The following is a 55,475-nucleotide window of genomic DNA, read 5'->3' on the forward strand; positions in this document are numbered from 1 at the left end:
TGCGGATCGAAAGACAGCACGACGCGGCCGAAAGGTATCGCGGGACTGCGAATGAGAGAGTGGGCCTGCGATGGCTGTGGTGTCGTGCATGATCGTGATATCAACGCTGCGCTGAACATTCTCCGATGCGGACGTGCATCGCCAGGTGTGGGAATCACCGGCTTTTAGGCGGGTGAGGACGTCAAATCGTCGGATCTATGTCGCGCTGCGCAGCCGGTGCCACGTCGTTGGCGACGACGACCGTCAGGCGGGATCGCCGAGTTCGTCGGGAAGTTGAGCGGCTGAACGCGCTCAGCCGCGTCGGCCGCGCGCGCTCGCGCGCTTCCCCGTGCCCGCCGGCGGCTCCCCCGCGCTCATCCGGTCCAGCTGCCGGACGATCTCCGCGCGCAGCTCGGCCGAAATCTCCACGCTGTCGAGCAGCTCCGAGATCCACAGCCCGTCGGCGGCCAGCCGGCAGATCATCAGCGTCGCCGCCTGCTCGAGCGGCACCGGGTCCGGTCGCGTCCACTCGCGCATCGGCACCGACCAGCGCGCGCGCGTCTCCTGCTCTGTGATCATCGACGCGACCAGCACGCGCAGCACGTCGGTGCTCGCGGCCGGTTGCGCGGTGTCGAGCACCGCATGCAGATACGCACGCGCCGCCGCGCCGTCGCCGTGCGAATCCGCCGCCCGGCGCGCGGCCATCTGCGTCGCGAAGCGTTCGGTCGCCTGCCCGAACAGCGCATCGAGCAGGCCCTGCTTGTTCGCGAAGTGATACTGCAGCGCGCCTTTCGTCACGCCCGCGCGCTCGGCGACCGCGTCGAGCGTCAGCGCGGCCACGCCGTGACCAGTCGCGATTTCCGACGCGGCTTCCAGCAGCTGCGCGCGCACCTGCTCCGGCGCTTTTTTCCGCCGCACGCCGGCGACGGGCGTGGGCTCGGGCGCGTCCCGTGCGTCGGCCGGTCCAGCCGTGTCGACAAGCGCGGCGGTAGCGCGCGAAGCAGGTTCGAGGCGTTTTTTCATGGGGGCGATGGTAGCACCCGCGGTCTCGATATAAACATTCCGGCCGGATGGTATGATCCGCCGCATGAACAAACCCGCCCCCTCCCCCTGGTCCGCGCTCGACACCGCGATCGCCCGTGGACGCGACGCGCTGATGCGCCTTCAGCAGCCCGACGGCAGCTGGTGTTTCGAACTCGAATCCGACGCGACGATCACCGCGGAATACATCCTGATGATGCATTTCATGGACAAGATCGACGACGCGCGCCAGGAGAAGATGGCGCGCTACCTGCGCGCGATCCAGCGGCTCGACACGCACGGCGGGTGGGACCTGTACGTCGACGGCGACCCGGACGTGTCGTGCAGCGTGAAGGCGTACTTCGCGCTGAAGGCCGCCGGCGACAGCGAGCAGGCGCCGCACATGGTCCGCGCGCGCGACGCGATCCTCAAGCTCGGCGGCGCGGCACGCTCGAACGTGTTCACGCGCATCCTGCTCGCGACGTTCGGCCAGGTGCCGTGGCGCGCGGCGCCGTTCATGCCGATCGAATTCGTGCTGTTCCCGAAGTGGGTGCCGATCTCGATGTACAAGGTCGCGTACTGGGCCCGCACGACGATGGTGCCGCTGCTCGTGCTGTGCTCGCTGAAAGCACGTGCGCGCAACCCGCGCAACATCGCGATTCCCGAGCTGTTCGTCACGCCGCCCGACCAGGAGCGCCAGTACTTCCCGCCCGCGCGCGGAATGCGCCGCGCGTTCCTCGCGCTCGACCGCGTGGTGCGCCATGTCGAGCCGTTGCTGCCGAAACGCCTGCGGCAGCGCGCGATCCGGCATGCGCAAGCGTGGTGCGCGGAACGCATGAACGGCGAAGACGGCCTCGGCGGGATCTTTCCGCCGATCGTGTACAGCTACCAGATGATGGACGTGCTCGGCTACCCGGACGATCATCCGCTGCGCCGCGACTGCGAGAACGCGCTGGAGAAGCTGCTGGTCACGCGGCCCGACGGCAGCATGTACTGCCAGCCGTGCCTGTCGCCGGTGTGGGACACCGCGTGGAGCACGATGGCGCTCGAGCAGGCGCGCGGCGTGGCCGTGCCGGAAGCCGGCGTGCCCGCGAGCGCACTGGACGAACTCGACGCACGCATCGCGCGCGCGTACGACTGGCTGGCCGAGCGCCAGGTGAACGACCTGCGCGGCGACTGGATCGAGAACGCGCCCGCCGATACGCAACCGGGCGGCTGGGCGTTCCAGTACGCGAACCCGTACTACCCCGACATCGACGACAGCGCGGTCGTCACCGCGATGCTCGACCGCCGCGGCCTCACGCATCGCAATGCGGACGGCTCGCATCCGTATGCGGCGCGCGTCGCGCGCGCGCTCGACTGGATGCGCGGGCTGCAATCGCGCAACGGCGGCTTCGCGGCCTTCGACGCCGACTGCGACCGCCTGTACCTGAACGCGATTCCGTTCGCCGATCACGGCGCGCTGCTCGATCCGCCGACCGAGGACGTGTCGGGCCGCGTGCTGCTGTGCTTCGGCGTCACGAAGCGCGCGGACGACCGCGCGTCGCTCGCGCGCGCGATCGACTATGTGAAGCGCACGCAGCAGCCCGACGGCAGCTGGTGGGGCCGCTGGGGCACGAACTACGTGTACGGCACGTGGAGCGTGCTGGCCGGGCTCGCGCTCGCGGGCGAGGACCCGTCGCAGCCGTACATCGCCCGCGCGCTCGCATGGCTGCGCGCACGTCAGCACGCGGACGGCGGCTGGGGCGAGACGAACGACAGCTACATCGACCCGGCGCTCGCCGGCACCAATGCCGGCGAAAGCACGTCGAACTGCACCGCGTGGGCGCTGCTCGCGCAGATGGCGTTCGGCGACGGCGAATCGGAATCGGTCAAGCGCGGCATCGCGTATCTGCAATCCGTGCAGCAGGACGACGGCTTCTGGTGGCACCGGTCGCACAACGCGCCGGGCTTTCCGCGCATCTTCTACCTGAAGTATCACGGCTATACCGCGTACTTCCCGCTGTGGGCGCTCGCGCGCTATCGGCGGCTGGCCGGCGGCGCGTCGTCGGCCGGCGCGCACGCCGTGCCCGCGTCCACGGCGGCGGACGCCGCGCTCGCCTGAGCGCGGGCGCGGGCACGCCGCAGGTTACGGCTTGCCGTCGAGCGACTCGACGATCCGGTACGCGGCCTTCACGCGATCCTCGATCGGAAAATTGCGGTTCGCAAGCATCACGATCGCGATCCGCTTCGCCGGGACGAACGCGACATAGGTGCTGAAGCCGTTGGTCGAGCCGGTCTTGTTGATCCACGTGTCCGGGCGCGGCGCGAGCGGCGGCTTGAGTTCGGTCGCGAGCGTCGCGTCGTGGAGCATCGGCGGCCCGTTGCCTTCGAGCAGCGTCGGCAGCGTGACCGGATACGGATACTGTTCCCAGATCAGGTCCTGCGTGAACGGCCCCGCGCGGAAATAGCCGGTGTGCGTGCGCTCGAGCGCGCGCTGCAGACGGGGCGCCGTTTCGACGAGCCCCATGTTCGCCTGCACGAAGCGCAGCAGGTCGGCCGCCGTGGTCCGGACGCCGTACGCCGGCTGCCACAGCATGCCGCCCGTCATCCGGATCGGCTTGCCGTCCTGCGTATAGCCCTGCGCATAGTCGCCCTGGCGCGCGGCGGGCACGTTGATGTAGGTATGCGTCATCCCGAGCGCGGGGAACAGCCGCCGTTCCATCAACGCCGCGAAGTCGCGGTTCATCGCCTTCGCGGTGAGTTGCCCGAGCATCCCGATCGCGACGTTCGAGTACGTGCGGCGCGTGCCCGGCGCGTACGCGGGCCGCCACGCATCGAGATAGCGCATCAGGTCCGCGTCGTCGCGGATGCTGTCGGGCACCTGCAGCGGCATCCCGCCCGGCGTGTGCGTACCGAGCTCGAGCAGCGTCACGCCGCCGAACGGCTTGCCCTGCAGCGCGGGCAGATACTTGGCCGCAGGATCCGATAGCGACAGCTCGCCGCCCTCCTGCGCGTCGGACGCGAGCGTCGCGGTCAGCGTCTTGCTGACGGAGCCGATCTCGAACAGCGTGTCGCCGGTCACCGGCTTGCCGGTTTGCGTCGAGATCACGCCATAGTCGAACACGTAGGGCTTGCCGTCGGCGACGATACCGATCGCCATGCCGGGAATGGCGAACTGCTTCATCAGCGGCGCGACGTTGCGGGTCACGGTGTCGTGAATCTCGTCGGGCGTGGCGGCGGCCGCGGGGCCGGCCGTGACGGCGGCACACGCGGCGACGAACAGGGTCGCGGCGATGCGTATCGCGTTGAATCGCATGGTTGCGGTTCCTTCGATTTTCTGATGGTTGTGTGGACAACAGGTCCGGCCGCGCCGCGCGGAGACTGCGGCAGCCGGCCGGTCGAAGCAGGACTATCCGCCACCGGCCGCCGTCCAACAATCGATGATATTTTGCGCGAGCCTAAAGAAAATCTTATGCAACGCATGCACCGGCCATGCCGATGTCAATCCGGCAACCGGTCGAGAAAGGCCAGCATCGCGGCATTGAAGCGCGCCGGCCGCTGCAGCGGCGCGAAGTGGCTCACGCCGGGCAGGATCGTCAGCGTCGCGCCCGGAATCGTGCGCGCGAGATAGGCCGCATGTTCGGGGCGGATGAACTCGTCGTGCTCGCCCTGCACGATCGCGACCGGCACCGCGATCGCCGCGAGGTCGGCCGCGCTGTAATCCGGTTGCGTGCGCATCATTTCGCTGACGGCCGCGACGAACGCGTCGAACTGGTCGGGCGTCGCGGACAGTCGCGCGTAGTCCTTGCGGTGCCGCGCGAAGCAGCGGTCGATCAGCGGGCTCGGCACCATCTCCTTCGTGCCGCCCGGATCCATGTTGCACGCGAAGAAGAACACGCCCGCCGCGCGCTGCGGCGCGCGGGCGGCCAGCACGAGCGACACGCACGCGCCGTCGCTCCAGCCGACGAAGCGCGCGCGCCCGATGTGCAGCGCGTCGAGTACCGCGAGCACGTCGGAGGCCATGCGTTCGTACGAATAGGGGCGATCGTCGCGCGTGCTGCGGCCGTGGCCGCGGCTGTCGATCACGATCGCGCGGTAGCCGGACGCGAGCAGCGCCGGCACCTGGTTGCCCCAGTTGCCGCCGTGGCCGAGGCCGCCGTGCAGCAGCACGACCGGCGGGCCGTGGCCGAACGACGCGTGCCAGATACGCGCGCCGTCGTGATCCAGCCATCCTTCGGCATCGGCCGCAGGCAGCGGCGTGCCGCCTTGCGCGTCGAAGCGGACGAGGTCGTCGTCGGCGAATTCCGCAGTCATCGTTCTGCCGTCCTTTCGAGGGAGACGAGCTTGCGATTGTAATGCGCGGAGTGGCGTGCCGCGACGCGTCGGCGTGCTGTGCTGGGCTGTGCGGCGCCGTGCCGTCAGGCCTGAGTCGATACGAGCCCGCCGGACGTCGAGCCGCCCGACTTCTGGATGGCCTGCGCGAGCTGCGCGATCGCCGTCGACAGCGCACCCGAGATCGTGCTCGCTTCCGCGCTCAGCGTCTGCTGCTCGACCGCCGCGGCCGGGTCATCCTTCGCGCGCTGTGCCACGGCCGCCATTTGCTGCTGCAGTTGCGCGAGTTGTTTCTGCAAGCGCTCGATGAGCTGCTTCAGCTGCGTGACCGCGGGATCGTCGGCCGAGGATCCCGACGCGCCAAGCGTCTCGCCCGCGCCGCCGGACGGCGCGGCGCCGCTCGCCGACGTCTTCGTTGTGCCGCCGGTCGGCGACGACGCAGCCGCCGTGGCCGTGGCCGCGGCGCCCGTGCCGGACGGGTTGGCGGCTGCGTTGCTGGTGGCTAGCGGGGTCTGCGCGGCGGAAGAGAGATCGATCTGCATCGTGTCGGTCCGTAATGAGTATGTGCGACTCGGGTCGGTTGAACAGGGAATCCTTGCAACCGGTTTACGGTATTCGTCGGACAAAACTTTAGTCCCGCCCTCGACGCGGCCGCGCAGCCGGTGCCGCTCGCCATGTCGTGGGCAGGCTGCCGACGGTCGCGAAGGGGCCAGAATGACCGGCCGTCCACGCTGGTAAAATCGCGGACTGGCTTGCCTCTGCAGCACACCGGCTGCTTTCGGCAAGACTTGCGGGCTACCCCCGCACCGGCGCCCGCTCGATCGGGCGCGACACGCGACGCCGTCCGGCGCCGTCGCTGCGCGAGCGCCGCGCCCGAAGCGACACGACGACGTGACGGCTTCGGCGCGCCCCCCCTTCATCACGCATTTCGAGGAAATTACGATGGCCCGCATCGGCGCCTTCTGCCTGACCACGTGGCTCGCGGCCGCGATTCTGTATTTCGGCCAGCATTCGGTCGCGATGATTGCGCTCAGCGGCGTGGTCGTGTTCGGCGGGTTCGATTTGCTGCGTCCGTAGCAGAGCGCCGGTTCATCGCAGGCGCGGCCGGCCCGGCACGAGCGCCGACGCCGCTCCCCGCACACTCTCATCGCACGCCAGCCTGCCCCATCCGCATCACCGACGGCGAACCGCGGCCGGCTCACCCACGCCGCAAGTCAGCGCGGCAACGTCCGCAACGATGACGGCCCGCCCGACAGCGCGATGCGCTTGCCCGTATCGCGCAGCTGGCCGCCTTCCACCGCATACAGCGCGAGCTGTCGCTCGACGTTGAACTGCACGATCACGTGCCGGCTGTCGGCGGTAAATACGATGCCCTGCGCGGCTTCGCCGCCCGGCACTTCACTCGTCTGCACCGCGCGGCCGTTGCGGATCTCGAACAGCACGACCTTGCCGAGCTTGTGGCGGCCCGGGTTGTCGGGCGTGAGGTTCGAGCCGTCCATCGCCTGCACGGCGATCCACTTGCCGTTCGGCGAGATCGCGACGCCTTCCGGCAGCGATGGCACGTTCAGGTACTGAACCGTGCGGAACGGCGTGCGCGACACGTCGATCAGCGCGACCGAATCGGCATCGCCCGCGAGCGTGCCCGTATAGCCCGGCAGCCCCGCGAGCCCGACGTTGCTGACGACGGCCCAGTGATTGTCGCTCGACACGTCGATCGTGTAAGGCGCGACGCCCGTGCTCAGCCGCGTGCCGCTGTCGGTCACCTTGCCGTCGTCGACGTTCAGCACCGCGACGCCCTGCTCGTCGCGCAGCGACACGAGTGCATGCTTGCCGTCGTGCGTGAAGCTGATCCCGGCGAGCCGCTTCTTGCCGATCTTCAGGTTGCCGTCGAGCGTCACCTGCGTGCCGTCGATCCGCAGGATCGACACGCTGCCGTCGACGTTCGCTACGAGCGCGAGGCGACCCGACCGGTCGATCGCGATCCCCTGCGGGTGCGCGCCGAGGTCGATGCGCGTGATCGCCGCTGGCGACGCATCAAGATTCACGACCTGCAGGAACGTGTCGTACACGAGCTGCTTCGCGCCCGGGTCGTAACGCGTCGGCGCGCCGACCAGCGCGAGTTTCGCGTCGGGCGTGATCGCGACGGCCTGCGGCGGCCCCTGGATGCCGTTCTCGACGTCGACCTGAAGCGCGACCTTCGGCGGGAACACGCTCGCGTCGAGCAGCGTCAGCGTGTCGGCGGGCGGCGATGCGAGAAAGGTGTCGCGCCCTTCGACGCGCTGGTACTTGCCGTCGTTGCCGGACACGATCCAGTCGGCCGCGTGCGCGGCGACGGCGGTGGTGGCAAGCGTCAGCGCGGCGAGCAGACGGGCGCGACGAAGGCGAAAAGGATTCGAATGCATGACGGACGGTTCTCCGGATCGGTTGCGGACGCAAGGAATCGCACGACCCCGCTGCTCGACGGGTCGATGCCATCGCATCATGCACTAAAGCGCGCGAAATCGGCGTTTTGCGCCAGCCGCGGACAATCCGCCCAAGCACGGATGCGTTCTGCATCGATCGCGACCGATCGCACTGCCCACACCGCGCATCCGACGCACGCTCGGCTCACGCATCCGGCGGCAGCAGTTCGAAACGCAACCCGGCATGCCGCTCGAGACGTTCAACGAAGCGCGCATCGAACATCGTCGCGGGCGTCCAGAAACCGCCGCCGCGCCCGGTCTTCGCACCGTCGCGGGTGCAATCGAGCGCGAGGCTGAGCGCCGCCTGTCCGAGCATCTTGCCGGTCGAGCCGTAACCGGGATCGCGATCGCCGGTGACTTTCACGCGCAGCGTCCGCCCGTCGTCGGCACGCCCGAAGAAGCGCAGATCGTAGCGGCCGGCCAGCTGCGCCGCGACGCTCGGCCCCTCGCCGGGCTTCGGCAGCAGGAAGCGCTCCATCAGGCCGCGCACCGGCGGGATGAGCACGCCCGCCATGAACGCGCCGAGGCCGGCCACCATCGTCAGCGCGGCGAGGCGGCCCTTCAGGCCCGTGCCCGTGATGACCGCCTCGTCATAGGCGAACCGACTGCCGTATGCGTCGTCCGCGAGCGCGTTCGAGCGATGCACGACGCGCTCGTTCACGGCCGCCATCACGAACGGCGCGATCCACGTGCCGCCGTCGCGGTCGAATTCCGCCGACCGGACCGCGTGCTGCCGCACCGTGAAGCGATGTTCCGCCGGGCACAGCGCATACGGATCGAGCAGTGCGCGGCGCAACGCAGGATCGGCCGCGGCTTCGCGCACGACGTTGATCACGCTTGCGACCGTTCCGCCCGACGCACCGCCCTTCAGCGTCTTCACGCGCATCTTCACCTGCGTGGCCGGCACGCCCCACTGCCGCCGTGCGTGCTGCTGCAGGAACAGCACGCCGATATCCGACGGCACCGAATCGAAACCGCAGCAATGCACGATGCGCGCGCCCGATTGCCGGGCTGCCGGCTCGTACCGTTCGATCATTCGCTTGATCCACTGCGTCTCGCCGGTGAGATCGCAGTAGTCCGTGCCGGTTTGCGCGCAGATCCGGACCAGCGGTTCGCCATACAGCGCGTATGGACCAACGGTCGACACGACGACGCGCGTGCGCGCGCACAACGCCTGCAATTGCGTGTCGTCGGCCGCATCGGCGACGATGATCGGCAGCGTCTGCCAAGCGGCGCCGAGTGCATCCCTGACGTGCCGGAGCTTCGCTTCGGAGCGGCCGGCGATCGCCCAGCGCAGCGTTTCGCCGCTGCCCGACAGGTATTCGGACAAGTAGCGCGTCAGGATCTGCCCGACGAAGCTGGTGGCGCCGAATACGACGAGATCGAGATCATGGGTCGGCTGGGTCATCGACGCTTCCTTTGAAAGGGGTGGGCTAACGGCAGCCGGGCTCATCGAACACCTTCAATGGCGTCGGCAGGTTCAGCACGAGCTGCGCATCCTTGACCACGTCGAATCGCACGATGGTGGACACGCCCAGCCCGTCGAGCAGCTGGCTCAGCGGGCCGCCGTGCCGCACCAGCTCCACGCCGCGCGGCAACACGCGCTGCGCGAACGATAGCGTATTGGTCTGCACCGAACTCTGGTGCCACACGCCGTCGACGAGATTGATCATGATATTCGTGCCCATGCGCGACTGGGAAGGCACGTCGGTCAGCGCCGGCGTCGGCGCGTTCAGCGTCAGGTCGGGCCGACCGTCCGGCCCGGCAATTCGCGCGCTGACGCGTGCGCCGATGCGCATGTCGATATCGGCAAGCCATTTGGGCAACTGATAGCCGTGCACGCCACGCACCCGCGCGATTTCCGTCGTGACGGGCAGCGCCAGCACGTGCGCGAAGAAGCTGCGGCGCCGCATCGCGTCAAGGAGTTCGAGCGCATGCGAGCCGCGCGCGCCCGGTCGGCGAATCACCACCGCGACGGACACCTCGTCATACGGATCGTTGTCGCAGACCGAATACGAAAAGAACGTCAGCGCGACCAGGCCGTAGCCGGGAACCGCCCGCAGCGGCTCGAGCGGCACCAGCAGCATGGTGCGCAGGCATTCGAGCGGCGCGAGAAACAGCAGCTGGATGCTGCTGGAGCGATAGTAGAAGTTCAGCGCCCAGGTCGGCGCCACGCGAGACGCGACCTGACGCTTCGGAATCCGACGGAAAAAATCGATGTTGTCCGCGCGGGATCGCGGGCCACCTCGTCGAGATCCGGATTCATCCGGAACCGGTCGTAGTACCCGCCTTCGGGCACGTCGACCGTGTGCGGCCCGAATTCGACCTGTGTAAAGCGCCTGTCCATGTGCGTTGCCTGTCGTCGAAGATGGGTCGTGGCAGGCAACCTTCGCGGCTTGCCGGTTCCTGCCGTCAACAGGCACTCTAAGATTCAACCCGACTTCAAGGTCAAGGCCCTGACTCGTGCATGGAGACACTATCGAAGCGGGCGCGCCTGCCGCATGAGCCGGTGGTCCCCGGCCATCGGCACATCTCGCGGAGCAATCGCACAAGGACGCATGCTTCAGGCCCAGTGCGACTTGAACTCCCGCGCATACTGCTCGAAACGAATGGGCGCCTTCCCGGTGATACGCCGCACCTCGTCAGTGATGTGCGCGGCATGACCGGCCTTGAATTCCTGCAGGAGGACCAGAAGCAGTTCCGTGTAGTCCGCCGACAGGCCCGCGTTCAGCAGCCCATCACGCATCTCGTCTTCGGCGATATCGGTATAGGCGATCGTGCGCCCCGTCACCTTCGAGAGAATCTCGGCCACCTGCGCATGGTCCAGTGCCTCGGCACCGGTCAGGTCGTGCGCCGTGTTCAAGAAGTCGTCGCTGCTCAGCAACCGCGCAGCCACCGCCGCGACATCGCGCGTGTCGATAAAGCTTCCCTTCGCGGTTCCCGCGGGCACGAAGATCTGGCCTTCGGTCTGGATGCCATGCAGCCAGTAGGTATGGAAGTTCTGCATGAACCAGTTCGGCCGGATTGCGTTCCAGGCCATACCCGAGCGCTCCAGATGCAATTCCGCCCGACGCAGCGGGATGTTGTCGTCGGCGTCGACACCGAGGGCCGAAAGAAGCAGCACCTTGCGTACGCCCGCTGACCTGGCTGCGTCGATGGCGGGAATCAGCAATTCGTCATGGTTGGCGAAACCGGGAGGCGGCGTCAGGAACAGTTGATCGGCACCCGCGAGCGCCTGCGTCAATCCCGCACCGGTCGCCAGATTGACCAGGATTTCGCCGGGCCGCGACGCTCGGCCGGTAGCACGGCGCACGTCCTGACCTTGGGCAGAGAGTTGAGACGACAGCGCGGAGCCAATTTGGCCGCTGGCGCCGATTACGAGCGTGGTGGTCATTGAAAACGCCTTGGAGACGGTTGGAGAGCCTGCAGTGTGCCCACGGGGAAAACGGACTAACATGCATGCAAGTCCAAAATTCATGTCCAAGCGTCTTCGAAATTTCTAAATGGACCTCCTTTCAGACATTCTTCATGTGGCCGGACTGCAGGGCCGCCTGCTCGACATGCACGCGCTTGCGCCCGGTGACGCGCTGCGATTTCCCTGCGAGCGTAGCTTCGGCCTGCATATCGTGACGCGTGGCCAAGCCTTCGTACACGCGCCCGAACTCGATGAGCCACTCGCACTACAGGCGGGGGATATGGCGCTCATGGCGCGCGGCAGCGTTCACCTGCTCTCGGTCGATCGTGAGCCGCCCGCATGCAGTAGTGCCATACCCGTCGTGGACTTCGTAGGCGCCGAGCGCAGACCCGTGCCTGCGCCCGGTAGCACGCTGGTCATCTCTGCCGCCTATCAACTCTGGCACGCGCCACTGCATCCATTCCTGCGAAGCCTGTCGCCATGGTTCGTCATCCGCGGCAACACACTGCAGCAACCTTCGGCACTACCACTGACCCTCGGTTTGCTCGATCGCGAACTCGGCGATCAGGCGCTGGGCGCAACCTCGGCCACGCATGGCCTGCTGGATGCACTGTTCGTCTTCGCGCTGCGCGAGATCGCTGAGCGAGCGAACCCGTCGGGCGCGCCAGGCTGGCAACACGCGATTGCCGACCGGTCCATCCGCCAGGCACTCACGCTCATGCACGGCAACCTCAGCCATGGCTGGACGCTGGAAGAACTCGCCCAACAAACCGGCCTGTCGCGCTCGGCTCTGGCCGAACGCTTCCGCAATGCACTGGGCGACACTCCGCTCAACCATTTGCGTACCCTGCGCATGCAAAAGGCCATGCAGTTGCTCTCCGACACCCAACAGTCACTGGAGCAAGTTGCGCAGGCCGTGGGTTATCAGGATGCGTTCGGTTTTTCTAAAGTGTTCAAGCGATCCACCGGTCAATCGCCGAGCCAATTTCGCAAGCAGGACGCGTTGGAGAAACTGACCTCCGAGCGTTTCCAGCCGGACTGAGCGCTCGAGCGGAGGCATAGGCCCCGATCCCCTCGCGCGCTCGACGCTCTGCTCTATCCGCGTATGACCGGGCCCGCGAAGATGATCGGGAATCTCGGAAGCCGGGTCGCATAACGATGACCGTGCGCCCCCGACCGCCGCCCATCGTCATTCGAGTTCGACGCCCTTGAGCTCGGGGATCAGGAACAGCGTCGCGACCATGTCGAGCACGTAGAGGCCGGCGAGCAGCGCGATCGCCGTCTGGAACGAGTAGCGCGCGGCCAGCGCGCCGACCGCCACCGGCCCGAAGCCGCCGACCGCGCGGCCGATATTCCACAGCACGTTCTGCGCGGTCGCGCGCGCGGCGGTCGGATAGCCCTCCGACATCAGCGTCCCGTAGCCGCCGACCATCCCGTTGACGAACATCCCCATCAGCGCGCCGGCCCACAGCATCGCCGTCGGGTCCGACAGCCGCGCATACGCGACGACCGTCACGACCGAGCCGAGCTGGTACAGCAGAAACGTCGGCCTGCGGCCGAACCGATCGGCGAGTTGCCCGAACGTCCAGACGCCGATCATCATCCCGACGACGGTCGCCGCCGTCCACAACCCCGACTTCGTCAGCGAAAAGCCCATCTGTTTCGACAGGAAGGTCGGCAGCCAGATCATGATCCCGTAGTAGCCGAAGTTCTGGACCGAGCACAGGATCACGATGCCGAGACTCGTGCGCGCGGTGCGGGCGTCGGCGACGAGCATCCGGAACGCATTGGCGCGCGGCTGCGTCGCGCGCTGCACGAAGACTTCCGGCTCGTGCAGCCGGTTGCGCAGCACCCACGCGAGCAGCGCGGGCAGCACGCCAACCACGAACATCCCGCGCCAGCCGATATGGAGCAGCAGCAGCGGCGTCAGCAGCGCGGCCAGCAGCACGCCGGCCTGCCAGCCGAGCGCGACGTAGCACGACACGCGCGCCCGCTTGCTCGCCGGCCACGCTTCGGCCGCGAGCGCCATGCCGATCCCGAACTCGCCGCCGAGGCCGATGCCCGCGACGGTCCGGTAGACGAGCAGATCGTGGAAGCCTTGCGCGAACGCGCACAGGCCGGTGAAGACCGCGAACAGCATGATCGTCCAGGTCAGCACCCGCACGCGGCCGTAGCGGTCGCTCAGGGCACCGAACAGAATGCCGCCCGCGACGGCGCCGATCAGCGTCCACGTGACGAGCGCGCCGCCCTGCCCGGGCGTGAGCTGCAACGCCGCCGTGATCGCGGGCAGCATGAAGCCGAGGATCAGCAGGTCGAAGCCGTCCATCGCGTAGCCGATCGCCGAGCCGGCCAGCGCCTTCCACGCGTACGACCCGACCTGCTCCGCGCGCGGCGCCGCCGGATCGCCGAGCGCCGAAGATTTCATGTTTGCCGCCATGGTGTCCTGCCGGAAATGTCCGGGCGACATTCTAAAGCCTGTTCCCGGGCAGGACGTGCCGGCGAACGTGCGCACGCAGAAAGCGCCGCGCGCGCCCGCTTCCGGGTGCGGAAACGGGCGGCGGCGGTAATGAATTTGAAAGATGTCGAAGCCGGAGATCCCGCAATCAGGCGGGACACCGAAGAAAGGGATGAAGCGGGTGTGGCGCGGCCGGCGTCGCCGCCGGCGCGGGTCGAACGGCACCTTGGCGGTGCCGGTGCGGCATCAGCCCTGATCGTCCCCAGGCCACCAGGTTCTGGCCTCGCGGTCGACGAGCAGCGTGTCGAGATCCTTGCCTTCGAGCCATTTGGGTCGCGGGCCGCGGCCCGACCATGAGCGGCCGGTCGTCGGATCGTAATACTTGGCAGGCGCCTTGCGTTTGCGCTGGACGATGTAGCCGAGGGCGCTCAGCACTTCCTGCTGCGTGATGCCCAACAACTCGACCTGCTCCTTGAATGCCGCGAGTGCGGCTTGCTTCTCCTTCTGCTTGGCGTCCGACAACTTGATGTTCAGGTCCCGAAGTTGTGCTTCGAGTTCCTGCAGGGCCTGGGTCATGTATTCATCCTCTTTGGGTATGTTTTTATTCAAAAAACCTCCGATGGCCGAACCTATCACGAAGTTCCGCCAATCTGTGTTGCGATGTGTGAATTCGCCCGGACCTGCAAGGCTTTCGCAGTATGCCGCAGGCAACGCGATCGTCGAAAGCCGCATGGCATCGGCACGCAACACGGGGCGCGTCGCGTTCGAACGCGCGGCGCGCCGTCGGTGGCGACCTCCTCGCCACCGGGCGCCGTACCCTTGCACGGGCGCGGCATGGCGCGAATGATAGCAGTGCACATCCCTCGTGTTTGCGGACTTTTGCGGGCCGGCGCACCCCGGGCTTCGCCGGCCCGCGCGCGTCGACGCCGGCGCGGCGATTTACGCGCCGGAACTGCACCCGCCCCACGCGATCCGTGCGAACAGCGCATGCAGCTTCGCGCCGCGCGCGGCGTTCAGCGCGCGTGCATGGGCGACGCGTCCGGCCAGGTATGCGCGGAAATCCGGGTGCGCGGCACGATTCTGCGATGCCGGTCCGTGGCGGATGCAGTTGGTCAGGATGGCCTTCAGGACATCGAACTCGTCGCGCGCGAGATTCGGATGACGATTGACGACCACACCGGCCAGTTGCTGCCGCACGCCGCGCCGCATCACGCGCGTCTTGCGCAGTTGCAGCGCGAAACCTTCCTCGAGCGCGATCGCGGCGACCCGCGCCTGCAGCCGCTCGGCCTCGCGCGCCAGGGCGCCGCCGCCCGAGAACGCGAGATCGTCCGCATAGCGCGTGTAGGTCGCGTCGAGTGAACGCGCGAGCGCGGCGAGCCGCATGTCGAGGCGGAACGCGCACAGGTTCGCCAGCGCCGGCGAGGTCGGCGCGCCCTGCGGCAGGTGGCGGTTGCGGTAGCGCTGGCGGCCGGTCCAATCGAACCGGTCGCGCAGGTCGGGCTCGAGCAGCCGCGCCGACGGCACGCGGTTGGTGCACAGCGCGGTGAGCGTGCGCGCGACTTCCGCCGGATAGCCGAGCGTCATGAACAACGCATGAACCCGCGCCGCGCGCACCGACACGAAGAAATCCGCGAGATCGAAACGGACGACGACGTCGCGATCCGCATGCGGCGCCGCGAACGACACGATCCCGCGTCCCTTGCGAAAGCCATGCGTCGCGTCGTGCGGCGGGATGCGATCGAGCAGCCCGTGCAGGATGCGGCGCTGCGCTTCACGCAACCGGCCCTTCGGGATCTCGATCAGGCGGCAGCCGCCGCGACGCTTGTCGTAGCCGGCATACGTGTAGTGATGCAGCGGCGAGTCGCTGCCGCGCGCGTCGATGCGCCAGCGCTCGGACAGCCAGTCGAGCTCGGGCGCGCTCACGCCGAGCCAGCGTGCCAGGTCGCCGCACGTCGGCCATTGCGGCACGTCGGCGCCGGCGAGCCGCGCCGGCAATGGCCGCTGCACCGGCGGCCGGCGCACGATGCGCATCACGACCGGCCGATCACGGCCGTACCACGCGATCATGAACGCGGACGTATCGGCCAGCGCGCTGGCGAGCAGATCGGTATCGACGTCGGCCCAGTGCGTGCCGAAGTGCGCGATCGCGTGATCCACGAGCTCATGCGACCACGACGGTGCGGCGCCGAGCACGGTCGCAATGCGCTCGAGCACGCCGCCACGTTCGGGCGGGCCGGCCAGCATCGCTTCGGCAATCATGCGGGCTGCATCGAACCGGGATGCGTGCATGGCAAGGAATGGGCGGGACGATGAGTCAACGTGACAGGTGCTGCGAGAGCCGTCGTTGCGCAACGCGCAACCTGCGCTCTTGCGACGCATCGGGGTGTCAATCTCATCCACGGGGTAGCCCCGTGGTCCTGGAACATCGGCTGCCTGTTCCGGGGGTGTGCTTGACCCACCGCCCCGCGACGCGACTTTAATGGCCGCGCGCGCGGGGTGTCAAATGGCGGGTCGCGCGGCGTTCATGCCTGCCGCACGAAAAACTCGCCCAACGATATCGGCGGCACGCCGACGCCGGCGATGTCGTTCAGCATCGTCGCTCAGGTCGCATGCGCGATCGAGTCCGATACGAAGACGTGTCCGCATGGGCCCGCTCTTGCTCCGCGGGTTGTTCGAATGCGTCAGCGCATCGGCGAGCCTGACGCGCCGTACTTACGGCAGCGGCGGCGCGTCGCGCAACACGGTTTGCAGCCCGGTCGCGAACGGTGTCGCATGCTCGATCCCGAGCGCGCGCACACGCGCCGCATCCAGATGGCAATCGTACGGACGCGGCGTCGCATCGGCCGGCGTGTCGATCCGCGCGAGCGCTGCGTCGATGCCGAGCGCGGCCGCGATCCGCTGCGCGATGTCGTACTTCGTCATCGGTTCCTCGCCCGACCAATGCCGGATGCCGGTGACGGGCGAACCCGCGAGATGGCGCAGCGTCAGGTCGCGGATGACCGCCGCGACGTCGGGCGTGTAGGTCGGATAGCGGATCGCCCATGCGTCCATGCCGACCGGGTCCGCGCCCGGTCGTGCGGACGCGACGATCGCCGGCACGAGGCTCGTGACGGCCGACTCGCGCCAGTCGACGATCGGACCGTAGAGCAACGGCAGGCGCAGCACGCAGGCAAGCGGCGACGCGGCGAGCAACGCGGCCTCGCCTTCCAGCTTGGTGCGGCCGTAGATGTTCAGCGGGTTCGGCGCGGCGTCTTCGCGGTACGGCGCGGCCTTGCCATCGAACACGTAGTCGGTGGAAATGCCGAGCGTCCACGCGCCGTAGCGCGCGGCGAGTGCGCCGATGCGGGCCGGCGCGTCGACGTTGATCGCGCGTGCGGCCGCGGGGTCGCGTTCGCAGACGTCCGGGCGCCGCTCGGCGGCGCAGATGATCACGGCGGCCGGTCGCCGGGTGTCGAACAGGTGTTCGAGCGCCGGCTGATCGAGGAGGTCGAGTCGCGCGATATTTTCCGGCGGCAACGCGAGGCGGCGTGCGCCCGCGGTGTCCGGGTTCCGGATGGTGGCAACCTGCGTCAGCGACGATTCGCGGGACAGCGAAGCGGCAACCGCACGGCCGAGCAGGCCGGACGCGCCGATGAGAAGGATGGTCGGGTGCGACACGGTAGCCAACGACGAAAGGGGATGAGGGGCCCCAATCTATACGAGAACCGGCACCGATGTCGATTTCGGTCGCACGTCGACGACGTGCGCGTGATGAAAACGAGGCCCGGTGCGCGATTGCGCGCACCGGGCCCGTCGTGCGGCACGAAGTCTCGCGCCCGCTTACTTCCGGTCGAACGAATACCGCCCCGGCCCGGTGACCGCGAGCAACAGCAGCCCGCCGATGATGCTGATGTTCTTGTAGAAGTTGATCATCGCGAGGTACTGGTCCATGCCCTGCAGTGCCCAGTAGCGATGCCCGATCAACGCGGTCGCGAGCGTATAGACCGCGAACACCAGCGCGAGCGGACGCGTGTAGAACCCGACCGCGATCAGCGCGCCGCCGACCAGCTCGACCGCCACCGCGATCACCGCCGACAGCTCGGGCGACGGCGCCCCCGTCGACGCCATGTACGCGACCGTGCCCGAGAAGCCGTTCAGCTTCTGCCAGCCGAACAGCACGAACAGGATCATCATCAGCACGCGACCCGCCAGCAGCAGCTCGTCCTTCTTCGAATCCAGCGAAACGTAACGCATAGCAATCACCTTGAATGGATGGTTTGACGCATTCGGTGCCGACGTCCGCCGCAACGGCGAACCCAAAGATCGACAACGAACCCTCCTCGCACGATCGAACCGCGGGCCGGTCGGCCCGCTGCCGAAGAATCCGTCCGGTCGTGCCGTCCTGGCACGCTGCGGATCGGTTCTGGCGAAGCACGGGTGCAGTCTACTGTCTCACCGAAAATCATCAATCCTTCTAAACAAGATTAATTGTCTCGCTTGAGTGGACAATTGTCACGTAACAAACGCGTCACATGCGGCCGAGGGGGCATGGCAAATCTGCTGCGCGGCACCTACTGGAGAAGTTTCGGAAGGAAGCGCTCGGCGCTGCGCTGCTCGCCGTCTATGGCGTATGGCAGGCCGAAGGTAAAGTGCGGCATCTGATTGCTAGCAAGCTCGTCGACCGGACCGAACTCCTCGGGGCGCTGCCGACAACTGCACGGGAGTTTTGCTGAAAAGACACGGCCCGTGGCAGGTCGGCGTCCTCTACAGGTGCCGGTCCACGTCCATGCGTTGATGCAATTCCCGAATCACGTCAAGGCTGTCGGCCGTTTCCCGATAGAACACCACGTGGGAACCGACCATGTAGCGCCAATAGCCGTTGCCCGCACGACTCGGTCGCCCTCTCCACTCGCGCCGCGCGAGACGCTCGAACGCCGAGGCGAGCTCGCCCACATAGTGCTCGGCCTGCTCAAGCGACCAGCGTTCGAAGGTGTAGGTCCAGATGTCCTCGAGATCGGCCTCGGCCAGCGGCGTCAGCCGCACCAGACGCGCCTCAATCGGCATGCTTTTTCCGCATCCGCTCCAAGAACGCCTGGCTGTCAAAGGCAGTCGGCTCGCCCGAGGCCTCGCCGGCCTTCAAGGCCTCCTGCAGGGCCCGCAACTCGGTTTCCTGCGTTTCGAGCAGGCGCAGCCCCGCCCGCACCACGTCGCTGGCCGAGCCATAGCGACCGGACGCGACCTGCGTGTCGACAAACTGCGTCAGGTGGTCTCCCAGCGAGATTGAAGTGTTCCGTGCCATCGTGCACCCCCTCATGATGGCACCATCATATACCAAATTTTGGTATCGCCCATTGGTCCCGCGGCATCGACGGATCTGCCATGAGGCGTTATCGGATGCAGCATTTCTGGCCTCCTGAGTGCCAGCCGGCGTCGACCATGAAAAACCCGGCGGAAGCCGGGTTGTGAGATACGTGACCGTAGGTGGTACGGGCTATTTCGCAGAACCGCTCAGCCACGCTAGCACTACGGTGCTGGCCGCTCGCCGGTCGGCTCCGCGCGCCGCGATCTGTGTCACTCCGGCAGCGTGGGCGAGCGGCAGTCAGGCGGTCCGATCGCCCTCAGGCGGGCGGCCACGGCGAAAGCACGCTGTCCCAGTACTCGAACGTCAGTTTGCCGGCGACTTCGTCACCGACGTAATCCAACGTATAAGCGGTGGCCAGGCTCAGCACGCCTTGGTCGGTGCCGTTGTCGTCGACCACCCAGGTCCTGGCCTTATCCAGCGTAACAATCGATACCTGGGTGCCCTGGCCGAGCGCGGTCTTGGTAAACGAGAAGCGCGCGTGATTGAGGGTATTGTCATCCGGCGGCTCAACCGCTGAATATGGGATCAATTTCGTCGGATCGTCCAGGCTTTGCATGATCCAGTTGCCCTCCACATCGCTAAATACCCCCATCGTCGGATTCATGGTGAACATGCAGAACGCATCCGGTGTGTCTTTGCACGCCACGTAACAATCTCGACCGTAGAAGCTAGTAACCAGCGATATCCACTTTTTGTTGTACACCGACCTGAACGCAATGCCTTGCAGGGACGATCCCATGCTTGCCACTCCTCGTAATGATCAGTGATCGGCAACACGCTCCGCCGCGGATGTGGGCTCTTTTCCAACGCGAGCGCGGAGAAGACTCGGCCCTCGATTGCCGAACCCTCAATATAGATGATTCGGCGCGAATTCATATGACGAAAACCGCGTCTTCAGCTCTTGGTTCCGTTAATGCGCAAGGCCGTGTCCCACGTGGTAGCCCACGATGTCGATCCACGCACCACACCGGCCCAGGTTCGGCACTCGCGCCAGCGTCGCGAAAACTATCCAATGGCGCGCACCTCCGGAATCATCGCTGCCTGACCGCAGTGATTCCCGGCCGGATCGGTGAGTTGCCACACCGTTGCGTGATCGATCCAGAAGCGTGTGCCCGACTTCGTGATGCGTATCCCGCGATATCCCGACACGAAGCCGTCTCGCGCCACTTGCTCGAGAAACGACTGGCGTTCGCTTCGCTCCATCGGCTCCGCGGAGAACCGTGAAGGCAGTGCCGTCAGTTCATCCCAGTCATATCCGAAAATGGCCTGCGCGCGCCTGTTGCCGTAGACGAACACGGGGTCCACCGCTACATCGTGCGCGAGAATCCCGAAAGGCGCTTCCTCGTACAGCCATCTCGCGGCTTCGGACGTGCTCATCCCGGCGGGAACGAGGGACTTGTCGAGCAGTCGCTGGTAGCTGTCCGCAAGGACGCGGAAGAAGTGAACGTCGATGGGCGATGACATTGCAGAAAGCTCCGGAGAAGGATGTCGAACGACAATGGTATGACGATTCCAGGCGCACCATCATATTGCTCGCGACCCGCCGCCGTCGTCCGATCAGGATGCCCTCTGCCGGTGCCGGCGACATGTTGCGCGGGACAAATTCAATTGCCACTCGGAAAAACCGAACGGGCAAGAAAAGCCATAAAAAGCTCGATTTACCAACAGTCAGCCAACACGTGTATCGGCCCGCCGGCCCGCCGAATCACATCAGGTCGATCGGCAGCGTCTTGTCGAGCTTGTCATGCCACGCGCGAATGGTCTTCGGCACCGTCTTTTTCCACGCCGGCACGTTCGAGTAGTAGCGCATCCGCACGTTGTCATGCGCATCGAACACGAGCAGCCCGATCCACAGATCGGTGCCCCGTTGCATCACGATCGCGGCGTTCGTCGTCGCGATGCCGCGCACCCAGTACGACGTCGCGCTGGCGTTCAGACCGTCGAGATCCTTCTCGTCCCCGCTGACGTTGATCATGTCAACGAGCGTCTGATAGTCGGCGCCGAGCAGCTTGTGCGCGACCGCGTTCTGCCGCGCGTCGGTCAGCACCTTCAGGGTCACGAGATCCGCCGGCGCACTCGCCTGCGCCTTCGATGCCGTCACGTAGTCGCCCGAATACGTGACGCCCGAACCGGCGCCGCAATCGACATCGCTGCCCTGCTGCGCGACCTGCATGCGTCCACCCTTGCGGCTGAAATCGAGCCGGCATCGATCCTGGCGAAACGTGCCGCGGTCGCCGTGCAGGTCGATATCGCCGCCGAGTCCGCCAGTATTCGCACCGTTGTTGCCGCTCAGTTCGAAGTGCAGGCGCGGCGCCGTGCCGGTGAACGTCAGCACGCCGCCGAACGACGGGTTGTCGCTGCCGCGATACCACGTCTGCTGCCACCGGTCGGCTGCAAGCGGCGCGCCGTTCAGGCTCGCGAGCCGCTCGCGATAGCGATCGCCGACGCACAACACGTCGGTGCCGCAGCGGTCGCGCTGCTTCAGCCATTGCAGCTGGGCCGCTTTCAGCGCGGCCGTATCGCCGCCTTTCGCAAGCGCCTTCTTCCACGCCGCGGCCAGCTGACCGTCGAGCGACGACAGCGCGGGATGCGCGCAGATCGCCTTCTCAGTCGGCGAAGCGGCCTTCGCGCAGTCGAAGCCGGCCGCGCGCGCGGCCATCGGCACTATCGTCAGTACTGCCAATATCATCGCGGATCGCAGGTTCGCGCGCCGCGCATGCCGGCCGTGCAGCACGGTTTGCCCTCGCTCGCCGGCGCGAGCATTCGATCGGTTTTTCATTGTCATTGGACTCGTCGTGGATCGCAGTGAGTAGAAGCTACGTGCTCGACGCGATGTGAGGTAAAAACGCCCGGCCCGGCATGCACTACGGACCGTTGGCCCCGTCGAAGCCTAACGCGAATGCGCGCCGCCGATCAATCGCCCCCCCCTGCCCTCTACCTCCGCATACCCAGCCGCTCCGCCAGAAATCCGATGAACGTGCGCAGCGTGACGAACCCTTCCCGATGCTGCGGAAACACCGCGTTCAGCGTGATCGGCGACGGCGCATACGCGTCGAGCACCGGCACGAGCGCGCCGCTGTCGAGCGCCGCGCCGACGATGAAATGCGGCAGCAGCGCGATGCCGAGCCCCGCGATCGCCGCGTCGCGCACGACTTCGCCGTTGTTCGCGACGAGCGGCCCCTGCACGTCGAACGTGCGCGCCGCCCCGTCGATCCGGAATTCCCAGCCGACACGCCGCTCGCGGCCGTACAGCAGGCACGTGTGCCCGGCGAGATCGGCCGGCGTTTCGGGCGTGCCCTGCCGCTTCAGGTAAGCGGGGCTCGCGCACGCGATCATCTTCCACGCACCGAGCGGGCGCGCGATCAGCGTCGAATCCTCGAGCGCGCCGATCCGCAGCACGAGGTCGAAGCCCTCGCCGATGAGATCGACGCGCCGGTCGGTCAGGTCGAGGTTCAGCCGCACGGCCGGATGCGCGGCCAGGAATTCGGCGATCAGCGGCGACACGTGCGTGATCCCGAACGACAGCGGCGCGCTGATCTTCAGCGAGCCATGCAGTTCGGTGCTGCGCACCGACATCGCCTGCTCGGCGTCCGCGACCTCGGCGAGGATCCGCTGCGCGCGCGCATAGAACTCCTGCCCCGATTCCGTGACCGCGAGATTGCGCGTGTTGCGATGCAGGAGCCGCACGCCGAGCGACGCCTCCAGCGCCATCGTGCGCCGGCTCACGAACTGCTTGGACAGCATCAGTTGGTCGGCCGCCGCCGTGAAGCTGCCCGCATCGACGGTCGACACGAAGATCCTGAGGTCGTTGAGTTCCATATTGTCCACCTGAAAGTGACAGTCATTATCTCCACAACCATTTATTTGTCAAATCGATTGACCTAAGATTCATCTCAACGAACGGCCGGGCCCACTTTCGAGGTCCGGCGACATCCAGGACAAAATCATGATCGAGACTCGTGCAGCAAACCAACGTGGCCAAGCCGAGCATGGCTGGCTCAGTTCCCGTCACACGTTTTCGTTCGCGAACTACTACGATCCGAAGCAAGTCGGCTTCTCCGACCTGCTGGTGATCAACGACGACCGCGTCGCACCGGGCCGCGGCTTCGGCACGCACCCGCACCGCGACATGGAAATCCTGTCGTACGTGCTCGACGGTGCGCTGGAGCACAAGGATTCGATGGGCACCGGGTCGGTGATCGTGCCGGGCGACGTCCAGTTGATGAGCGCGGGTACCGGCGTGCGTCACAGCGAGTTCAACCACTCGCACGAAACGCCCGTCCACTTCCTGCAGATCTGGGTCGGACCGTCCGAGAAGGGCGCCGAGCCGCGCTATCAGCAGACGAATGTCGCGGAGGCCGACAAGCGCGGCAGGCTCACGCCGATCGTGTCGCCCGACGGTAACGGCGGTTCGCTGAAGATCCGCCAGGACACGCGGATCTACGCGGGCCTGTTCGACGGCGACGAGCGCGCCACGCTCGAACTGGCACCGGGCCGCTTCGCCTACGTGCATGTCGCACGTGGCAGCGTGACGGTCAACGGGGTGACGCTCGGCGAAGGTGACGGCGCACGCATCCGCGACGAACAGGCGCTGACGTTCGCCGACGGCAAGGATGCCGAGGTGCTGGTATTCGACCTGCGCCCGGTCGAAGTGACGGCCGAGTGGGCGTGACGCCCGTTCGGAAAACCGGGCCCCGCTGACCGCGGGGCCTTACCTTATCAATCGGAGATTCGCATCATGGCCAAGGTACTCGTTCTTTACTACTCGTCCTACGGGCACGTCGAAACGATGGCGCAGCACATCGCGGAAGGCGCGAAATCGGTGCCCGGCGTCGAGGTCACGCTCAAGCGCGTGCCGGAAACCATCCCCGCCGACCAGGCAAAGGCCATCGGCGTGAAGGTCGACCAGGCCGCGCCCGTCGCCACCGTGGACGAGCTCCCGAACTACGATGCGATCATCTTCGGCACGCCGACCCGCTTCGGCAACATGGCCGGCCAGATGCGCACGTTCCTCGACCAGACCGGCGGCCTGTGGATGAAGGGCGCGCTCGTCGGCAAGATCGGCAGCGTGTTCGCGTCGACCGGCACGCAGCACGGCGGCCAGGAAACGACCATCACGTCGTTCCACACGACGCTGCTGCACCAGGGGATGGTGATCGTGGGCGTGCCCTACGCATGCAGCGGGCTCGTCAACATGAGCGAGATCACGGGCGGCACGCCGTACGGCGCGACCACGCTCGCGGGCGCGGACGGCAGCCGTCAGCCGAGCGCGAACGAGCTCGACATTGCGCGCTATCAGGGCAAGCACGTCGCGGAACTGGCCACGAAGCTCGCGTCGTAACGCGGATGCCGCCGGCCCCGGCACGCCCGGGACCGCGGCGCGTGCCGCCTGCGCGGGACGCACACGAACGAACGGCGCCAGTCGAACCGGCGCCGTTCGTCATTGCGCGAACGCCGGCCGTTACTGGCCCGATGCCGGCGCGGCAGGAGCGGGGGCGGGAGCCGGCGCCGCCTTCGTCGCGGGCGCCTTTTCCACCGCGTTCTGCGGGTAGTTGCTCTGGTCGTTGGTCAGCCGGTAGCCGCTGCCCGTGCCGATCGCGTTCAGGTCCTTCGCATGGCGCGCGCGGGCGGCCTTGCGGGCGGCCTTCTTCTGCGCCTTGTCGAGCTGCTTCTGCGTCGGCGCGGACGCCGGATCCTGCGCGTATGCCGCCGGCGCCGCGGTCAACAGCAGACCGAACGACGCCGTTACTGCCACTGCCACCGAAACCACGCGAAACTTCGTCATCGCCGGTTCTCCTTGTCGATTGTTGGATGTGGGTCGAACGCCGACACGCACGCGACGGGTGTCGGCGTGCGACGAGGGCGCCGATGCAACGTTAGCCGATCGCCGCACGAATGTCCGTGCCGGTTCCTGAATTCTCCTGATAACGGCAGCGATACGTGCGCGGCAGGCGCCCGGCCGGCCGGCGCGGCGCACGCGGCCATCAGGGAAACCGATAGCCTCGCGCGCGGCCGGCGCGCGCCGCCGCTCAGATCCAGCGCGACAGCACCGGCAGCAGGATCGGCACGACGAACGCGGTCAGCACGCCGTTCAGCCCCATCCCGAGCCCGGCGAACGCGCCGGCCTCCTCGCTGACCTGGAACGCGCGCGCGGTGCCGATCCCGTGCGACGCGACGCCGAGCGCGAAGCCGCGCACGGCCGGCTCCTCGATACGCAGCGCGTTCAGGATCCCGCGTGCGCACACGGCGCCGAAAATCCCGGTCGAGATCACCAGCACCGCGGTCAGCGACGGAATCCCGCCGATCGCCTGCGCGACGGCCATCGCGATCGGCGTGGTCGCGGATTTCGGCGCGAGCGACGCGATCGTCTGGTGCGACGCGCCGAACAGCGCGGCGATGCCGACCGCCGACACGATCGCGGTCAGCGAGCCCGCCAGCAGCCCGACGAGCAGCGGCACCGCGGCGCGCCGCAGCTTCGACCACTGGCGGTACAGCGGCAGCGCCAGCGCGACGGTCGCCGGGCCGAGCAGGAAGTGGACGAACTGCGCGCCCTCGAAATACGTCGGATACGGCGTGTGCGTGATCGTCAGCAGCACGACGATCAGCGCGACCGCGATCAGCACGGGGTTCGCGAGCGGGTTGAAGCGTGCGCGCGCATAGACGGCCTGTGCAATCAGGTAGGCGATCAGCGTGATCGTCAGGCCGAGCAGCGGGGTCGCGGCGAGGTAGACCCAGATCGCGCCGAGTTTCGGGAAGGCTGTCATGGCGTGCCCTCCGCCGCGCCGTGCCCGCGCCGCTGGCGGCGCAGCAACGCGCGCGTGACGAGCGCCGTCACGGCGATCGCGAGCGACGTGCTCACCGCCAGCGCGACGACGACCGCGAGCGCATCGCCGCGCACGCGGTCCGCCGACACCATGATGCCGACGCCGGCCGGCACGAACAGCAGCGACAGATGGCGCAGCAGCTCCAGCGCGGTCGGCTCGATCGCGTCGGCCACCCGCGGGCGCAGCATCACGAAGCCGAACAGCAGCAGCATGCCGATCACGGGGCCCGGCACCGGCAGGCCGAACAGATAGGACACGCCTTCCCCGAGACACTGGAAGGTCAGCAAGACCGCGAACGCCTGCAGCATGAACCGCTTCTCCCGAACGTGGCCGCGCTACCGCGCGGCCGATGAGCCGGCGGCGAGCGACGACGCCGGCATGGACGATACGCGCGATCGTACCAACATTGAATGCCGGGTGGCCGGCGGGACGTCATCGAGCCGGTGCGCAAGGTGGTCACGGTTGCTTGATCCCCTCGCCATGCGCCGAGCCGCGCGCCACCGACACCGCCCGCGCCGACGCGCCGCGACAAACATTTTCTTTACCCCACGGACACTTTATCTCGCTTGTCGGGCCGCAGCGCCGTGCCAAAAATGGCACTCACGTTGCGGCGTCGCCGCACGTGACGAACCGGCGCCGGACCCGCGCCCCTTGCCATTCCGGCAAGCGCGGGCCCGGCGCGCCGAACAAGGAGATTCAGATGTTCTATCTGCAGATCACGCTCAGGATCGCGGCGGCCAACCGCGCGGCGGCCGCACGCGTCTACCAGGAATACAAGGCGCCGTTCCTCAACACGATCGCGGGCGCGCGGTCGAAGGAACTGCTGGTGCGCGACGAGGACGTGCAGGTCCTGCACGGGTTCGACAGCGAGGCCAACGCGCTCGGCTACCTGTCGAGCGACCTGTTCGAAACGGACGTGGTCGGCGCGCTCAAGCCGCTGCTCGACGCCGCGCCGGACGTGCGCGTCTATCAGGTCGCATAACGCGACGCCCGCATCCCACGCGCCGCCGTGACCGGTTCCGCTCAGCCGGAGCCGGCCATCGCGGCGCACGACCCAAGCATGATAGTCAACGCAGATTTTTCACGCCGCGTCGCCGTTCGCGCCGACGAATACCGGTGGATCGCCTCCCCGCAGACGGGTGTCGAACGCATGATGCTGGACCGCACGGGCGGAGAACAGGCGCGCGCGACGAGCGTCGTGCGCTATGCACGCGGCGCGTCCTTCCCGCGTCACGCACATCCAGGCGGCGAGGAGATCCTGGTCCTGTCCGGCGTCCTTTCGGAAGGCGACCGGCACTACCCGGCCGGCTGGTACCTGCGCAATCCGCCCGGCTCGTTCCATCAGCCGTCGAGCGCCGGCGGCGCAGTCATTTTCGTCAAGCTGCGGCAGATGACGTCGGACGAAACCCGGCCGACTCGCGTGGACACGCGCGCGCCGTCGTCGTGGCATCGCACGGGCCTTCGACTGGTCTGCCCGCTGTTCGAAAGCGGCGCGGAAACGGTCGCGCTGCATCGCCTCGCGCCCGGCGAACCGCTGTTCCGCAATGCCGCCGCGCACGGCGTCGAGCTGTTCGTGCTGGCCGGCGTGCTCGCGACGCCTCGGTGCACGCAGGTGCGCGGCGCATGGATGCGCTTCCCGGCCGGCACGACGCCGGAGATCGTCGCCGGCGAGTCCGGCGCGACCGCCTACCTGAAGACGGGCCACCTGACCCATCTGGAAACGGGAGCCTGACCATGCCGACACCACGCATCGCCATCGTCGGCGGCGGACTGAGCGGACTCTACGCCGCCTACCTGCTCGAGCAGCGCGGCATCCGGGATTACGTGCTGTTCGAGGCACGGGAGACGCCGGGCGGGCGCATTGCGTCCGTCGCATCGCCTGCGCCATCGAGCGGCGGCACGGCGGGCCGGAGCGATTCGGTCGACCGGTTCGACCTCGGCGCGACCTGGTTCTGGCCCGAGGTTCAGCCGCAGCTCGACGCACTCGTGCGCGAACTCGGCCTTCGGACGGTCGAGCAACCGGCCACCGGCGACATGATCGTCGAGCGATCGCGCGACGATGCGCCCGTCCGGATGCGCGGCTATGCGAACTACCCCGCGTCGATGCGGCTGGTCGGCGGCATGTCCGCGCTGGTCGATGCGCTGGCCGGCCAACTCGATCCGGCCCGCGTCCTCACCGGCGAAACGGTACGGCGGCTGCGTTGCACGGAGGCCGGCATCGGCGTCGACAGCGAAGATGCCACCGGCCGGGCGATGACGACACCCGTCACGCATGTGCTGCTGGCCGTGCCGCCGCGTCTCGCCGAGCAATGCATCGGGTTCGCGCCGGCGCTGCCCGCGCCGCTCACGCGGCAGTGGCGCGACACCGCAACGTGGATGGCGCCGCACGCGAAGTATGTCGCGCGCTATCGCACGCCGTTCTGGCGCGAGCACGGCCTATCCGGCGAAGCCCGCAGCGCATGCGGCCCGCTCGGCGAGATCCACGATGCGTCGATGGAAGGCGGCGCCGCCGCGCTGTTCGGCTTCTTCGGCATCCCGGCAAGCGTGCGCGCCCGTGTGCCGGACGACGTGCTGCGCGCGCATTGCCGCGCGCAGCTGGCGCGCCTGTTCGGTTCGCCGGCCGCGCTCCCGGAAGCCGACTTCATCAAGGACTGGTCGCGCGACGCCCATACCGCGACGCCCGACGATCGCGACGGCGACGCGGGGCATCCAACGCCGCCAGCGCCCGGCGCACCGTCCGGTCCGTGGCACGGGCGCCTGACCGGCATCGCCAGCGAATGGTCGCGCGCGTTTCCCGGCTACGTCGCCGGCGCCGTCGATGCCGCCGCGCGCGGAATCCGGTTGCTCGAATCGTTCGGCATTCACGCCATCGATATGGATAACGAACCTTCCCTTCCTGCTCCACTCCACCTGGACGACAAATCATGAATCAGACAAGCTATCGCGCGATGCAGATCGCCCGGCCGGGCGTGCTCGAACGGGTCGAACGGGCCGTCCCGACCCCGGGCCCCGGACACGTGCTGATTGCCGTCGACGCCTGCGGCATCTGCGGTGCCGATGCACGCGACATCGAACACGTCGACCCGGCTGCTTGCGGGTCGCGCATACCGGGCCACGAAGTGGTCGGACGCATCGCCGCGCTCGGCCCGGACGTGCCGCCGCTGTGGACGATCGGTCAACGCGTCGGCGTGGGCCGGCTCGGCGGCCATTGCAACGCGTGCGCCCCATGCCGGCAAGGCAACTTCCAGCTGTGCGAGAACCAGCCGGTCGTCGGCTCGACCTGCGACGGCGGCTACGCGGAAATGATGCTCGCACGCAGCACCGGCCTCGTGTCGATTCCCGACGAACTGGATGCGGAGGAAGCGGCGCCGATCCTCTGCGCCGGCATCGCCACGTTCAATGCACTCCGGAAAAGCGGCGCCGAGCCCGGCGACGTCGTCGCGATCCTCGGCATCGGCGGACTCGGGCACATGGCCGTGCAATACGCGCGCCGCATGGGCTTCAAGGTCGTCGCGATCGGTCGCGGCAGCGACATCGCCGCGGATGCGATGGCGCTCGGCGCGCACGTCTATATCGACAGCCGCGCGGAGGACGCCGCGGCGCGGCTGCGGCACCTCGGCGGCGCGCGCGCGATCGTGTCGACCGTCGCCGATGGCGACACCGTCTCCGGCCTGTTCGCCGGACTCGCGCCCCAGGGCCGCCTTGTGCTGCTGGGTGCGGGCAAGGATCCGCTATCGGTGTCGACGGGGCATCTGGTCGGTGGCGAACGCAGCATCGCGGGCTCGCTCACCGGAACGCCGTACGAAAGCGAGAAGGTGCTCGGGTTCAGCGTGTTGTCCGGCGCGCGCCCGCGGATCGAAGTGATGCCGCTCGAGCAGGCGAACGCCGCCTACCAGCGGATGCGATCGGGCAACGTCAAATTCCGCATGGTTCTGTCGATGGCGCGTACGGAACGTCCGGCCGGCTGAGCGGCTGAGCGGCTCGCGCGGGCCGCGTCATCCGGCGTCCTGACCGGCCCCGAGGCCCGCATCGCGGGCCAGTGCGAGAAAGCCCGCGATGTAGGCGATCTCCTCGTCGCCCCGCCGGACCCCGAGATTGATCTGCTTGCGGATGCCCTCGGGGCCTAGCCGCACCGTGCGCACCGGAAATGACGCGCCCTCCTCGACCACCAGCCAGTCCGGCAGCACGGCGACGCCGCGCCGCGCGGCGACGAGTTGCAGCATCAGGTCGGTCTGCTCGGCGGTCCGGTGAAACTTCGGCCGGCAGTGCCCGGGCACGAGAAAGCGCGTGTAGATGTCGAGCCGCTCCTTGCCGACCGGCACCGTGATCAACTCTTCGTCAAGCAGGTCGCGCGGCAGCGCGAACTCGCGCGCCGCCAGTGGATGCGCGTCGTGCACGACGAGCACCAGTTCGTAGTCGATGATCGGCACGAACGCGAGTTCCGGCAGGTCGACCGGATCGGGCGTGATCAGCAGGTCGATCTCGAAGCCGAGCAGCGCGGCGACGCCGTCGAAGCGGAATGCCGTACGGACGTCGTAGTCGACATCCGGCCATGCGGCGAGGTATCGCGATGTCAGGCGCGTCAGCCATTTCTGGCAGGGATGACATTCCATCCCGACGCGCAGCGCGCCGCGGCGCCCTTCCGCGAAATCGACGAGCGTGCGTTCGGCATGCTCGATCTGCGGCAGCACGCGTTCGGCGAGCGACAGCAGGTACTCGCCGGCCTGCGTGAACCGCAGGCCGCGCCCGTTCTTCGTCCAGAGCTTGACGCCATGTCGCTCCTCGAACTTGCGGACCATGTGCGACAGCGCCGATTGCGTCACGTTCAGCCGCTCCGCCGCGGCCGTCACACTGCCCAGCCGCTCGACTTCCATCAGGATCGACAGGTACTGAAGGTCTAGCATGCGCGGTCTCCGTTCGTTGCACGCGGCGGCGTCATGCCGCGCTCCGGGTGTGCCGCGCGGCGCTCGACATCAACGCGAACGACGCCAGCCCGAACAGCGGCCCGGGCACCAGCAGCCACATCGCATCGAGCCCGACGCGCTCGAGCAGCGTCGTCGTCGCGGCGATCGACACGACCGTGACCGCGAACCCGATGGAGTTCTGGATCGCGAGCGCGCTGCCGACCAGCGCCGGCGGGCACGCATTCGCGGCGAGCGCCGAGAATTGCGGCGAATCCGCGACGACCGACGCGCCCCAGACGATCAGCAGGATCACCATGGCCGCGGGCGGAAGAAAACGCCACGTCGCTGCGAACGTGAGCGCGCAGAGACCGGACACGGTCAGCGCGCCGATGGCCACTTTCGCGCTGCCGATGCGCGCGGACAGGCTGCCGCCGATCAGCGAGCCGAGCGCGCCGACACCGATCACGCCGAACGCGACGCCGGAAACGCCGGCGTGCGCGACATGCGACGCGATCGACGTGCGCGCGACAAGCAGCGGCACGATGGTCCAGAACGTGTAGAGCTCCCACATGTGGCCGAAGTACCCGAACGTCGCCGCGCGAAAGGCGCGGATCCGGAATGCCTGCGCGACCGACGGCGACGGATCCGTTGCGGCGCGCCCGTCGGCGCACGGCGTGCGACGCCGCGTACGCGCATGCGGGCCGTCGCCGAGCGTGGCGATCACGCCGGCGCCGATCAGCGCGAGGACGGACGACGCGGTGATCACCCATTGCCACGGCAGACCGGTGCCGACGACGCGCATCGCATGCGGCAGCGCGGTGCCGAGCGTGAGCATCGCAACCAGTTGCGCGAGTGCCGGCCCGGCCCGATCGGGCACCCAGCCGACGATCAGCTTCATGCCCATCGGATAGATGCCCGCCAGGCATACGCCGACGCCGAACCGGAACACGGCGCCCGAAACCAGGCCGCCGGACAGCCACGCGAAGGCGACGTTGAACACCGCGCCGACGATCGCGCTGCACACGAAGATCCGGCTCGCCGGAAAGCGGTCGGCCGCCCCGCTCAACGCGATCGTCAGCGTGCCGAGAATGAAGCCGAGCTGCACCGCGTTGGTCAGCCAGCCGATGTCGGCCGCGCTCGCATGCCACACGCGCATCAGATCCGCGGCGGCGCTGTTCGCGCTGAACCAGAGCGCCGTGCCGAACAGCTGCGCGATCGAAATCGCCGCGACCGGCCCGATTCCGCCGACGAGCCCTCTGCGCGGCGCGGCATGCTTCACCGTATCACCAGAATTCATTGCACTTCCTTGACCGCGCATCGGGCCAGGTACGGCGGCGGACGTTCGCCATCCCGCCGTACCTTTCGGCATGAATGCATCACCGGAAAATTGATAAGTAAAACTATTTAATTCGACCCGACTGGCGCCCTGCTTTCGCCGTGCGGTGTCAGCTGGCGCGCGAAGTCGATCCGGAATCCGACGCAGGCGGCCGCGTCAGGCGCCGCCGAGCTGGCCGAGCCAGCGCGTGTCGCGCGGCGACGGGCGGCGCCACAGCCGCTCGGCAAGAAGCGCGCGGGCCTTCTCCACGTTGCCGCTTCGCATCCATGCGACCAGCAGCGTGTCCTGCACGATCTCGCGTTGCGCGCCGCTGCCGCCGATCCGCACGACGTCGTGCGCGACGGGCTCGAGCAGCTCCGCGCAGCGCGCGGGCTGCTCCTCCGCGAACGCGAGCGCGGCCCGGCAAATCGCGGGGACGACCGGGCCGGCCGGGAGCGTCGCGGCATCGACGAGCGTCGTCAATGCGTCCACGCGTCGCTCGAGCGCCGCCTTGTCGCCGACGGCGGCGGCAATGAGCGCCATGTGCACGTCCGCGAACGCAAAGCCGGCCTGCGGGAAATAGCCCGACGCATATCGCGCCGCGTCGCCCCACATCCCGTCAGGCACGGTGTGGCCGTATGCCTGCATGCGCCACAGGAACGACGCCGTATCGCTGACCACGTTGATCGGCACGCCCAGCGACACCGACGGCGCGACGTGGGCGCGGTAGATCGCCAGCGCGCCGTCCGTATCGCCGCGCTCCAGTGCGATCAGCGCGGCATGCCACGCGATGTGGCCGTGCAGCACGCCGCTGCGGTCGTATTCGGGCAGCCAGCCGGCAATCATTGCCTGCGCGTCGTCGTTCGCGCCGGATTCGTACAGCACGTGCGCCACCGCATGCGCGGCGTTCACGTTGTGGCGCCGCAGTTCGAGCGCGCGTTCGGTCAGCGCGCGCCCGAGCCGCACGTCGCCGTTCTCGCCATGTGCCCAGCCGCGATAGGTGAGAAACCACCAGTCGTCCGCGTCGAAGTGGCGCGCATGGCGTTCGCACAGATCCACCCGCGCCTGGTCATGGTCGGCCATGCCGGAGAACGCGAACAGGCCGAACGCGCCGAGCGGCAGCGACAGGATCAGGATGTCGCGCGGCCACGTGTCCGCATGCGCGAGCGCGGCAGCGAGCGCTTTCGCCGACTGGCCGTTGATCGCGAGCGACAGTATCGCGACATGGCTGCGCTCGCGCTCGGTGCCGTTGCGCTCGACGAGTTCGAGCGCCGTGGCGATCTTAGCCCGTGCGTCCGTGACTTCCGCACGAATCGCATGCAGGCGGGCTCGCGCGGCATGCGCGAGCGCGAAGTCGGGATCGGCCGCGATCGCCGCATCCAGCGTTTCGGCGGCACCCGGCCACAGCGACAGCAGCAGATCGATGCCCGTACGATAGCGCTCGGCCGCGAGGTCGGAAGTCGTCGAGAGAGGCAGGCTGTAGCGGTCGTGACGGGCCATGAAGCAGATTACTCCGGTGGAATTCGAGGGCGCCGGGCGGCGGTGCGGGGTTGCCGATCCCGTGCGACGGAACGGCAACCAGGCACATTAGACCAATTTTCCCGATGTCGGTATTTCGATTGATTGCCAACGTATATAGAATATCTGCCAATCGGAGGACGACCATGACGTGGGAGACAATCGAGCCGCCGGCAGGCGTGGCGCCCCCTGCGCCGCTCAAGGTGCGGGCACAGGCCATCCCGCCGCGGCACGGCTTTGCCGAGCATGCGCATCGCTGGCACCAGGTGGTCTATGCGATTTCCGGCGCGCTCACGGTCATCGTCGAAGGCAAGTCGTTCGTCATTTCGCCGGAGCAGGCGGTATGGCTGCCGAGCGGCCTGCGCCATCGCGTCGGCTCGCTGCTCGGCGCCGAATTCCGCAGCCTGTGGATCGCGGAGGCGATCGGACAGGCGTTGCCGACCGAGCACCCGACCGTGTTCGCGGTTTCCCCGCTGTTGAAGGCGCTCGTCATCGAGGCAACCGCGATCGACGGCCAGACCGATCGCGACGGCTATGCGGGCCGCATCACCCACCTGATCCTCGACCAGTTGCGCCGCGCGCGGACACTGCCGGCGGCGTTGCCCTGGCCGCAGGGCGGCGCGCTCGCCACGCTGTGCGAGGCGCTCTACACCGACCCCGCCGACCCGCGCGGGCCGGAGGAATGGGGGCGGATGCTCGGCATGTCGGCCCGCACGCTGGCGCGCCGCTTCGTGGCCGAGACGGGCATGAGCCTGCGCAGCTGGCGCCGGCGCATGCGGCTGTTCCGCGCGATCGAACTGCTGGGCGGCGGCCTCGGCGTCACGCGCACCGCGATGGAACTCGGCTATGGCTCGACGTCCGCGTTCGTCTACGCGTTCCGCATCGAGCTCGGCAGCAGCCCGCAGGCCTACATGCGAGGACGCGCGGACGAAGCGGGCATGCACGGGCCGCTACTCTCGACGGAATCCGCCGGCGTGCCGGACACCTACTGATGCGCACGCCTCACGCGCACCGCTACGTCGCGGCCTGCGCCAGCAACCAGTCGCGAAACGCCGCGAGCTTCGCCATGCCCGCGCACTCGGGGCGGTAGACGACGTAGTACGCGAGCGGCGACGCGAAATCGATGTCCGGAAACAGCCGCACGAGGCGCCCCGCCGCGACGTCGTCGCGGGCCATCACGCTGCGTGCGAGCGCGACGCCGTGCCCATCGATCGCCGCCTGCAGCACGGCCGCCGAGTTGTTGATCTGCATGCCGCGCGACACGTCGACATCCTTGACGCCCGCCCGCTGCAGCCACGTATCCCACGCGGGAAAACCGGTCTGGGTGTCCATCGACAGATCGTGGATCAGCGTTTCCCGCGCGAGGTCGGCCGGCCGCCGCAAGCGGCGCCGTTCTCCGGCCAGCTTCGGCGAGCACACCGGATAGACCTCCTCGTCCATCAGCTTGTCGGCCGCGAGCCCCGCCCAGTGCCCGGTGCCGTAGCGCACGCCGATGTCGATCCGCTGCGCGACGAAATCCACCGGTTTCAGATTGGTGTCGAGCCGCACGTCGGTGTCGGGCCAGCCGGCCTGGAAGCTCTCGATGCGCGGCAACAGCCATTTCGCGGCAAAGGCCGGACTGACGGCCACCGTCAGCACGCCGCTCGCAGAACCCTCCTTGAGCACCTCCAGCCCCAGCGCGAGCGTGTCGAAGCCAGTTCGGATGTGCGGCAGCGCGCGCTCGGCGGATTCGGTCGGCACGAGCCGGATCCGGCCGCTCGTGCCGCGATGGAACAGCGGCGTGCCGAGCCACTCCTCCAGCGTCCGCACCAACTGGCCGACCGCCGCCGGCGTGACGTGCAGTTCGGCGGCCGCCGCGGAAAAGCTCTGGTGGCGGGCACTCGCCTCGAATGCGCGCAGCGCGTTGAGATGGACCGGTGATTTCATCGATGTAAAGATTTTCTTTCGTTGCCGAACACTTTATCTCGTTTGTCCAGAGAACTGAATAGGCGAAAAATCCGTATCAGATCGAAGGCTGACGCGATTCCCGCACCACGGCTCACAGGTCCCGCTTGATATCGGGACAGATGGTTTTTCTATCAGCTGACTTCCTCCGATCGCCAAGCATGGCGTGTACGCGAACGACTTCGTCGCGCGCTGCCGTTCTTCAACCTACGCCTGTCGATCGACGGGCGGACACGGAGTTTTTCAACATGAGCAACGCATTCAACGGCAGGAAGCTGCTGGTCGTCGGCGGCACCAGCGGCATGGGGCTGCAGACGGCACGGACGATTCTCGCCGCGGGCGGCAGCGCGGTGATCGTCGGCAATCGCCCGGCGAAGACCGAGGAAGCGCGCAAGGAACTGGCGTCGCTCGGCGACGTACACGCGCTGACCGCGGACCTCTCGGACGACGCCGGCCTGGCCGCCCTGCTCGCACGCATCGACGCGGAGCATGCGGACGTCGACCTGCTGGTCAACGCGGCCGGCGTGTTCTTCCCGAAGCCGTTCCTTGAACACCAGGAAGCCGACTACGACCAGTACATGAAGCTGAACAAGGCGACCTTCTTCATCACGCAAAAGGTCGCGACCAACCTGGTGGCGAAGGGCCGCCCCGGCGCGATCGTCAATATCGGTTCGATGTGGGCGAAACAGGCGATCGCCGCGACGCCGTCGTCCGCGTATTCGATGGCCAAGGCCGGCCTTCATTCGCTGACGCAGCACCTCGCGATGGAATTGGCGCCGAAGGGCATTCGCGTCAACGCGGTTTCGCCGGCGGTGGTGCAGACGCCGATCTACGAAGGCTTCATTCCGAAGGCCGACGTGCACGCGGCGCTGCAGGGCTTCAACGGCTTCCATCCGATCGGCCGCGTCGGCACCCCGGAGGACGTCGCCGAAGTCGTCGCGTTCCTGCTGTCGGACAAGGCGGGCTGGGTCACGGGCGCGATCTGGGACGTGGACGGCGGCGTGATGGCCGGCCGCAACTGACCCGCGCAGCCGATCACGCCGGCGGCCAGCCGCCGCCGGGAATTCCCTACTGAACAGGTGCAACAATCATGATGCAAGACTGGAACCTCTACCGCGAAGCGCTGCTGCAGCGCGTCGGTGACTATGCAAAACAGAGCGGAGACGTGATGCGCGGCCTCGCGACGATCGAGAACGCGGCAATCAAGACCGGCCAGCTCGAGCCGAAGATTCACGAACTGATCGCGCTGGCGGTGGCCGTCACCACCCGCTGCGACGGCTGCATCTCCGTGCACACGAAGAAGGCCGTCGAGCATGGCGCGACGCTCGCCGAAATCTCCGAAGCGCTGGGCGTCGCCATCTCGCTGAACGCAGGCGCCGCGCTGACTTACTCGGCACGCGTGCTCGAAGCGCACGCGCAACTGCCGACCCCCTGAGTCGACCGCGGTCGCGATGAAGCGGGCAGCCCCGATGGTTCGGGGCTGCCCGCGCGCGGCGCACCGGCAGACCGACGTCCGTCAGGCCGGCACGTCCGTCGGATCGCGCGCCGCATCGCGCAACCCGTCGCGTGCGCTCTCGTGCCGCGTGTGGATCCTGTACGCGACGAACACCACGCCGACCCACACCGCCGAGACGATCAGCGACATCCGCATGTCCGGCAGGATCGCGATGCAGATCATGACCGCCGCGACGAACAGCAGCGCCAGGTAGTTGCTGTACGGATAGAACGGCATCCGGTACGCGATCTTGTCCGCGTCGCCATTGCGCATCCGGATCTTGCGGAACTTCAGGTGGCTGATCACGATGGAGCCCCACGCACACACCAGCGCGAACACCGTCACCGACGAGAACAGCTCGAATGCCTGCTCCGGCATGATGTAGTTCAGCAGCACGCCCGCGAACATCGTTGCGAACACCATCAGGATCGCGCGATGCGGCACCTTGCGGTGGTTGACCACGCCGAGGAATGCCGGCGCATTCTTCTGCAGCGACAGGTTGTAGAACGTGCGGCTGTTCGTGAACACGCTTGCGTTCACGGCCGACAGCACGGCCATGATCACGACGAGATTCATGACGCTCGCCGCCGCCGGAATACCGATCTTCGTGAACACGTCGACGAACGGGCTGCCCCTGGTCGTCAGCGACGTCCACGGAAACACCATCAGCAGCACTGCGATCGCGCCGACATAGAAAATCAGCAGGCGCCAGAACGTCGAGTTGACGGCCTTCGGCATCGTCGTCTTCACATCCTTCGCTTCGCCGGCCGCCAGCCCGAGATTCTCTACTCCGCCGAACGAGAACGCGACCATCACGATCGCCAGGAACGTGCCGCCCAATCCCTTCGCGAAGAAGCCGCCGTGCGCGACGAGGTTGTGATAACCGATCGGCACGCCGTTGTTGCCGAAGCCGAACAGGATCATGCCGGCGCCGAACAGGATCATCGCGACGATCGCCACCACCTTCACCAGCGCGAACCAGAACTCCGCCTCGCCGTATATCTTGACGCCGATGATGTTGACGCAGAACATCAACGAGACCGCCGCACCCGCCGTCACCCAGATCGGAATCGCCGGGAACCAGAAATGCACGTAGTTCCCCAGCGCGTTCAGGTCCGCGGCACTCGTCGCAAGCAGGAAGATGAAGGCGTTCCACCCGTTCAGGAAACCGGCGAACCGGTGCATGTAGCGGTTCGAATACGACACGTACGAGCCCGACACGGGCTCCTCGACGGCCATCTCGCCAAGCGCCCGCATCACGAAGTAGATCGCGATCGCCGCGAGCGCATAGACCAGCAGGATGGCCGGCCCGGCCGTGCGGATCGCCCACGACGAACCGTAGAACAGCCCCGTGCCGATCGCGCCGCCGATCGCGATCATCTGGATGTGCCGGTTCGATAGATCACGTTTCAGGTCTTCCCGTTCGTATGCCGGGGTCTGGTCATCTTGCTTCATGTCGCCTCCATGGGGGTTGTCGTGTATTCGTATGGAAATGTCCGGCCGATGGTCTTCATGACCACGCCGTCCGCGCGACGATGTCGCGTTGCGGATGCCGGGGACTGCGGCATGCATCCCGCTGCTTTAAAATTCGCAGTACTGATATAAATGTCCGGTTCCATCGCGATCAGCCCACTTCATCGTCACGTTTGCTGCGCGGGCCAGTCGGCCGTTATCGCGGCGCGATGCCCGTCGGCATCGCACCGGATAACCCGTGTCCCGTCAGCCGCTGTTGCGGACGTTCCCGTCGGCGCCGCCGCATGCGACGCGGTTCAAAGCGCGGCCAGCGCGTTGGCGAGGCGATCGATCGCGTCGTCGATCACGGCGCGCGGGCACCCGAGGTTCGCACGCATGTAGCCGTGCCCGTCGAGGCCGAACTTCTGTCCCTTGTCCAGCCAGATCCGGGCCTTGATCAGCATGAACCGGTTGAGCACGTCGGCGTCCATGCCGAGCCCGCGACAATCCATCCAGGACAGGTAGAGCGAGTCCGCGGGAAGGACTTCGATCCTCGACGTCATCCCGTGGATCGCATTGCGGAAATGGGCGTGGTTGTCGCGAAGGTACGGCAACAGCGCGTCGAGCCAGGGTTCGCCGTGCGTATAGGCGGCCTCCGCCGCGACCATGCCGAGCGTGTTCACCGACTGATACATGTTCCGGTCGAACTGCCGCCGCAACGCGTCGCGCACGCGGCGGTCCGGCACGAACAGGTTCGCGCTCTGCAGGCCCGGCAGGTTGAACGTCTTGCTCGGTGCCGTGCACGTGATGCTGTTGCGTGCGAACGCGTCGCCGAGCGATGCGAACGGCACATGCCGCTTCGACGGATTGAGGATCAGGTCCTGGTGAATCTCGTCCGAGATCACCAGCACGCCGCGCCGCGCGCAGATTTCGCCCATCGCGCGCAGTTCGCCTTCGCTCCACACGTTGCCGGTCGGATTGTGCGGATTGCTCAGGATGAACAGCCGCGTGTCGTCGCGGATCGCGGCCTCGAACGTCTTCTCGTTGAAACGGTAAGCCGTTCCGGCACGCTCGAGCGGCGCGAGCGCCAGCCGACGCCCGTTCAGCAGCACGTCGTCGTGGAAATGCGCATAGACCGGCGGCTGGATCAGAACGGTCTCGCCCGGCGCGGAAAACGCCTGGATGGCCGTCTTCAGCGCCGTGATGACGCCGCTCGACTGCAGCACCCATTCCGGGTCCACGTGCCATCCGAACCGCTTTGCCTGCCAGTCGACGACGGCGCGTACGTAGCTGTCGGTCGCGCCGCACGAATAACCGAAAATGCCGTATTCGACCGCGTCGTGCAGCGCATCGATGACGGGCTGCGGCGCGCGAAAATCCATGTCCGCGACCCACATCGGCAACGGATCGGCCGCGTGTTCGTCGGCGGCGAGGAGCCGCTCGCCGAACGCCCATTTCAGGGAATTGGCGTGCCTGCGCTCGACGACTTCGTCGAAGATCGACGCCGCGTTGCCGGTCGCGGCACCACGACCGGGCCATTCCAGATGTGCCTGCATGCTCGATTTCACTCGCGATAGGACGGCCCGCCGACGGCGTGGCTTCGTATGGCGACTAGAGTAGCAGCGCGAATTTCCGGGCAACAATGGTATCTTTTCATGATGCAGTGAGCGCTGCTCATGGATGGCCGCACGGTCTCCCCGCGCCGTGCTTTTCAGATCGCCAGCGCCATCAGGAAACGGGAAACCTCGTTGTACGCGGCCACCGTCGCCATCGCCTCCACGAGCCGTACCGGCAAATTCGCGCCGCTCACCGAATCCGCATGACCGGCCGGGTCATCCAACCCGCGCCGCATCGAGGAGAAGTTTGAATGTTTTCGTGGTTTGAACGGCGTTTGCCGACATTCCCGCTCGAGGATCCCGCCACGCCGCCGAAGGGGTTCTTCTCGTTCGTCTGGGCATGCACGAAAGGCGCGCGCGGCTGGATCCTGCTGATCGCGCTGACCTCCGCCGCACTCGCCGCGTACGAAGCCGCGCTGTTCGCAATGATGGGGCGCGTGGTCGACTGGCTTTCAGCCGCGACGCCGGCCGACTTCGGCGACCGCCATGTCGGCACGCTCGCCGGCTTCGCGGCGATCCTCGCGTGCAGCGCGCCGCTGATCGCGCTGCATACGATGGTCAAGCACCAGGTGCTCGCGATCAACTTCCCGATGCGGCTGCGCTGGCTGTTTCACCGGCTGATGCTCGACCAGAGCCTGTCGTTCTATGCGAACGAATTCGCGGGCCGCGTGACGACCAAGATCATGCAGACCGCGCTCGCGGTGCGCGACGCGCTGTTCATGTCGGTCGACGTCGTGATCGGCGTCGCCGCGTACCTGATCGGCATTCTCGCGCTCGCGGCCAGCTTCGACTGGCGGCTGATGATTCCGCTCGTGCTGTGGGCGCTCGGCTATGGCGCCGCCTGTGCGTTCTTCGTGCCGCGCCTCGGGCGCGTCGGCAGCCAGCAGGCGGATGCGCGCGCGCTCATGACCGGCCGCATCACCGACGCCTATTCCAACATCACGACCGTGAAGCTGTTCTCGCACACGCGCCGGGAAGCCGATCACGCGCGGCGCGCGATGGAGGCATTCAAGGCGACCGGCGACGCGCAGATGCGGCTCGTCAGCGCATTCGAGGTCGTCAACCACCTGCTGTCGACGCTGCTGCTGGTCGGCTCGAGCGGCCTCGCGCTCTACCTGTGGATGCACGGCGAGGCGAGCGCGGGCGTGGTCGCGGCGGTGATCGCGATGGCGCTGCGCCTGTCGAGCTATTCGCACTGGATCATGTGGGAGATGACCGAGCTGTTCGAGAACGTCGGCACGATCCAGGACGGCATCAATACGCTGACGAAACGGCGCAGCGTGGTCGATGCGCCGGACGCGAAGGCGCTCGCCGTGCAACGCGGCGGCATCGTGTTCGACAACGTGCGCTTCGCGCACGACGACAACGACACGCCGGTGTTCGACGGGCTGAACCTGACGATCCGGCCGGGCGAGCGGATCGGCCTGATCGGCCGCTCGGGGGCCGGCAAGTCGACGCTCGTGAACCTGCTGCTACGCTTTTACGACGTGGACGGCGGCACGATCCGGATCGACGGGCAGGACATCGCGCACGTGACGCAGGACAGCCTGCGCGCCGCGATCGGGATGGTCACGCAGGATACGTCGCTGCTACACCGGACGATGCGCGAGAACATCCTGTACGGCCGCCCCGACGCGACCGAACGCGAGATGCACGACGCAGCGGTGCGCGCGGAGGCGTCCGACTTCATCGACCTGCTGCGCGACCGGCACGGGCGCAGCGGCTACGACGTCGAGGTCGGCGAGCGCGGCGTGAAGCTGTCGGGCGGCCAGCGGCAGCGCGTCGCGATCGCGCGCGTGATGCTCAAGGACGCGCCGATCCTCGTGCTGGATGAAGCGACCAGCGCGCTCGACTCCGAAGTCGAAGTGGCGATCCAGCGCAGCCTCGACAGCCTGATGAGCGGCAAGACGGTGATCGCGATCGCGCACCGGTTGTCGACGATCGCGGCGATGGACCGGCTGATCGTGCTCGACGAAGGGCGCATCGTCGAGGAAGGCACGCACGCCGAACTGCTGCAGGCAGGCGGCATCTATGCGGCGCTGTGGGCGCACCAGAGCGGCGGGTTCCTCGGCGAGACGGCGGAAGCGGAAGGGGCGGCGCAGTAATGCGCAAGGGGCAGGCGACCGCCCGCCTGCCCCCCGCCCGCATCACAACCGCACGATCGTCGATTTGAGCTCGGTGTATTTGTCGAGCGCGTGCAGCGACTTGTCGCGACCGTTGCCCGACTGCTTGTAGCCGCCGAACGGGAAGTTCATGTCGTCGCCGCCGTCGCCGTAGCAGTTGACCCATACGGTGCCGGCACGCAGGCGCCGCGCGACCGTGTGTGCCGTCGCGAGGTCGGCCGACCACACGGCCGCCGCGAGCCCGTACTCGGTATCGTTGGCGATGCGTACGGCCGTATCGACGTCGTCGAACGCGATCACCGACAGCACCGGCCCGAAGATCTCCTCGCGCGCGATCGTCGCCTGCGCGTCGACCTCGAACACGGTCGGCTCGACATAGAACCCGCCCGTCTCCTCGCGCACGCGCGCACCGCCCGTCACGAGGCGCCCTTCCTCCCGTCCGATGCCGATGTAGCGCATCACGCGCTCGAGCTGCGCACGATCGACGATCGCGCCCATCGCCACCGCGGGATCGAGCGGATGCCCCGGTGCAAAGCGCCGCGACGCGGCGACCAGCCTGTCGACGAACGCATCCTTGATGTCGCGATGCACGAGCAGGCGCGAACCCGCCGTGCACACTTCCCCCATGTTGAAGAAGATCGCATCGGCCGCCGCCTGCGCGGCGCGATCGAGGTCCGGGCAATCGGGCAGCACGAGGTTCGGCGACTTGCCGCCCAGCTCGAGCCACACGCGCTTCAGGTTCGATTGCGCGGCGCACGCCATGATCTGCTGCCCGGTGCGCGCCGAGCCGGTGAACGCGATGCAGTCGACGTCGCGATGCAGCGCCAGCAGCCGTCCCGGCTCGGCGCCGCCGGGCACGACGCTGAACACACCGGGCGGCACACCGGCGTCGCAGGCGAGCTGCGCGACGCGGATCGCGGTCAGCGGCGACTTCTCGGACGGCTTGAGCACGACGCTGTTGCCGGCCGCGAGCGCCGGCGCGAATTTCCACGCGGCCATCAACAGCGGAAAATTCCACGGCACGACCGCCGCGACGACGCCGATCGGCTCCCGCGTGACGAGTCCGACGAGATGACGGTCGGCCGGCACGACCTCGCCGCCGACCTTGTCGATCGCCTCGGCGTACCAGTCGACGCAATGCGCGGCGGCCGGCACGTCGATGGCCGTGGTGTCGGCAATCGGCTTGCCGGTGTCGAGCGTCTCGAGCAGCGCAAGTTCGTCGCGATGCTCGCGCATCAGCGCCGCCCAGCGCTGCAGCACGGCCTTGCGGGCACGCGGATTCATGCCGGCCCACGCCTGCGCGTCGAACGCGCGGCGCGCGGCCGCCACGGCCGCATCGACGTCGTCGGCGCCGCAGTCGGCCACGTGCGCGAGCACGCGGCCGTCGATCGGACTCACGCACGCGAAGGTCGCTCCGCTGTGCGCGTGGCGCAGGTCGCCGTCGATGAACGCGCGCGCCTCGATCCGCAGCACGGCCGCGCGGGCCTGCCAGTCTTCGAATGTGGATGGATTCATGGGTGTTCCTTTCCGGTCAATGGTCGGTCATCACGATCCGGTCACCGGATCGATCGGCGTGAACGTGCCGGCGCGCGCCTCGATTGCCTCGCCGGCGGCGAGGCACAGCGCCTCCTGGAAGCGCCCGGCGACGAGTTGCACGCCCGTCGGCACGCCGTCGCGCACGCCGGTCGGCACCGACAGCCCCGGCAGCCCGAGCAGCGCGGTCGCCAGCAGCGGCCCCTGCATGGCGACGATGTGGCGCATCGCGTCATCGCCGTGTTGATCGGCATCGATCGCGAACGGCTGCGCACACGACACCGGCATCAGCAGCAGCGGGTAACGCGTGAAGAACTGCTGCCAGTCGCGCAGCAGCGCGGTCCGCCGCGCCAGGCCGTTCATGTAGCCGGCGAGATCGAGCGGCGACGCGAGGCTGCGCTGGCTCGCGAACGCGGTCCGGATCGCCGCGTCGCCGTGCTGCATGATCACGTCGCCGAGCCCGCCGCGCGCTTCGTTCGTCACGAGGTCGAGCCAGAGCGCGCACGCTTCGGCGACCCGCGGCGGTTGCGCTTCCTCGACGACGCAGCCCGCCTCTTCCAGCCAGCGCGCGGCCTGCCGGACCGCTTCGGCGACCACCGGGTCGGAGGGCACGCCCGGCAGCGCCGGACACACGGCAACCCGTACCGGGAACGTCGCGTCGCGACCGGCCGGCGCGACCGGCATCCACCACGCATCGCGCGCGTCGCCCACCGCCATCGCGTCGAGCGCGAGGCGCAGGTCGCCGATCGTGCGCGCCAGCGGCCCTTGCACGGACGCGAGCTGCACGGCGAGCGTACGGTCCTTCGATTGCGTCGGGTTGTAGGCCGGCACGCGGCCGGTGCTCGGCCGCAACCCCGCGACGCCGCATGTGTAGGCCGGGTAGCGGATCGAACCGCCGAGATCGTTGCCGTGCGCGATCGCGCCGATGCCGGCGGCGACCGCGGCGGCCGCGCCGCCGCTGGAGCCGCCCGGCGTCAGCGACGGATTCCACGGATTCGACGTGCGGCCGTGCAGGTCGTTGTCGGTGAACCACCGATACGAAAACGCCGGCGCATTGCTGCGCCCGATCACGATCGCACCGGCGTTGCGCAGGTTCGCGGTCACCGGGCTGTCTTCCTGCGCGAGCAGACCGGCAAATGCACGCACCCCGTTCGTCGTCGCGCGGCCGGCCGTGTCGACGTTGATCTTCACCGTCACCGGCACGCCGTGCAGCGGGCCGACCGGCGCGCCGCGCGCGATCGCGGCATCGGCTTCGGATGCCGCCTGCAACGCGCTGTCGGCCAGCACGTCGACGATCGCGTTGATGACGGGGTTCACCTGCTCGAGCCGCTGCAGGCAGCTGTGCACGAGTTCCGTCGACGACACGTCGCGCCGCGCGACGTACGCGGCCATCTCGGCCGCGCTCAGACGCCACAATTCCTGGGTCATGGGATGCTCCTCGTTGATGTTTCGATCGAATGGATGCAGCCTCGCGCTACGCACGCGACAGCTCGGCCTGCGGCGCATGCGACGCGTAGATCTTCCGGCACGTCTCGACGACCTCCCACGTGCCGCGAAAACCCGGCGGAATCACGAAGCGGTCGCCGGCGCGCAGCACGCGCTCGCCGCCGTGCGCATCGCGCACGATCGCGACGCCGCTCAGCATCTCGCAGTACTCCGACTCGTCGTAGTCGATCGTCCAGCGTCCGGGCGTGCATTCCCAGATTCCGCAACTGAACTGCCCGCACGGGCTGATGTAGTGATGCGACAGTGTCTGCATCGGATTGCCGTCGAGCAGCAGCCCGGCCGGCACGCGGCTTTGCGTGAGCCGGGCCGGCGCCTGCATCAGGTCGACGAGATGGGTGACGTGGGTCATGAATGCCTCCAGCGCATGAGTGAATGGTTCAAAACGATTCGTTGCCGTGCGGTCGAGCAAGCCGCGCCGCACGGGTCAAAGCAGATCCATCGTCCGGTGCCACGCCATCGCGAGCGCCAGCATCGGCGTGCGCAGCGCGCGGCCGCCCGGAAAGTCGCGATGGCGAATGCGGCCGAACAGGTCGAAACGCGCAGCCTGTGCGTCGATCGCTTCCGCGATCAGCCGCCCCGCGAGACCGGTCACGTTCACGCCGTGTCCGGAGAAGCCCTGCGCGAAATACACGGTCGGCTCGAGCCGCCCGAAATGCGGCGCGCGATTCATCGTCGCGTCGATCAGGCCGCCCCACGCGTAGTCGATCCGCACGTCGGCGAGCTGCGGAAACGTCTTCAGCATGTCGTGCCGCATCGCCTTCGCGAGATCGCGCGGGGTGCGCGTCGAGCTGCTCGCCTTGCCGCCCCACAGCAACCGGCGATCGCGCGTCAGCCGGAAATAGTCGAGCGCCGAATTGCAGTCGCTGATCGCCGCGTCGGCCGGCATCGTTTCGGCCGCGCGTGCGTCGCCGAGCGGCTCCGTCGCGATCACGTAGGTCGCCACCGGGATGATCTTGCGTGCGAGCGCCGGCGCCAGCTGCCCGAGGTACGCATTGCCGGCCAGCACGACGTAGCGGGCGTCCACGTGGCCGCGCGCGCACCTGACGCGGTGGTACGGCGCGGCGCGCTCGAGCGCGAGCGCCGGCGTGTCCTCGTGGATCGCCACGCCGGCCGCGCGCGCCGCGCGTGCGAGGCCGAGCGTGTAGTTCAGCGGATGCAGGTGGCCGCTGCCTTCATGACGCAGGCCGCCGACGTAGCGGTCCGAAGCGACGAAGCGCCGCATGTCGGCACGTTCGACGATGTCGTAGCCGCGATAGCCGAAGCGGCTCGCCGCGGTGTCGCGCCATTTGCGCAGCGCATCGATGTGGCGCCGCTTGTTCGCGGCCGTCAGATAGCCGATGGTCAGGTCGCAATCGATGCCGTGGCGCGCGACCCGCTGCCGGACGAGATCGACCGATTCGAGCCCCATCGCCCATATCTGCCGCACGTCGTCGTCCGGCAGATAGGCCGAGAACGTATCGATGTCGCACGAGTACCCGGCGATCAACTGACCGCCGTTGCGACCGCTGGCGCCCCAGCCGATCCGCGATGCCTCGACGAGCACGACCGAATGGCCGCGCTCCGCGAGATCGAGCGCCGCGCTCAGGCCGGTGAGCCCGCCGCCGATCACGCATACGTCGGCCGACACGGCGCCGTCCAGCGACGGATGGCGGGTTCGGTCGTTGGCGGTATCTGCATAGTACGACTGAATATGTTGCTGATTTTCGAACTTGAGCATGAGTGACAATCGCTAACGGCGTCGCGTCAGAACGCGTAGATGAGTTGGGTCGCGAGCAGGTCGTTCGACTTTGCATACGACCCGTCGTGACGCAGGAATACCTTGTTGCTCGCCCAGTCGTGCCGATACTCGACCTTGACCGTCACTTGCTGGGTCGGATAGAACAGCAGGTCGAATGCGGCCGCCTGCCGCGTCGCGCCCTTGCACTCGAAGCCGACGCCGCCGTTCGCCTTCGACATCGCGAGGCAGTCCGCGTCGATGCCGAAGCCGTTGTACGGATCCATCCCGTTGCCGTTCAGGCCGATCGACGATCCGCCGCCGCCGTTCCTGCGGTTGACGAGCAGGTCATAGCGCAGCGTCGCGCCCATGCGGCCGACCACCGGCACGTTGAACTTGCGATGCGCGAGCAACGACAACCCGAACCACTGCGCAAGGCCGCCGTTGAACGCGCCGTGCTGCTGCTGGCCGTAGTCGAACTCCGCGTTGTACTGCGCATCGGCGAGCGTGTAGGTCGCATCCGCTTCCGCGAAGAAGAACGTGCCGTATGCGCCAGGCGCATTGCCGCCCACGCCGTAGTGCACGTTGCCGGTGGCCGGGTCGATCGCACTCGGCAGCGTCTGGCGGCCGATGTTGATCGACCCGCCGATATCGAGCGCGCTGCCGCGCATGTAGTCGACGCGTGCGGTGAAGGTCGGCACCTTGTTGCTCGTCGTGATCGGATCGCCTAGTGCGTTCACGCCGGTCTGCGTGACCGCGCCCGCACTGCGGAACTGCTCGTTGCCGACGAAGAACTTCCACGCCCACTGCCCGCTCGGGCTCAGGTAGTTGATGCCCGCGCCGATCGACGAACCCGGATCCGAGAAGTCGTACAGCAGGTTGTGCGTGAGCGTCAGCATCTGGTTCGACTGCTGGTACTCGTAGCCGCCGAAGCCGAGCACCAGCCCGCCGATGAACGCGGTCGTGCCCGACAGCGGCACCGTGACGACGGCCGTGTTCACGATGTCGAGACCGCTCGCGCCGCTGCCCGTCATCATCGACAGGCCGGCGCCGCGGTTCGGCATCAGCGTGATTTCGGCGGACGGCGCGCTCGGCCCGACGCCGAACGTCTTCTTGATGTCGAGGAATACGTCGCCGAACGTGCTGTTGTAGTACGTGTACGCGCTCTCGTGGTTCGCGAACTGGAACGACGACGTGCCGGCGCCCCGGTTGTACACGTAGGTCGGATCGAGGTAGCCGGTCACCGATAACCCGGCGATCGGGCCGGTGCGCGCGGCGTCGGTGAGCGAGTCGACCTTCAGTTGCTGGTTCGCGACCTGTTGACGGAGCTCGGTCACGTCGTCGTTGGTCAGCACCGCGGGCGCGTGCCCGTAGCCGGATGCCGACGGGTCGGCCACGGGCGTACTCGTCGCCGCAGCCGACGAAGCCAACGAAGGCGGCGCGGCCGCCGGTTTCGCGGCGAGTTGCGATTGCAGCGCGCTCATCTGCCGCTGCAGCACGGCGAGCTGCTGTTGCAGCACCCTGATCTGCTCGGCGCTCGAACTCGCGACGGCCAACCCCGGCAACGCACCGGCAATCAGCGCGCACAGCATCTTCTTTTTCATCCAACGTCTCCTTGTCGTTCTTCACTTCACGGGATGCGGTGCGGGGTCGCGGCGCGCGTGCACGGTCGACGCGCGAGCGGGCGGCGACACCGCCGGTGCAGACGGTGCGTCCGGCGCGCAGGCCGCGTGCCACGCACGGACGTCGCGGGCTTGCCGTCGCTCGCGGGCCAGCATCGAGCGGTTCACGACGACGACGCCGATCGTCACGACCGTGATGAACACCGTCGCGAGCGCGTTCATCTCCGGGTTCAATCCGAGCCGCACGCGCGAGAACACGACGAGCGGCAGCGTCGTCGAACCGGGGCCCGACAGGAAGGCGGAAAGAATGACGTCGTCGATCGACACGGTGAACGCGAGCAGCCAGCCGGACACCAGCGCCTGCGCAATCAGCGGCAGCGTGATCACGAAGAACACTTTCAGCGGCCGGGCACCGAGGTCGAGCGCGGCTTCCTCGATCGAGCGATCGAGCTCCTTCACGCGCGACTGCACGATCACCGCGACGAACGACAGGCACAGCATCACGTGGCCGATCCAGATCGTCAGCCAGCCGCGCCCGGCGGGCCAGCCGAAGGTCTGCTGCATCGCGACGAACAGCAGCAGCAGCGAGATGCCCTGGATCACTTCGGGAATCACCAGCGGTGCGTTGATCATTGCCGCATAGAGCGTGAAGCCGCGAAAGCGCCCCATGCGGGCCAGCACGAAGCCGGCCCAGGTGCCGATCGCGACCGACGCGGTCGCCGTCAGCACCGCGATCTTCAGCGACAGCCACGCGGCCGTCAGCAGCTCGTCGTCGTGCAGCAGCGCGCCGTACCAGCGAAACGAGAAGCCGGACCACACCGTCACGAGCTTCGACGCGTTGAACGAATAGACGACGAGGCTCGCGATCGGCACGTACAGGAACAGGAAGCCCACGCCCAGCACGCAGGCGGACAACAGGCGATTCGCGCGGGTCATGAGCGCCCCTCCGCTTCGGCCTGGCTGTAATGGAGCAGCGCCATCGGCACGAGCAGCAGCGCCACCATCGTCACCGTCACCGCGGACGCCATCGGCCAGTCCATGTTGTTGAAGAACTCGTCCCACATGACGCGGCCGAGCATCAGCGTGTTCGCGCCGCCGAGCAGTTCCGGGATCACGTATTCGCCGACGGCCGGGATGAACACGAGCAGGCTGCCCGCGACGATCCCGTTGCGCGACAGCGGCAGCGTGATGCGCCAGAACGCGGACCACGGCGTCGCGCCGAGATCGTGCGCGGCCTCGAGCAGCGTGAGGTCCAGCTTCACGAGATGCGCATAGAGCGGCATCACCATGAACGGCAGGTACGAATAGACCATCCCGACGTAGACGCCCGCGTCCGTGTGATAGAGGCGCAGCGGCGCAGCGATCACGCCGAGCGCCACCAGCGCGCGATTCAGCAGGCCGTCGTCCTTCATGATCCCGACCCACGCATAGACGCGAATCAGGAACGACGTCCAGAACGGCAGCATCACGGCCATCATCAGCAGGTTGCGGCGTGCGGGCGCCGCGCGGGCGATGCAGTACGCGATCGGATAGCCGGCGAGCAGGCACATCAGCGTCGACGCGGCGGCCATCTTCAGTGAACTGACGTAGGTTTTCAGATACAGGTCGTCCTGCAGCAGCAACGCGTAATGCTTCAGCGACAACACGAGCTGGACCGTGCCGGCTTCCAGCCGTGCGAGCGCGGTATACGGCGGAATGCCGAGCATCTGGTCGGCGAAGCTGATCTTCATCACCAGCACGAACGGGAGCGCGAAGAAGATCGTGAGCCACAGGAACGGCACGCCGATCGCGACGTTGCGGCCCGACGGCAGGAAGCGCGACAGCGCGGCGAAACGGCCGCGGTGCTTCGAAGCCGGTGTCGCGGCGGCTGCACCGGCGGAAACCGGCGCGGACGGAGTGGAAGCGGAGGTTCTCATCATGTCGTCCTCACTGCGTCAGCACGACGCCGCTGGCCGGCGACCACGACACGAACACGTCGTCGTTCCACGACGGCGCGCCGTCGTGCAGCAGGTGCGAGCTCGACAGGTTCGACACGACCGTCTTGCCGCTCGGCAAACGCACGTGGTACAGCGAGTAGCTGCCCATGTACGCGATGTCGGTCACGACGCCGCGCGCCCAGTTGTGATGCGAGCCGGGTTTGTCACGCGAGACGTGCACGCGCTCGGGCCGCACCGAGATGCCGACGGGCATCCCCAGCGGGCCGGTCACGCCGTGGCTCACAACCATGCGCGCTTCGAGGTCGTCGCTCTCGACGAAGATGTGATCGGGCTCGTCCTCGACCACGCGCCCTTCGAACAGGTTCGTCGAGCCGATGAATTCGGCCGAGAAGCGGCTGTTCGGGTATTCGTACACTTCGCCGGGCGTGCCGATCTGCACGATCTTGCCTTCGCTCATCACCGCGAGGCGGCTCGCCATCGTCATCGCCTCTTCCTGGTCGTGCGTGACCATCACGCAGGTCACGTCGACCTTCTCGATGATGTTCACGAGTTCGAGCTGGGTCTTCTGGCGGATCTTCTTGTCGAGCGCGGACATCGGCTCGTCGAGCAGCAGCAGCTTCGGGCGCTTGACGAGCGAGCGGGCCAGCGCGACGCGCTGCTGCTGGCCGCCGGACAGCTGGTGCGGCTTGCGCTTCGCGTACTTGCTCATCTGCACGAGCGCGAGCGCGTCGGCCACGCGTTCCTTGATCTCGTTCTTCGGCGTGCCTTCCTGCTTCAGCCCGAACGCGACGTTCGACTCGACCGACATGTGCGGGAACAGCGCGTATGACTGAAACATCATGTTCACCGGGCGGCGGTACGGCGGCAGCGACGCGAGGTCTTCACCGTCGACGAGGATCTTGCCGGAGGTGGCCGTCTCCAGCCCGGCGAGCATGCGCAACAGTGTCGACTTGCCGCAGCCCGAGCTGCCGAGCAGCGCGAACAGCTCATTCTTCGCGATCGTCAGGTTCACGTTGTCGACGGCGGTGCTGTCGCCGAACTTCTTCACGACGTTTTCGATGCGCACGAACGCGTCGTGCGCGGGCCGGCTGCGATGGCCGGCGGCGGCCGGCCGGGCGTATGCGATGGAGTCCATGATCGTCGCCCTCAACCGCCCGACTTCAGTTGCAGCCACAACCGGTTCTGCATCCGTGCGATGTCGGCGCTGCGCGGCATCGCGAGCAACGTCTTCGCGAGCGTGCCGTCCAGCAGGTAGATGCCCGAATCCTGCGCGATCGCCGGCGTCACGAACGATTTCGCGGCCTTGTTCGCGCTCGGATAGAAGATCTCGTTCGTGATCGCCGCGTTGGTCTTCGGCTCCTCGATGTAGTTGATCCACTTCAGCGCCGCTTCCGGGTGCGGTGCGTCCTTCGGAATCGCCATCACGTCGAACCACAGCAAGCCGCCTTCCTTCGGATTCACGTAGCGGATTTCGTACGGACGCTTCGCGTCGAGCGTGCGCCGTCGCGCGACGCTGACGTCGCCGGACCAGCCGAGCACGACGCACACGTCGTTGTTCGCGAGATCGTCCGCATAGCCGGCCGAGCTGAACTGCGTCACGTACGGGCGGATCTTCTTCAGCACGTCGTAGGCGGCCTGGTAGTCGGCCGGATTCTTGCTCTCCGGATCCTTGCCCAGGTACTGCAGCGCGGCCGCGAACGCGGCGTCCGGCGCATCGAGCAGCGAGATGCCGCAGCCTTTGAGCTTCGCCGCGTTCGCGGGATCGAACAGCAGTGCCCAGCTGTCGGTGGGCGCGTTCTCGCCGAGCCGCTTTTTCACTGCGTCAACGTTGTAGCCGATGCCCGTCGTGCCCCAGGCCCACGGCACACCGTACTGATTGCCCGGATCGGCCTTCGCGATCATCTTCATCAGCACCGGATCGAGATTCGCGAGATTCGGCAGCTTCGACTTGTCGAGCTTCTGGTACACGCCGGCCTGGATCTGCTGGGCGAGATAGTTCGACGTCGGCACGACGATGTCGTAGCCCGAGCTGCCTGCGAGCAGCTTGGTCTGCAACGTGTCGTCGCTGTCGTAGCTGTCGTAGCGCACCTTGATGCCCGTCTGCTTCTCGAAGTTGGGCACCGTGTCGTTCGCGATGTACTGGGACCAGTTGTACACGTTCAGGTTGGCATCGCCCGCATGGGCAGGCAGGCAGGTCGCGAGGGCCAGCCCCGCGGACGTGACGAGCGCGGTGCACAGGGCCGCGCGACGACGGGAACGGATACGCATGGGGATTCTCCTTGTGATGGGTATCGGCCCTGGCGCCATGTCCGGGTCCGGACTCGCGTCAACGCCGTCAAGCGGTGTTCAGCACAAGGGTCAATGTAGAGATCGCGGCCCGCACCGTCAGTCGTGAAAACCGGGACAAACGGCATCGCCGTTCGCGGTCGTTTGGGTAGATTCCCGCGTAGGCAGTCGAAATTATTCGTGATACCTGTAGCGCCACCTGACTTCTTCGACATCCGACGCCATGAGTGCTGCGCTTTCCACTCCCGATCTCCCGCTGAGTCACGTCGCATTCGTGACGGATACGCTCGGCGATATCGCGCAAGCGATCGGGACGCCGCAGTTCATGCGCGCCGTGTACGACACGCTCGTGCGCTACGTCGATTTCGACGCGGTGCACCTCGACTACGAACGAAGCGCGGCGTCGGGCCGGCGCAGTGTCGGCTGGATCGGCAGCTTCGGCCGCGAGCCGGAGCTCGTCGCGCAGGTGATGCGCCACTACTACCGAAGCTATGCGAGCGAGGACCTCACGTATGCGGCCATCGCCAGCGAAAGCGACACACAGTTGCTGCAGGTGTCGTCGCAGCGGGTCGCAAGCGAGCTGCGGCACCTGTTCTTCGACGCCGGCGACATTCACGACGAATGCGTGATCGCGGGCGTGACGGGCGGCACGCGCTACTCGATTTCGATTGCGCGGTCGCGGCGGCTGCCGCCGTTTTCGCTGAAGGAACTGAGTGTGCTGAAGCAGCTGTCGCAGGTCGTGCTGCCGATGGCGTCCGCGCACAAGCGGCTGCTCGGCGCAGTCTGCGCGGACGAAGGGCCGCGCGACGAACTCGATCTCGACCGCGTCGCGCAATGGCTGCCGGAACTGCAGGAACGGCTGACCGCGCGCGAGATGCATGTGTGCGCATCGTTCATCCAGGGCATGACGTCGGCGGCGATCGCGCAGTCGATGGGGCTCAAGACGTCCACCGTCGATACCTACGCGAAGCGCGCGTTCGCGAAGCTCGGCGTCGATTCGCGCCGGCAGCTGATGGCGCTCGTGCTCAGGAATGCATCGCGTCGGCACGATGCGTGAGGGCCCGGTGGGCACGCCGCCGGACGGTTGCGCACGCATCCATCGCGGCCCCGCCTCATAACGATCCGACAATTTATTGGTTCCCTTGACGATGCGCCGTCCGTATCGTTCACCGACTCGTCAGACCTATCGACCAACGGGGGAATCCAACCATGAAACGAATCCGGACATTCGCGCTGCTCGCCCTGCCGGCCTCGCTCCATGCCGCCGGCGCGCACGCGCAAAGCAGCGTCACGCTGTACGGCATCGCCGATGCGGGTATCGCGTACGTGCACAACGTGCAGAACGCAAACGGCAGCAACGCGTCGAACCTCGTCAGGTTCAGCAGCGGCAACCTGTCCGGCAGCCGCTGGGGGCTGCGCGGCATCGAGGATCTCGGCGGCGGACTGTCCGCGCTGTTCCAGCTCGAGAACGGCTTCAACCTCGGCACCGGCGCGCTCGGCCAGGGCGGGCGCGAATTCGGCCGCAAGGCCGTCGTCGGCCTCGCGAGCAATACCTACGGCACCGTGACGCTCGGCCGTCAGTACGATCCGGTCGTCGATCTCGTGCAGGGCCTCACCGAGGACAACTACTTCGGCGGCGTGTTCGCGACGCCGGGCGACCTCGACAACTACGACAACAGCCTGCGCGTCAGCAACTCGGTGAAATACACGAGCCCGTTGATCTCCGGCTTCCAGTTCGCCGCGCTGTACGGCTTCGGCGGCGTCGCGGGCGCGACCGGCAACGGCCGCACCTACAGCTTCGGCCTGAGCTACGCGAACGGCCCGCTGTCGCTCGGCGCCGGCTACTTCTTCGCGAACGGCGGCTCGACGGTCGCGAGCGGCGTGCGCACGTGGTCGAGCAGTTCGGACACGCTGTTCAATACCGTGATCAACCAGGGCTTCTCGAGCGCGAAGTCGATCCAGATCGTGCGCGTGGCCGGCCAGTACGTGGTCGGGCCGGCGACCTTCGGCCTCGCGTATTCGAACACGCAGTACGGCGCGGACACGCTGTCGGCCTTCACGCAGAACGCGAAGTTCAACAACGGCTCGGCGTTCTTCAACTGGCAGTTCTCGCCGGCGCTGCGCGCGGGCGTCGGCTACAACTACACGTCGCTGACGGGCCCGGCCTCCGCGCACTACAACCAGGTGAACCTCGGCGCGGACTACGCGCTGTCGAAGCGCACCGACCTGTACGCGCTGGTCGGCTATCAGAAGGCGAGCGGCAATACGCTGAACGCGAGCGGCGCGATCGTGAAAGCGGCGGCATCGGTCGGCTCGTATGGCGTGAACTCCGGCACCGATACGCAGGAACTCGCGATCGTCGGCATCCGCCACAAGTTCTGACGGCGCACGTCGCCTCGTGCCGAGCCGGCGGACGCACGTCGCAGTGTGCGTCCGCCGCGCGCCGTGTTGCTCAGGTCTAATGCCGCCGCATCCCGCCGAATCCGTGGCCGCCGCCTACGAAGGCCGGGCCATGGTGAAAGCCCGCGCCCATCGGAACGCCGACGTGGCCGTGCCCGACCCCGTCGACGTGACTGAAGTGACCGAAGTGGTCGAAGTGATGGCGATGATGGAAGCGGTCGATGAAGACGAAACTCACGCCCGTGCCGACGAAAACCGCCGGCCCCCAGTACCACGGGTCGGTGTACGGATAGGCGGTGT

At 67.5% G+C, this 55,475-nt stretch carries 54 protein-coding genes and 1 pseudogene (1 of these 55 running past the window's edge); 16 read left to right on the top strand and 39 right to left on the bottom strand.

Annotation, left to right across the window (positions count from 1 at the left end; translation table 11 throughout):
* The coding region (locus ACVK00_RS30635) for a zinc ribbon domain-containing protein (RefSeq protein WP_456826975.1) at nt 1-168 on the top strand (168 nt) is incomplete at its 5' end.
* Nucleotides 169-291: 123 nt separating this feature from the next.
* On the opposite strand, the gene ACVK00_RS30640 is transcribed toward ACVK00_RS30635, so the two are convergent.
* The gene (locus tag ACVK00_RS30640) at nt 292-1,002 is read right to left on the bottom strand and encodes a TetR/AcrR family transcriptional regulator (protein WP_284901236.1); all 711 of its coding nucleotides are present in this window, start codon (nt 1,000-1,002) and stop codon (nt 292-294) included.
* Nucleotides 1,003-1,054: 52 nt separating this feature from the next.
* On the opposite strand from ACVK00_RS30640, the gene shc reads away from it, so the two are divergent.
* Nucleotides 1,055-3,103: a squalene--hopene cyclase gene (shc, locus tag ACVK00_RS30645; protein ID WP_284901234.1), complete on the top strand. Its 2,049-nt coding sequence runs from the start codon at nt 1,055-1,057 to the stop codon at nt 3,101-3,103.
* Between the two features lie 24 nt (nt 3,104-3,127).
* Here shc and ampC read toward each other — a convergent pair whose 3' ends face one another.
* From ampC to ACVK00_RS30660, 3 genes are all read right to left on the bottom strand, one after another.
* Nucleotides 3,128-4,297, bottom strand: coding sequence for a class C beta-lactamase (gene ampC / locus ACVK00_RS30650; protein WP_284901232.1), 1,170 nt, complete (start codon nt 4,295-4,297; stop codon nt 3,128-3,130).
* 185 nt (nt 4,298-4,482) lie between these two features.
* Nucleotides 4,483-5,295, bottom strand: a complete 813-nt coding sequence (locus ACVK00_RS30655) for an alpha/beta fold hydrolase (RefSeq protein WP_284901231.1) — start codon at nt 5,293-5,295, stop codon at nt 4,483-4,485.
* A 104-nt stretch (nt 5,296-5,399) separates the two neighbouring features.
* A complete protein-coding gene (locus ACVK00_RS30660) occupies nt 5,400-5,855 on the bottom strand; it encodes a hypothetical protein (protein WP_284901229.1) in 456 nt (151 codons plus the stop codon).
* Between the two features lie 400 nt (nt 5,856-6,255).
* Between ACVK00_RS30660 and ACVK00_RS30665 the strand changes: the two genes are divergently transcribed.
* Complete coding sequence (locus tag ACVK00_RS30665) at nt 6,256-6,390, top strand: hypothetical protein (RefSeq protein ID WP_006750603.1); 135 nt, start codon at nt 6,256-6,258, stop codon at nt 6,388-6,390.
* A 137-nt stretch (nt 6,391-6,527) separates the two neighbouring features.
* On the opposite strand, the gene ACVK00_RS30670 is transcribed toward ACVK00_RS30665, so the two are convergent.
* The 4 genes and pseudogenes from ACVK00_RS30670 to ACVK00_RS30685 form a co-directional block, all read right to left on the bottom strand.
* Nucleotides 6,528-7,715, bottom strand: a complete 1,188-nt coding sequence (locus ACVK00_RS30670; protein ID WP_284901224.1) for a YncE family protein — start codon at nt 7,713-7,715, stop codon at nt 6,528-6,530.
* Nucleotides 7,716-7,920: 205 nt separating this feature from the next.
* Complete coding sequence (locus tag ACVK00_RS30675; RefSeq protein ID WP_284901222.1) at nt 7,921-9,183, bottom strand: saccharopine dehydrogenase family protein; 1,263 nt, start codon at nt 9,181-9,183, stop codon at nt 7,921-7,923.
* Nucleotides 9,184-9,208: 25 nt separating this feature from the next.
* Nucleotides 9,209-10,122: pseudogene (locus tag ACVK00_RS30680) on the bottom strand (acetoacetate decarboxylase).
* Nucleotides 10,123-10,338: 216 nt separating this feature from the next.
* Complete coding sequence (locus ACVK00_RS30685) at nt 10,339-11,169, bottom strand: SDR family oxidoreductase (RefSeq protein ID WP_284901220.1); 831 nt, start codon at nt 11,167-11,169, stop codon at nt 10,339-10,341.
* Nucleotides 11,170-11,278: 109 nt separating this feature from the next.
* Between ACVK00_RS30685 and ACVK00_RS30690 the strand changes: the two genes are divergently transcribed.
* Entirely contained in the window at nt 11,279-12,232 is a 954-nt protein-coding gene (locus ACVK00_RS30690; RefSeq protein ID WP_284901218.1) for an AraC family transcriptional regulator, read from the top strand.
* Nucleotides 12,233-12,379: 147 nt separating this feature from the next.
* Here ACVK00_RS30690 and ACVK00_RS30695 read toward each other — a convergent pair whose 3' ends face one another.
* From ACVK00_RS30695 to ACVK00_RS30745, 11 genes are all read right to left on the bottom strand, one after another.
* Complete coding sequence (locus ACVK00_RS30695) at nt 12,380-13,627, bottom strand: MFS transporter (RefSeq protein ID WP_284901216.1); 1,248 nt, start codon at nt 13,625-13,627, stop codon at nt 12,380-12,382.
* 264 nt (nt 13,628-13,891) lie between these two features.
* Nucleotides 13,892-14,221 (bottom strand): H-NS histone family protein, encoded by a 330-nt coding sequence (locus ACVK00_RS30700; RefSeq protein WP_006750598.1) that lies wholly within the window; start codon nt 14,219-14,221, stop codon nt 13,892-13,894.
* A 363-nt stretch (nt 14,222-14,584) separates the two neighbouring features.
* Nucleotides 14,585-15,934, bottom strand: coding sequence for a reverse transcriptase family protein (locus ACVK00_RS30705; RefSeq protein WP_284901214.1), 1,350 nt, complete (start codon nt 15,932-15,934; stop codon nt 14,585-14,587).
* A gap of 423 nt (nt 15,935-16,357) precedes the next feature.
* The gene (locus tag ACVK00_RS30710) at nt 16,358-17,302 is read right to left on the bottom strand and encodes a dTDP-4-dehydrorhamnose reductase family protein (protein WP_284901212.1); all 945 of its coding nucleotides are present in this window, start codon (nt 17,300-17,302) and stop codon (nt 16,358-16,360) included.
* Nucleotides 17,303-17,464: 162 nt separating this feature from the next.
* Nucleotides 17,465-17,878 carry a DoxX family protein gene (locus ACVK00_RS30715; protein WP_011660963.1) on the bottom strand — a complete coding sequence of 138 codons (414 nt, stop codon included), beginning with the start codon at nt 17,876-17,878 and terminating at the stop codon, nt 17,465-17,467.
* 510 nt (nt 17,879-18,388) lie between these two features.
* A complete protein-coding gene (locus ACVK00_RS30720; protein ID WP_284901210.1) occupies nt 18,389-18,688 on the bottom strand; it encodes a type II toxin-antitoxin system RelE/ParE family toxin in 300 nt (99 codons plus the stop codon).
* Entirely contained in the window at nt 18,678-18,923 is a 246-nt protein-coding gene (locus ACVK00_RS30725; RefSeq protein ID WP_175662181.1) for a type II toxin-antitoxin system ParD family antitoxin, read from the bottom strand. The genes ACVK00_RS30720 and ACVK00_RS30725 overlap by 11 nt, the downstream gene beginning before the upstream one ends.
* Nucleotides 18,924-19,242: 319 nt before the next feature.
* On the bottom strand, nt 19,243-19,725 hold the full coding sequence (locus tag ACVK00_RS30730) for a hypothetical protein (protein WP_175676112.1): 483 nt from the start codon (nt 19,723-19,725) through the stop codon (nt 19,243-19,245).
* 266 nt (nt 19,726-19,991) lie between these two features.
* Complete coding sequence (locus ACVK00_RS30735; protein WP_284901207.1) at nt 19,992-20,450, bottom strand: MEKHLA domain-containing protein; 459 nt, start codon at nt 20,448-20,450, stop codon at nt 19,992-19,994.
* A 241-nt stretch (nt 20,451-20,691) separates the two neighbouring features.
* Nucleotides 20,692-21,717 (bottom strand): lysozyme inhibitor LprI family protein, encoded by a 1,026-nt coding sequence (locus ACVK00_RS30740; protein WP_284901243.1) that lies wholly within the window; start codon nt 21,715-21,717, stop codon nt 20,692-20,694.
* A gap of 203 nt (nt 21,718-21,920) precedes the next feature.
* Nucleotides 21,921-22,805, bottom strand: a complete 885-nt coding sequence (locus ACVK00_RS30745; protein WP_284901205.1) for a LysR family transcriptional regulator — start codon at nt 22,803-22,805, stop codon at nt 21,921-21,923.
* Between the two features lie 127 nt (nt 22,806-22,932).
* On the opposite strand from ACVK00_RS30745, the gene ACVK00_RS30750 reads away from it, so the two are divergent.
* Both ACVK00_RS30750 and wrbA read left to right on the top strand, forming a co-directional pair.
* On the top strand, nt 22,933-23,658 hold the full coding sequence (locus tag ACVK00_RS30750) for a pirin family protein (protein ID WP_228910344.1): 726 nt from the start codon (nt 22,933-22,935) through the stop codon (nt 23,656-23,658).
* 66 nt (nt 23,659-23,724) lie between these two features.
* Nucleotides 23,725-24,327: an NAD(P)H:quinone oxidoreductase gene (gene wrbA / locus ACVK00_RS30755; RefSeq protein WP_228910345.1), complete on the top strand. Its 603-nt coding sequence runs from the start codon at nt 23,725-23,727 to the stop codon at nt 24,325-24,327.
* Nucleotides 24,328-24,447: 120 nt separating this feature from the next.
* Here the strand turns inward: wrbA and ACVK00_RS30760 are convergent, their stop codons facing one another.
* The 3 genes from ACVK00_RS30760 to ACVK00_RS30770 form a co-directional block, all read right to left on the bottom strand.
* A complete protein-coding gene (locus tag ACVK00_RS30760) occupies nt 24,448-24,771 on the bottom strand; it encodes a hypothetical protein (RefSeq protein WP_011660954.1) in 324 nt (107 codons plus the stop codon).
* Nucleotides 24,772-25,015: 244 nt separating this feature from the next.
* Complete coding sequence (locus ACVK00_RS30765; RefSeq protein WP_012372191.1) at nt 25,016-25,750, bottom strand: LrgB family protein; 735 nt, start codon at nt 25,748-25,750, stop codon at nt 25,016-25,018.
* The gene (locus tag ACVK00_RS30770; protein ID WP_212087122.1) at nt 25,747-26,118 is read right to left on the bottom strand and encodes a CidA/LrgA family protein; all 372 of its coding nucleotides are present in this window, start codon (nt 26,116-26,118) and stop codon (nt 25,747-25,749) included. Before ACVK00_RS30770 ends, ACVK00_RS30765 begins: the two co-directional genes overlap by 4 nt.
* Before the next feature lie 392 nt (nt 26,119-26,510).
* Between ACVK00_RS30770 and ACVK00_RS30775 the strand changes: the two genes are divergently transcribed.
* From ACVK00_RS30775 to ACVK00_RS30790, 4 genes are all read left to right on the top strand, one after another.
* Complete coding sequence (locus ACVK00_RS30775) at nt 26,511-26,792, top strand: hypothetical protein (RefSeq protein ID WP_228910348.1); 282 nt, start codon at nt 26,511-26,513, stop codon at nt 26,790-26,792.
* Between the two features lie 78 nt (nt 26,793-26,870).
* Entirely contained in the window at nt 26,871-27,542 is a 672-nt protein-coding gene (locus ACVK00_RS30780; protein WP_284901196.1) for a cupin domain-containing protein, read from the top strand.
* A 2-nt stretch (nt 27,543-27,544) separates the two neighbouring features.
* Nucleotides 27,545-28,738, top strand: coding sequence for a flavin monoamine oxidase family protein (locus ACVK00_RS30785; RefSeq protein WP_284901194.1), 1,194 nt, complete (start codon nt 27,545-27,547; stop codon nt 28,736-28,738).
* Nucleotides 28,735-29,778, top strand: coding sequence for an alcohol dehydrogenase (locus tag ACVK00_RS30790; protein ID WP_354123370.1), 1,044 nt, complete (start codon nt 28,735-28,737; stop codon nt 29,776-29,778). Before ACVK00_RS30785 ends, ACVK00_RS30790 begins: the two co-directional genes overlap by 4 nt.
* A gap of 27 nt (nt 29,779-29,805) precedes the next feature.
* Here ACVK00_RS30790 and ACVK00_RS30795 read toward each other — a convergent pair whose 3' ends face one another.
* From ACVK00_RS30795 to ACVK00_RS30805, 3 genes are all read right to left on the bottom strand, one after another.
* Nucleotides 29,806-30,714 (bottom strand): LysR family transcriptional regulator, encoded by a 909-nt coding sequence (locus tag ACVK00_RS30795; protein WP_284901192.1) that lies wholly within the window; start codon nt 30,712-30,714, stop codon nt 29,806-29,808.
* Nucleotides 30,715-30,745: 31 nt separating this feature from the next.
* Nucleotides 30,746-32,011: an MFS transporter gene (locus ACVK00_RS30800; RefSeq protein ID WP_354123371.1), complete on the bottom strand. Its 1,266-nt coding sequence runs from the start codon at nt 32,009-32,011 to the stop codon at nt 30,746-30,748.
* A 195-nt stretch (nt 32,012-32,206) separates the two neighbouring features.
* Complete coding sequence (locus ACVK00_RS30805) at nt 32,207-33,529, bottom strand: tetratricopeptide repeat protein (RefSeq protein WP_284901188.1); 1,323 nt, start codon at nt 33,527-33,529, stop codon at nt 32,207-32,209.
* 164 nt (nt 33,530-33,693) lie between these two features.
* On the opposite strand from ACVK00_RS30805, the gene ACVK00_RS30810 reads away from it, so the two are divergent.
* The gene (locus tag ACVK00_RS30810; RefSeq protein WP_284901186.1) at nt 33,694-34,539 is read left to right on the top strand and encodes an AraC family transcriptional regulator; all 846 of its coding nucleotides are present in this window, start codon (nt 33,694-33,696) and stop codon (nt 34,537-34,539) included.
* A gap of 22 nt (nt 34,540-34,561) precedes the next feature.
* Here the strand turns inward: ACVK00_RS30810 and gcvA are convergent, their stop codons facing one another.
* Nucleotides 34,562-35,473: a transcriptional regulator GcvA gene (gene gcvA, locus ACVK00_RS30815; protein ID WP_284901184.1), complete on the bottom strand. Its 912-nt coding sequence runs from the start codon at nt 35,471-35,473 to the stop codon at nt 34,562-34,564.
* Between the two features lie 266 nt (nt 35,474-35,739).
* Between gcvA and ACVK00_RS30820 the strand changes: the two genes are divergently transcribed.
* Both ACVK00_RS30820 and ACVK00_RS30825 read left to right on the top strand, forming a co-directional pair.
* Nucleotides 35,740-36,513: an SDR family NAD(P)-dependent oxidoreductase gene (locus tag ACVK00_RS30820; protein ID WP_284901183.1), complete on the top strand. Its 774-nt coding sequence runs from the start codon at nt 35,740-35,742 to the stop codon at nt 36,511-36,513.
* Nucleotides 36,514-36,581: 68 nt separating this feature from the next.
* On the top strand, nt 36,582-36,926 hold the full coding sequence (locus ACVK00_RS30825) for a carboxymuconolactone decarboxylase family protein (RefSeq protein ID WP_228910358.1): 345 nt from the start codon (nt 36,582-36,584) through the stop codon (nt 36,924-36,926).
* Nucleotides 36,927-37,007: 81 nt separating this feature from the next.
* Here ACVK00_RS30825 and ACVK00_RS30830 read toward each other — a convergent pair whose 3' ends face one another.
* The 3 genes from ACVK00_RS30830 to ACVK00_RS30840 all read right to left on the bottom strand — a co-directional run bounded on the left by ACVK00_RS30830 (nt 37,008) and on the right by ACVK00_RS30840 (nt 40,278).
* On the bottom strand, nt 37,008-38,441 hold the full coding sequence (locus ACVK00_RS30830) for an amino acid permease (RefSeq protein ID WP_284901182.1): 1,434 nt from the start codon (nt 38,439-38,441) through the stop codon (nt 37,008-37,010).
* A 314-nt stretch (nt 38,442-38,755) separates the two neighbouring features.
* The gene (locus ACVK00_RS30835; RefSeq protein WP_228910956.1) at nt 38,756-39,994 is read right to left on the bottom strand and encodes a MalY/PatB family protein; all 1,239 of its coding nucleotides are present in this window, start codon (nt 39,992-39,994) and stop codon (nt 38,756-38,758) included.
* Nucleotides 39,995-40,149: 155 nt separating this feature from the next.
* On the bottom strand, nt 40,150-40,278 hold the full coding sequence (locus ACVK00_RS30840) for a hypothetical protein (protein ID WP_284901180.1): 129 nt from the start codon (nt 40,276-40,278) through the stop codon (nt 40,150-40,152).
* Between the two features lie 27 nt (nt 40,279-40,305).
* Between ACVK00_RS30840 and ACVK00_RS30845 the strand changes: the two genes are divergently transcribed.
* A complete protein-coding gene (locus tag ACVK00_RS30845; RefSeq protein ID WP_354123372.1) occupies nt 40,306-42,159 on the top strand; it encodes an ABC transporter ATP-binding protein in 1,854 nt (617 codons plus the stop codon).
* A 42-nt stretch (nt 42,160-42,201) separates the two neighbouring features.
* Here the strand turns inward: ACVK00_RS30845 and ACVK00_RS30850 are convergent, their stop codons facing one another.
* The 9 genes from ACVK00_RS30850 to ACVK00_RS30890 form a co-directional block, all read right to left on the bottom strand.
* Nucleotides 42,202-43,692 carry an aldehyde dehydrogenase gene (locus ACVK00_RS30850; protein WP_284901177.1) on the bottom strand — a complete coding sequence of 497 codons (1,491 nt, stop codon included), beginning with the start codon at nt 43,690-43,692 and terminating at the stop codon, nt 42,202-42,204.
* 30 nt (nt 43,693-43,722) lie between these two features.
* Nucleotides 43,723-45,138: an amidase family protein gene (locus ACVK00_RS30855; RefSeq protein WP_284901175.1), complete on the bottom strand. Its 1,416-nt coding sequence runs from the start codon at nt 45,136-45,138 to the stop codon at nt 43,723-43,725.
* A 46-nt stretch (nt 45,139-45,184) separates the two neighbouring features.
* Nucleotides 45,185-45,565 carry a cupin domain-containing protein gene (locus ACVK00_RS30860; RefSeq protein ID WP_284901174.1) on the bottom strand — a complete coding sequence of 127 codons (381 nt, stop codon included), beginning with the start codon at nt 45,563-45,565 and terminating at the stop codon, nt 45,185-45,187.
* 75 nt (nt 45,566-45,640) lie between these two features.
* The gene (locus ACVK00_RS30865) at nt 45,641-46,933 is read right to left on the bottom strand and encodes an NAD(P)/FAD-dependent oxidoreductase (protein WP_284901172.1); all 1,293 of its coding nucleotides are present in this window, start codon (nt 46,931-46,933) and stop codon (nt 45,641-45,643) included.
* 26 nt (nt 46,934-46,959) lie between these two features.
* On the bottom strand, nt 46,960-48,534 hold the full coding sequence (locus ACVK00_RS30870) for a DUF3138 family protein (RefSeq protein ID WP_284901170.1): 1,575 nt from the start codon (nt 48,532-48,534) through the stop codon (nt 46,960-46,962).
* 21 nt (nt 48,535-48,555) lie between these two features.
* Nucleotides 48,556-49,488, bottom strand: coding sequence for an ABC transporter permease subunit (locus ACVK00_RS30875; protein WP_284901168.1), 933 nt, complete (start codon nt 49,486-49,488; stop codon nt 48,556-48,558).
* A complete protein-coding gene (locus ACVK00_RS30880; RefSeq protein ID WP_284901241.1) occupies nt 49,485-50,468 on the bottom strand; it encodes an ABC transporter permease subunit in 984 nt (327 codons plus the stop codon). The genes ACVK00_RS30875 and ACVK00_RS30880 overlap by 4 nt, the downstream gene beginning before the upstream one ends.
* Nucleotides 50,469-50,478: 10 nt before the next feature.
* Nucleotides 50,479-51,624 (bottom strand): ABC transporter ATP-binding protein, encoded by a 1,146-nt coding sequence (locus tag ACVK00_RS30885; protein ID WP_350227453.1) that lies wholly within the window; start codon nt 51,622-51,624, stop codon nt 50,479-50,481.
* A gap of 11 nt (nt 51,625-51,635) precedes the next feature.
* A complete protein-coding gene (locus tag ACVK00_RS30890) occupies nt 51,636-52,757 on the bottom strand; it encodes a polyamine ABC transporter substrate-binding protein (protein ID WP_284901142.1) in 1,122 nt (373 codons plus the stop codon).
* 241 nt (nt 52,758-52,998) lie between these two features.
* Between ACVK00_RS30890 and ACVK00_RS30895 the strand changes: the two genes are divergently transcribed.
* Nucleotides 52,999-53,832 carry a helix-turn-helix transcriptional regulator gene (locus ACVK00_RS30895; RefSeq protein ID WP_284901141.1) on the top strand — a complete coding sequence of 278 codons (834 nt, stop codon included), beginning with the start codon at nt 52,999-53,001 and terminating at the stop codon, nt 53,830-53,832.
* A gap of 152 nt (nt 53,833-53,984) precedes the next feature.
* Complete coding sequence (locus tag ACVK00_RS30900) at nt 53,985-55,157, top strand: porin (protein ID WP_228910368.1); 1,173 nt, start codon at nt 53,985-53,987, stop codon at nt 55,155-55,157.
* Between the two features lie 76 nt (nt 55,158-55,233).
* Here the strand turns inward: ACVK00_RS30900 and ACVK00_RS30905 are convergent, their stop codons facing one another.
* Nucleotides 55,234-55,475 carry the 3' portion of a hypothetical protein gene (locus ACVK00_RS30905; protein WP_284901139.1) on the bottom strand. It continues 235 nt past the right edge of the window, so 242 of the gene's 477 nt are visible here — the last part of the coding sequence; its start codon lies beyond the right edge, outside the window; it ends in the stop codon at nt 55,234-55,236.

The organism is Burkholderia sp. PvR073 (assembly GCF_054055695.1).

What these genes read in the sequence shown, in the direction of transcription:
- ACVK00_RS30640 (WP_284901236.1), bottom strand. Translation starts at nt 1,002, where the DNA reads ATGAAAAAACGCCTCGAACCTGCTTCGCGCGCTACCGCCGCGCTTGTC.
- shc (WP_284901234.1), top strand. Translation starts at nt 1,055, where the DNA reads ATGATCCGCCGCATGAACAAACCCGCCCCCTCCCCCTGGTCCGCGCTC.
- ampC (WP_284901232.1), bottom strand. Translation starts at nt 4,297, where the DNA reads ATGCGATTCAACGCGATACGCATCGCCGCGACCCTGTTCGTCGCCGCG.
- ACVK00_RS30655 (WP_284901231.1), bottom strand. Translation starts at nt 5,295, where the DNA reads ATGACTGCGGAATTCGCCGACGACGACCTCGTCCGCTTCGACGCGCAA.
- ACVK00_RS30660 (WP_284901229.1), bottom strand. Translation starts at nt 5,855, where the DNA reads ATGCAGATCGATCTCTCTTCCGCCGCGCAGACCCCGCTAGCCACCAGC.
- ACVK00_RS30665 (WP_006750603.1), top strand. Translation starts at nt 6,256, where the DNA reads ATGGCCCGCATCGGCGCCTTCTGCCTGACCACGTGGCTCGCGGCCGCG.
- ACVK00_RS30670 (WP_284901224.1), bottom strand. Translation starts at nt 7,715, where the DNA reads ATGCATTCGAATCCTTTTCGCCTTCGTCGCGCCCGTCTGCTCGCCGCG.
- ACVK00_RS30675 (WP_284901222.1), bottom strand. Translation starts at nt 9,183, where the DNA reads ATGACCCAGCCGACCCATGATCTCGATCTCGTCGTATTCGGCGCCACC.
- ACVK00_RS30685 (WP_284901220.1), bottom strand. Translation starts at nt 11,169, where the DNA reads ATGACCACCACGCTCGTAATCGGCGCCAGCGGCCAAATTGGCTCCGCG.
- ACVK00_RS30690 (WP_284901218.1), top strand. Translation starts at nt 11,279, where the DNA reads ATGGACCTCCTTTCAGACATTCTTCATGTGGCCGGACTGCAGGGCCGC.
- ACVK00_RS30695 (WP_284901216.1), bottom strand. Translation starts at nt 13,627, where the DNA reads ATGGCGGCAAACATGAAATCTTCGGCGCTCGGCGATCCGGCGGCGCCG.
- ACVK00_RS30700 (WP_006750598.1), bottom strand. Translation starts at nt 14,221, where the DNA reads ATGACCCAGGCCCTGCAGGAACTCGAAGCACAACTTCGGGACCTGAAC.
- ACVK00_RS30705 (WP_284901214.1), bottom strand. Translation starts at nt 15,934, where the DNA reads ATGCACGCATCCCGGTTCGATGCAGCCCGCATGATTGCCGAAGCGATG.
- ACVK00_RS30715 (WP_011660963.1), bottom strand. Translation starts at nt 17,878, where the DNA reads ATGCGTTACGTTTCGCTGGATTCGAAGAAGGACGAGCTGCTGCTGGCG.
- ACVK00_RS30720 (WP_284901210.1), bottom strand. Translation starts at nt 18,688, where the DNA reads ATGCCGATTGAGGCGCGTCTGGTGCGGCTGACGCCGCTGGCCGAGGCC.
- ACVK00_RS30725 (WP_175662181.1), bottom strand. Translation starts at nt 18,923, where the DNA reads ATGGCACGGAACACTTCAATCTCGCTGGGAGACCACCTGACGCAGTTT.
- ACVK00_RS30730 (WP_175676112.1), bottom strand. Translation starts at nt 19,725, where the DNA reads ATGGGATCGTCCCTGCAAGGCATTGCGTTCAGGTCGGTGTACAACAAA.
- ACVK00_RS30735 (WP_284901207.1), bottom strand. Translation starts at nt 20,450, where the DNA reads ATGTCATCGCCCATCGACGTTCACTTCTTCCGCGTCCTTGCGGACAGC.
- ACVK00_RS30745 (WP_284901205.1), bottom strand. Translation starts at nt 22,805, where the DNA reads ATGGAACTCAACGACCTCAGGATCTTCGTGTCGACCGTCGATGCGGGC.
- ACVK00_RS30750 (WP_228910344.1), top strand. Translation starts at nt 22,933, where the DNA reads ATGATCGAGACTCGTGCAGCAAACCAACGTGGCCAAGCCGAGCATGGC.
- wrbA (WP_228910345.1), top strand. Translation starts at nt 23,725, where the DNA reads ATGGCCAAGGTACTCGTTCTTTACTACTCGTCCTACGGGCACGTCGAA.
- ACVK00_RS30760 (WP_011660954.1), bottom strand. Translation starts at nt 24,771, where the DNA reads ATGACGAAGTTTCGCGTGGTTTCGGTGGCAGTGGCAGTAACGGCGTCG.
- ACVK00_RS30765 (WP_012372191.1), bottom strand. Translation starts at nt 25,750, where the DNA reads ATGACAGCCTTCCCGAAACTCGGCGCGATCTGGGTCTACCTCGCCGCG.
- ACVK00_RS30770 (WP_212087122.1), bottom strand. Translation starts at nt 26,118, where the DNA reads ATGCTGCAGGCGTTCGCGGTCTTGCTGACCTTCCAGTGTCTCGGGGAA.
- ACVK00_RS30775 (WP_228910348.1), top strand. Translation starts at nt 26,511, where the DNA reads ATGTTCTATCTGCAGATCACGCTCAGGATCGCGGCGGCCAACCGCGCG.
- ACVK00_RS30780 (WP_284901196.1), top strand. Translation starts at nt 26,871, where the DNA reads ATGATAGTCAACGCAGATTTTTCACGCCGCGTCGCCGTTCGCGCCGAC.
- ACVK00_RS30785 (WP_284901194.1), top strand. Translation starts at nt 27,545, where the DNA reads ATGCCGACACCACGCATCGCCATCGTCGGCGGCGGACTGAGCGGACTC.
- ACVK00_RS30790 (WP_354123370.1), top strand. Translation starts at nt 28,735, where the DNA reads ATGAATCAGACAAGCTATCGCGCGATGCAGATCGCCCGGCCGGGCGTG.
- ACVK00_RS30795 (WP_284901192.1), bottom strand. Translation starts at nt 30,714, where the DNA reads ATGCTAGACCTTCAGTACCTGTCGATCCTGATGGAAGTCGAGCGGCTG.
- ACVK00_RS30800 (WP_354123371.1), bottom strand. Translation starts at nt 32,011, where the DNA reads ATGAATTCTGGTGATACGGTGAAGCATGCCGCGCCGCGCAGAGGGCTC.
- ACVK00_RS30805 (WP_284901188.1), bottom strand. Translation starts at nt 33,529, where the DNA reads ATGGCCCGTCACGACCGCTACAGCCTGCCTCTCTCGACGACTTCCGAC.
- ACVK00_RS30810 (WP_284901186.1), top strand. Translation starts at nt 33,694, where the DNA reads ATGACGTGGGAGACAATCGAGCCGCCGGCAGGCGTGGCGCCCCCTGCG.
- gcvA (WP_284901184.1), bottom strand. Translation starts at nt 35,473, where the DNA reads ATGAAATCACCGGTCCATCTCAACGCGCTGCGCGCATTCGAGGCGAGT.
- ACVK00_RS30820 (WP_284901183.1), top strand. Translation starts at nt 35,740, where the DNA reads ATGAGCAACGCATTCAACGGCAGGAAGCTGCTGGTCGTCGGCGGCACC.
- ACVK00_RS30825 (WP_228910358.1), top strand. Translation starts at nt 36,582, where the DNA reads ATGATGCAAGACTGGAACCTCTACCGCGAAGCGCTGCTGCAGCGCGTC.
- ACVK00_RS30830 (WP_284901182.1), bottom strand. Translation starts at nt 38,441, where the DNA reads ATGAAGCAAGATGACCAGACCCCGGCATACGAACGGGAAGACCTGAAA.
- ACVK00_RS30835 (WP_228910956.1), bottom strand. Translation starts at nt 39,994, where the DNA reads ATGCAGGCACATCTGGAATGGCCCGGTCGTGGTGCCGCGACCGGCAAC.
- ACVK00_RS30845 (WP_354123372.1), top strand. Translation starts at nt 40,306, where the DNA reads ATGTTTTCGTGGTTTGAACGGCGTTTGCCGACATTCCCGCTCGAGGAT.
- ACVK00_RS30850 (WP_284901177.1), bottom strand. Translation starts at nt 43,692, where the DNA reads ATGAATCCATCCACATTCGAAGACTGGCAGGCCCGCGCGGCCGTGCTG.
- ACVK00_RS30855 (WP_284901175.1), bottom strand. Translation starts at nt 45,138, where the DNA reads ATGACCCAGGAATTGTGGCGTCTGAGCGCGGCCGAGATGGCCGCGTAC.
- ACVK00_RS30860 (WP_284901174.1), bottom strand. Translation starts at nt 45,565, where the DNA reads ATGACCCACGTCACCCATCTCGTCGACCTGATGCAGGCGCCGGCCCGG.
- ACVK00_RS30865 (WP_284901172.1), bottom strand. Translation starts at nt 46,933, where the DNA reads ATGCTCAAGTTCGAAAATCAGCAACATATTCAGTCGTACTATGCAGAT.
- ACVK00_RS30870 (WP_284901170.1), bottom strand. Translation starts at nt 48,534, where the DNA reads ATGAAAAAGAAGATGCTGTGCGCGCTGATTGCCGGTGCGTTGCCGGGG.
- ACVK00_RS30875 (WP_284901168.1), bottom strand. Translation starts at nt 49,488, where the DNA reads ATGACCCGCGCGAATCGCCTGTTGTCCGCCTGCGTGCTGGGCGTGGGC.
- ACVK00_RS30880 (WP_284901241.1), bottom strand. Translation starts at nt 50,468, where the DNA reads ATGAGAACCTCCGCTTCCACTCCGTCCGCGCCGGTTTCCGCCGGTGCA.
- ACVK00_RS30885 (WP_350227453.1), bottom strand. Translation starts at nt 51,624, where the DNA reads ATGGACTCCATCGCATACGCCCGGCCGGCCGCCGCCGGCCATCGCAGC.
- ACVK00_RS30890 (WP_284901142.1), bottom strand. Translation starts at nt 52,757, where the DNA reads ATGCGTATCCGTTCCCGTCGTCGCGCGGCCCTGTGCACCGCGCTCGTC.
- ACVK00_RS30895 (WP_284901141.1), top strand. Translation starts at nt 52,999, where the DNA reads ATGAGTGCTGCGCTTTCCACTCCCGATCTCCCGCTGAGTCACGTCGCA.
- ACVK00_RS30900 (WP_228910368.1), top strand. Translation starts at nt 53,985, where the DNA reads ATGAAACGAATCCGGACATTCGCGCTGCTCGCCCTGCCGGCCTCGCTC.